This is a genomic window from Nocardioides eburneiflavus (assembly GCF_004785795.1).
In the GTDB taxonomy this organism is placed as follows: Bacteria; Actinomycetota; Actinomycetes; order Propionibacteriales; family Nocardioidaceae; genus Nocardioides; species Nocardioides eburneiflavus.
Genome location: NZ_SRRO01000001.1, coordinates 3,850,066 through 3,905,953 on the forward strand (window position 1 = coordinate 3,850,066; position 55,888 = coordinate 3,905,953).

General features: G+C 71.5%; 55 protein-coding genes and 1 pseudogene (1 of these 56 cut by a window edge). 42 read left to right on the forward strand and 14 right to left on the reverse strand.

The features are described 5' to 3' along the window. Positions 1-139, forward strand: partial view of a methionine synthase gene (gene metH / locus EXE59_RS18035; RefSeq protein WP_135840136.1) — the end only. It extends 3,602 nt beyond the left edge of the window; 139 of the gene's 3,741 nt are visible here — the last part of the coding sequence; its start codon lies off the left edge, out of view; it ends in the stop codon at positions 137-139. 128 nt (positions 140-267) lie between these two features. Then, the gene (locus EXE59_RS18040; RefSeq protein WP_246056877.1) at positions 268-2,199 is read left to right on the forward strand and encodes an ATP-binding protein; all 1,932 of its coding nucleotides are present in this window, start codon (positions 268-270) and stop codon (positions 2,197-2,199) included. Positions 2,200-2,218: 19 nt separating this feature from the next. On the opposite strand, the gene EXE59_RS18045 is transcribed toward EXE59_RS18040, so the two are convergent. Beyond that, the gene (locus EXE59_RS18045) at positions 2,219-3,640 is read right to left on the reverse strand and encodes a GntP family permease (protein WP_135840137.1); all 1,422 of its coding nucleotides are present in this window, start codon (positions 3,638-3,640) and stop codon (positions 2,219-2,221) included. Positions 3,641-3,784: 144 nt separating this feature from the next. On the opposite strand from EXE59_RS18045, the gene EXE59_RS18050 reads away from it, so the two are divergent. From EXE59_RS18050 to EXE59_RS18075, 6 genes are all read left to right on the forward strand, one after another. Further along, a complete protein-coding gene (locus EXE59_RS18050) occupies positions 3,785-4,483 on the forward strand; it encodes an HAD family hydrolase (protein ID WP_246056878.1) in 699 nt (232 codons plus the stop codon). A gap of 93 nt (positions 4,484-4,576) precedes the next feature. Next, on the forward strand, positions 4,577-6,250 hold the full coding sequence (locus EXE59_RS18055; RefSeq protein WP_135840138.1) for an ABC transporter substrate-binding protein: 1,674 nt from the start codon (positions 4,577-4,579) through the stop codon (positions 6,248-6,250). 90 nt (positions 6,251-6,340) lie between these two features. After that, positions 6,341-7,351, forward strand: a complete 1,011-nt coding sequence (locus EXE59_RS18060) for an ABC transporter permease (protein ID WP_135840139.1) — start codon at positions 6,341-6,343, stop codon at positions 7,349-7,351. A 6-nt stretch (positions 7,352-7,357) separates the two neighbouring features. Further along, positions 7,358-8,332: an ABC transporter permease gene (locus EXE59_RS18065; protein WP_135840140.1), complete on the forward strand. Its 975-nt coding sequence runs from the start codon at positions 7,358-7,360 to the stop codon at positions 8,330-8,332. A gap of 5 nt (positions 8,333-8,337) precedes the next feature. Then, positions 8,338-9,351, forward strand: coding sequence for an ABC transporter ATP-binding protein (locus EXE59_RS18070; RefSeq protein WP_135840141.1), 1,014 nt, complete (start codon positions 8,338-8,340; stop codon positions 9,349-9,351). After that, a complete protein-coding gene (locus tag EXE59_RS18075; RefSeq protein WP_135840142.1) occupies positions 9,348-10,508 on the forward strand; it encodes an ABC transporter ATP-binding protein in 1,161 nt (386 codons plus the stop codon). Before EXE59_RS18070 ends, EXE59_RS18075 begins: the two co-directional genes overlap by 4 nt. Before the next feature lie 22 nt (positions 10,509-10,530). On the opposite strand, the gene EXE59_RS18080 is transcribed toward EXE59_RS18075, so the two are convergent. After that, complete coding sequence (locus EXE59_RS18080; RefSeq protein WP_135840143.1) at positions 10,531-11,448, reverse strand: RecB family exonuclease; 918 nt, start codon at positions 11,446-11,448, stop codon at positions 10,531-10,533. Between the two features lie 90 nt (positions 11,449-11,538). On the opposite strand from EXE59_RS18080, the gene EXE59_RS18085 reads away from it, so the two are divergent. From EXE59_RS18085 to EXE59_RS18105, 5 genes are all read left to right on the forward strand, one after another. Continuing rightward, entirely contained in the window at positions 11,539-12,705 is a 1,167-nt protein-coding gene (locus EXE59_RS18085) for a site-2 protease family protein (RefSeq protein WP_246056880.1), read from the forward strand. A gap of 48 nt (positions 12,706-12,753) precedes the next feature. Beyond that, positions 12,754-13,725: a tRNA (adenine-N1)-methyltransferase gene (locus tag EXE59_RS18090; protein ID WP_135840144.1), complete on the forward strand. Its 972-nt coding sequence runs from the start codon at positions 12,754-12,756 to the stop codon at positions 13,723-13,725. A gap of 7 nt (positions 13,726-13,732) precedes the next feature. Beyond that, the gene (locus tag EXE59_RS18095; protein WP_135840145.1) at positions 13,733-14,272 is read left to right on the forward strand and encodes a GrpB family protein; all 540 of its coding nucleotides are present in this window, start codon (positions 13,733-13,735) and stop codon (positions 14,270-14,272) included. Positions 14,273-14,399: 127 nt separating this feature from the next. Continuing rightward, positions 14,400-16,145: a proteasome ATPase gene (arc, locus tag EXE59_RS18100; RefSeq protein WP_135840146.1), complete on the forward strand. Its 1,746-nt coding sequence runs from the start codon at positions 14,400-14,402 to the stop codon at positions 16,143-16,145. Positions 16,146-16,152: 7 nt separating this feature from the next. Continuing rightward, positions 16,153-16,524, forward strand: a complete 372-nt coding sequence (locus EXE59_RS18105; protein WP_135840147.1) for a hypothetical protein — start codon at positions 16,153-16,155, stop codon at positions 16,522-16,524. A gap of 147 nt (positions 16,525-16,671) precedes the next feature. Here EXE59_RS18105 and EXE59_RS18110 read toward each other — a convergent pair whose 3' ends face one another. After that, positions 16,672-17,295 carry a class I SAM-dependent methyltransferase gene (locus EXE59_RS18110; RefSeq protein ID WP_210429062.1) on the reverse strand — a complete coding sequence of 208 codons (624 nt, stop codon included), beginning with the start codon at positions 17,293-17,295 and terminating at the stop codon, positions 16,672-16,674. Between the two features lie 3 nt (positions 17,296-17,298). Between EXE59_RS18110 and dop the strand changes: the two genes are divergently transcribed. From dop to prcA, 4 genes are all read left to right on the forward strand, one after another. Beyond that, complete coding sequence (gene dop, locus EXE59_RS18115; RefSeq protein ID WP_135840148.1) at positions 17,299-18,819, forward strand: depupylase/deamidase Dop; 1,521 nt, start codon at positions 17,299-17,301, stop codon at positions 18,817-18,819. Between the two features lie 90 nt (positions 18,820-18,909). Then, positions 18,910-19,107, forward strand: coding sequence for a ubiquitin-like protein Pup (locus tag EXE59_RS18120; RefSeq protein WP_135840149.1), 198 nt, complete (start codon positions 18,910-18,912; stop codon positions 19,105-19,107). 5 nt (positions 19,108-19,112) lie between these two features. Further along, positions 19,113-19,943, forward strand: a complete 831-nt coding sequence (gene prcB, locus EXE59_RS18125; RefSeq protein ID WP_135840150.1) for a proteasome subunit beta — start codon at positions 19,113-19,115, stop codon at positions 19,941-19,943. 19 nt (positions 19,944-19,962) lie between these two features. After that, complete coding sequence (gene prcA / locus EXE59_RS18130) at positions 19,963-20,988, forward strand: proteasome subunit alpha (protein ID WP_135840151.1); 1,026 nt, start codon at positions 19,963-19,965, stop codon at positions 20,986-20,988. A 35-nt stretch (positions 20,989-21,023) separates the two neighbouring features. Here the strand turns inward: prcA and EXE59_RS18135 are convergent, their stop codons facing one another. Next, positions 21,024-21,434, reverse strand: coding sequence for a hypothetical protein (locus EXE59_RS18135; protein WP_135840152.1), 411 nt, complete (start codon positions 21,432-21,434; stop codon positions 21,024-21,026). A 110-nt stretch (positions 21,435-21,544) separates the two neighbouring features. On the opposite strand from EXE59_RS18135, the gene pafA reads away from it, so the two are divergent. The 14 genes from pafA (at position 21,545) to EXE59_RS23905 (ending at position 34,746) form a co-directional block, all read left to right on the forward strand. Then, the gene (gene pafA, locus EXE59_RS18140) at positions 21,545-22,906 is read left to right on the forward strand and encodes a Pup--protein ligase (RefSeq protein WP_135840153.1); all 1,362 of its coding nucleotides are present in this window, start codon (positions 21,545-21,547) and stop codon (positions 22,904-22,906) included. A 100-nt stretch (positions 22,907-23,006) separates the two neighbouring features. Then, positions 23,007-23,960, forward strand: a complete 954-nt coding sequence (locus EXE59_RS18145; RefSeq protein WP_135840154.1) for an FKBP-type peptidyl-prolyl cis-trans isomerase — start codon at positions 23,007-23,009, stop codon at positions 23,958-23,960. 41 nt (positions 23,961-24,001) lie between these two features. After that, positions 24,002-25,000 (forward strand): helix-turn-helix transcriptional regulator, encoded by a 999-nt coding sequence (locus tag EXE59_RS18150; RefSeq protein ID WP_135840155.1) that lies wholly within the window; start codon positions 24,002-24,004, stop codon positions 24,998-25,000. Beyond that, a complete protein-coding gene (locus tag EXE59_RS18155) occupies positions 24,997-26,025 on the forward strand; it encodes a helix-turn-helix transcriptional regulator (RefSeq protein WP_135840156.1) in 1,029 nt (342 codons plus the stop codon). Before EXE59_RS18150 ends, EXE59_RS18155 begins: the two co-directional genes overlap by 4 nt. Before the next feature lie 13 nt (positions 26,026-26,038). Then, the gene (tatA, locus tag EXE59_RS18160; protein ID WP_135840157.1) at positions 26,039-26,323 is read left to right on the forward strand and encodes a twin-arginine translocase TatA/TatE family subunit; all 285 of its coding nucleotides are present in this window, start codon (positions 26,039-26,041) and stop codon (positions 26,321-26,323) included. Between the two features lie 19 nt (positions 26,324-26,342). After that, entirely contained in the window at positions 26,343-27,179 is an 837-nt protein-coding gene (tatC, locus tag EXE59_RS18165; protein ID WP_135840158.1) for a twin-arginine translocase subunit TatC, read from the forward strand. A 53-nt stretch (positions 27,180-27,232) separates the two neighbouring features. Next, positions 27,233-27,628 (forward strand): hypothetical protein, encoded by a 396-nt coding sequence (locus EXE59_RS18170; protein ID WP_135840159.1) that lies wholly within the window; start codon positions 27,233-27,235, stop codon positions 27,626-27,628. A 106-nt stretch (positions 27,629-27,734) separates the two neighbouring features. After that, positions 27,735-28,652 (forward strand): diacylglycerol kinase, encoded by a 918-nt coding sequence (locus tag EXE59_RS18175; protein WP_135840160.1) that lies wholly within the window; start codon positions 27,735-27,737, stop codon positions 28,650-28,652. Positions 28,653-28,720: 68 nt separating this feature from the next. Beyond that, on the forward strand, positions 28,721-31,453 hold the full coding sequence (locus EXE59_RS18180) for a DEAD/DEAH box helicase (RefSeq protein ID WP_135841388.1): 2,733 nt from the start codon (positions 28,721-28,723) through the stop codon (positions 31,451-31,453). Between the two features lie 77 nt (positions 31,454-31,530). Beyond that, the gene (locus tag EXE59_RS18185) at positions 31,531-32,466 is read left to right on the forward strand and encodes a 5'-3' exonuclease (RefSeq protein ID WP_135840161.1); all 936 of its coding nucleotides are present in this window, start codon (positions 31,531-31,533) and stop codon (positions 32,464-32,466) included. A 10-nt stretch (positions 32,467-32,476) separates the two neighbouring features. Next, positions 32,477-32,929, forward strand: coding sequence for an Lrp/AsnC family transcriptional regulator (locus tag EXE59_RS18190; RefSeq protein ID WP_135840162.1), 453 nt, complete (start codon positions 32,477-32,479; stop codon positions 32,927-32,929). A gap of 5 nt (positions 32,930-32,934) precedes the next feature. After that, complete coding sequence (locus EXE59_RS18195) at positions 32,935-33,501, forward strand: TetR/AcrR family transcriptional regulator (RefSeq protein ID WP_135840163.1); 567 nt, start codon at positions 32,935-32,937, stop codon at positions 33,499-33,501. Between the two features lie 31 nt (positions 33,502-33,532). Continuing rightward, positions 33,533-34,090 carry a TetR/AcrR family transcriptional regulator gene (locus EXE59_RS23900; protein WP_168218583.1) on the forward strand — a complete coding sequence of 186 codons (558 nt, stop codon included), beginning with the start codon at positions 33,533-33,535 and terminating at the stop codon, positions 34,088-34,090. Then, entirely contained in the window at positions 34,087-34,746 is a 660-nt protein-coding gene (locus EXE59_RS23905; protein WP_168218584.1) for a maleylpyruvate isomerase family mycothiol-dependent enzyme, read from the forward strand. Before EXE59_RS23900 ends, EXE59_RS23905 begins: the two co-directional genes overlap by 4 nt. Before the next feature lie 1,218 nt (positions 34,747-35,964). On the opposite strand, the gene EXE59_RS18205 is transcribed toward EXE59_RS23905, so the two are convergent. Continuing rightward, positions 35,965-37,431, reverse strand: coding sequence for a KamA family radical SAM protein (locus tag EXE59_RS18205; RefSeq protein WP_135840165.1), 1,467 nt, complete (start codon positions 37,429-37,431; stop codon positions 35,965-35,967). A 155-nt stretch (positions 37,432-37,586) separates the two neighbouring features. Here EXE59_RS18205 and kdd point away from each other — a divergent pair, with 155 nt between their 5' ends. From kdd to EXE59_RS18240, 7 genes are all read left to right on the forward strand, one after another. Further along, entirely contained in the window at positions 37,587-38,654 is a 1,068-nt protein-coding gene (gene kdd / locus EXE59_RS18210) for an L-erythro-3,5-diaminohexanoate dehydrogenase (RefSeq protein WP_135840166.1), read from the forward strand. Beyond that, positions 38,654-40,294, forward strand: a complete 1,641-nt coding sequence (gene kamD, locus EXE59_RS18215; RefSeq protein WP_135840167.1) for a lysine 5,6-aminomutase subunit alpha — start codon at positions 38,654-38,656, stop codon at positions 40,292-40,294. Before kdd ends, kamD begins: the two co-directional genes overlap by 1 nt. Beyond that, positions 40,291-41,046 carry a lysine 5,6-aminomutase subunit beta gene (kamE, locus tag EXE59_RS18220; RefSeq protein ID WP_135840168.1) on the forward strand — a complete coding sequence of 252 codons (756 nt, stop codon included), beginning with the start codon at positions 40,291-40,293 and terminating at the stop codon, positions 41,044-41,046. The genes kamD and kamE overlap by 4 nt, the downstream gene beginning before the upstream one ends. Beyond that, positions 41,043-41,435 (forward strand): 3-aminobutyryl-CoA ammonia lyase, encoded by a 393-nt coding sequence (gene kal, locus EXE59_RS18225; RefSeq protein WP_135840169.1) that lies wholly within the window; start codon positions 41,043-41,045, stop codon positions 41,433-41,435. Before kamE ends, kal begins: the two co-directional genes overlap by 4 nt. A 448-nt stretch (positions 41,436-41,883) precedes the next feature. Continuing rightward, complete coding sequence (lnt, locus tag EXE59_RS18230) at positions 41,884-43,440, forward strand: apolipoprotein N-acyltransferase (protein ID WP_135840170.1); 1,557 nt, start codon at positions 41,884-41,886, stop codon at positions 43,438-43,440. After that, the gene (locus tag EXE59_RS18235; protein WP_246056882.1) at positions 43,437-44,189 is read left to right on the forward strand and encodes a polyprenol monophosphomannose synthase; all 753 of its coding nucleotides are present in this window, start codon (positions 43,437-43,439) and stop codon (positions 44,187-44,189) included. Before lnt ends, EXE59_RS18235 begins: the two co-directional genes overlap by 4 nt. Next, the gene (locus EXE59_RS18240) at positions 44,186-44,746 is read left to right on the forward strand and encodes an FxsA family protein (protein WP_135840171.1); all 561 of its coding nucleotides are present in this window, start codon (positions 44,186-44,188) and stop codon (positions 44,744-44,746) included. The genes EXE59_RS18235 and EXE59_RS18240 overlap by 4 nt, the downstream gene beginning before the upstream one ends. A 23-nt stretch (positions 44,747-44,769) precedes the next feature. Here the strand turns inward: EXE59_RS18240 and EXE59_RS18245 are convergent, their stop codons facing one another. From EXE59_RS18245 to EXE59_RS18255, 3 genes are all read right to left on the reverse strand, one after another. Further along, complete coding sequence (locus EXE59_RS18245) at positions 44,770-45,150, reverse strand: RNA polymerase-binding protein RbpA (protein WP_135840172.1); 381 nt, start codon at positions 45,148-45,150, stop codon at positions 44,770-44,772. Positions 45,151-45,399: 249 nt separating this feature from the next. Next, entirely contained in the window at positions 45,400-46,773 is a 1,374-nt protein-coding gene (locus EXE59_RS18250) for an MFS transporter (RefSeq protein WP_135840173.1), read from the reverse strand. Next, positions 46,770-47,594: a glycerophosphodiester phosphodiesterase family protein gene (locus tag EXE59_RS18255; RefSeq protein WP_135840174.1), complete on the reverse strand. Its 825-nt coding sequence runs from the start codon at positions 47,592-47,594 to the stop codon at positions 46,770-46,772. Before EXE59_RS18255 ends, EXE59_RS18250 begins: the two co-directional genes overlap by 4 nt. Before the next feature lie 45 nt (positions 47,595-47,639). Here EXE59_RS18255 and EXE59_RS18260 point away from each other — a divergent pair, with 45 nt between their 5' ends. After that, positions 47,640-47,891, forward strand: coding sequence for a TFIIB-type zinc ribbon-containing protein (locus EXE59_RS18260; RefSeq protein ID WP_246056884.1), 252 nt, complete (start codon positions 47,640-47,642; stop codon positions 47,889-47,891). 103 nt (positions 47,892-47,994) lie between these two features. Here EXE59_RS18260 and EXE59_RS18265 read toward each other — a convergent pair whose 3' ends face one another. Next, entirely contained in the window at positions 47,995-49,518 is a 1,524-nt protein-coding gene (locus tag EXE59_RS18265; protein ID WP_135840176.1) for a helix-turn-helix domain-containing protein, read from the reverse strand. 101 nt (positions 49,519-49,619) lie between these two features. Here EXE59_RS18265 and EXE59_RS18270 point away from each other — a divergent pair, with 101 nt between their 5' ends. Continuing rightward, positions 49,620-50,636, forward strand: coding sequence for a zinc-dependent alcohol dehydrogenase family protein (locus EXE59_RS18270; protein ID WP_135840177.1), 1,017 nt, complete (start codon positions 49,620-49,622; stop codon positions 50,634-50,636). Beyond that, the gene (locus tag EXE59_RS18275; protein ID WP_135840178.1) at positions 50,633-52,450 is read left to right on the forward strand and encodes an alkaline phosphatase D family protein; all 1,818 of its coding nucleotides are present in this window, start codon (positions 50,633-50,635) and stop codon (positions 52,448-52,450) included. The genes EXE59_RS18270 and EXE59_RS18275 overlap by 4 nt, the downstream gene beginning before the upstream one ends. Here EXE59_RS18275 and EXE59_RS23910 read toward each other — a convergent pair. After that, a complete protein-coding gene (locus EXE59_RS23910; protein ID WP_165356004.1) occupies positions 52,437-52,583 on the reverse strand; it encodes a hypothetical protein in 147 nt (48 codons plus the stop codon). The two genes, EXE59_RS18275 and EXE59_RS23910, sit on opposite strands and share 14 nt — an antisense overlap. 198 nt (positions 52,584-52,781) lie before the next feature. Here EXE59_RS23910 and EXE59_RS18280 point away from each other — a divergent pair, with 198 nt between their 5' ends. Continuing rightward, on the forward strand, positions 52,782-53,894 hold the full coding sequence (locus EXE59_RS18280) for a DNA glycosylase AlkZ-like family protein (RefSeq protein WP_135840179.1): 1,113 nt from the start codon (positions 52,782-52,784) through the stop codon (positions 53,892-53,894). A gap of 12 nt (positions 53,895-53,906) precedes the next feature. Here the strand turns inward: EXE59_RS18280 and EXE59_RS18285 are convergent, their stop codons facing one another. The 4 genes and pseudogenes from EXE59_RS18285 to EXE59_RS25155 form a co-directional block, all read right to left on the reverse strand. After that, a complete protein-coding gene (locus EXE59_RS18285) occupies positions 53,907-54,545 on the reverse strand; it encodes a CG0192-related protein (protein ID WP_135840180.1) in 639 nt (212 codons plus the stop codon). A 9-nt stretch (positions 54,546-54,554) separates the two neighbouring features. Continuing rightward, on the reverse strand, positions 54,555-55,355 hold the full coding sequence (locus EXE59_RS18290; RefSeq protein ID WP_135840181.1) for an SRPBCC family protein: 801 nt from the start codon (positions 55,353-55,355) through the stop codon (positions 54,555-54,557). A gap of 24 nt (positions 55,356-55,379) precedes the next feature. Continuing rightward, the gene (locus tag EXE59_RS24545; RefSeq protein ID WP_246056886.1) at positions 55,380-55,517 is read right to left on the reverse strand and encodes a pyridoxamine 5'-phosphate oxidase family protein; all 138 of its coding nucleotides are present in this window, start codon (positions 55,515-55,517) and stop codon (positions 55,380-55,382) included. A 61-nt stretch (positions 55,518-55,578) separates the two neighbouring features. Next, positions 55,579-55,770: pseudogene (locus EXE59_RS25155) on the reverse strand (pyridoxamine 5'-phosphate oxidase family protein); the annotation flags it as partial. Positions 55,771-55,888 lie beyond the last annotated feature (118 nt).

Consider the following 55,888-nt stretch of genomic DNA (forward strand, 5'->3'; position numbering starts at 1 on the left):
GCACCCGCAGTCGCAGTACTTCGTCGTGGGTCGGCTCGCTCGCGACCAGGTCGCCGACTACGCCGAGCGCAAGGGCTGGACCCTCGCCGAGGCCGAGCGGTGGCTCTCGCCCAACCTCGGCTACGACCCCGAGGACTGAGCCGGCGTACGGTCCTCCCGCGCGCGGCATGCATGAGGGTGTGTCGGGCTGGGAACCGGGGGAGGGACGCTTCCTGGCACGGTGCGCGGTCCAGGACTGGACGACTGGACTGAGGAGGACGATCAGGAGTGGTTGGGCCGGACAAGGTCTCGGTGGTGCTGGTCGACGACTCCGTCGACGTGCGCACGCTCGTGCGCATGCGCCTGGAGTCCTCGGGACGGTTCGACGTCGTCGGTGAGGCCGCCGACGGCGAGGAGGCCATCGACGTCGTCATCCGCCACGAGCCACAGGCGGTGCTCCTCGACGTCTCGATGCCCGCCATGGACGGTCTCGAGACCCTCCCGTCGATCCTCGCGGTGCGTCCGGGCACAGCGGTCGTGATGTTCAGCGGCTTCGGAGGGACGGACCTCGCGGCCGAGGCCAGGTCCCTCGGCGCGCTCGACTTCATCGAGAAGTCCATCCCGCTGGAGCAGCTGGCAGACCGGCTCCTCCAGAGCCTCGGCGGTGCCGGCCCTGCGTCCACAGAGAGCTCGGGGGAGCGGCCATCGGCGACCGCCGACGGGGGCGACGGGCAGGAGGTCGACGTCGCGCAGCTGGAGCAGGCGATCCTCGACGAGCACCTCGAAGGCTTCCGCGCGCTCTTCGACCGGGCGGCCATCGGGATGGCCACCCTCACCGTCCACGCGACCATCGTGCGGGCCAACGAGGCGCTCGCCGAGCTGATGTCGTGCCAGCCGAGTGACCTCGTCGGCGTCGACTACGGCCGCTTGACCGGTGGGCGTGGCGACATCCTGGACCAGCACCTCGAGTCGCTCCACTCGTCCCAGGGCGACGTCGCCACGTTCGAGCACCCGGTCCCGGCGCCGACCGGGGCACGGACCGCGCGCACCGCCCTCGTGACCCTCGTCCCGATCCGCGACTCGACCGGCCGGATGCTCTACGTGTTCGCCCAGGTGCAGGACATCACCTCGCAACGCGCAGCCGAGGACGAGCTGCGTCGCACCGAGGAGACGTTCCGCCTCCTGGTCGCCGCGGTGGAGGACTACGCGATCTTCATGCTCGAGCCCAGCGGCAGGGTGGCCAGCTGGAACGCCGGAGCCCGACGGATCAAGGGCTACGAGGCAACAGAGATCGTCGGGCGGCACTTCCGGGTCTTCTACCCCGAGGAGGACCAGCTGACCGGGCACCCGGAGCGCTACCTCGAGGGAGCCCGCCGGGACGGGTCCTTCGCCGAGGAGGGATGGCGGGTGCGTCGGGACGGCAGCCGGTTCTGGGCCAGCGTCGTCATCACTGCGGTGCACGACGAGAGAGGTCGGCTCATCGGCTTCGCCAAGGTCACCCGTGACCAGACCGAGCAGCGCGCGAACGCGGACGACCGGTCGGACGCGATGGCCGAGCTGACGCGCCTGCTCGCCGTGACGGCACACGAGCTCAGGACCCCGACGGCCGTCATCGACGGCAGCGCGCACACCCTCCAGACGACGGAGAGCCAGATGGCGGCCGGGGAGCGCGACCAGCTCCTCCGCGGCATCCGGAGCAGCGCGGACCGTCTGCGGCGCCTCGCCGCGGACCTGACCGCCGCCTCCCAGCTCGAGGGGACGGGACTGCGGCTGGAGCGGCAGAGCGTGTCGCTCGCACAGCTCATCCGGGGCGCAGCCCTCCGCCGTGCGACCACGAGCCCCGCCGTCCACGTCGAGGTCGACGCCGCCGACGAGGCGCGCATCCACGCCGACGAGGTCCGCCTCGCCCAGGCGCTCGACAACCTGATCGACAACGCGGTCCGCCACGGAGCACCCCCGTACGCGGTGTCCGCACGGGTGCGCGACGACGAGGTCGAGCTCCGGGTGACCGACGCAGGCCCGGGAGTGCCCGTCGAGCTGGTCCCACGAGTGTTCGACAGGTTCGCCACGGCTGGTCCCACCAGCGGGACGGGGCTCGGCCTCTACCTCGTGCGCGAGATCGCGCGGGTGCACGGCGGCGAGGTCGACTACCAGCCTCCGGCCGACGGCAGCCCGACGGCGTTCTGCGTCCGGTTCCCCACGCCGACCCCGTTCCGCTAGGGGCGGGCCGGCGACTGCCTCACAGCACCAGGGCCGCGGCCATCACGAGCGGCAGCGACACCACCGACGCCACCGAGGTGACGAGGGTCAGCGTCTTGAGCGTGCCCTTCGTCGACAGGCCGAGCAGCGACTTGAACATCCAGAAGAAGTTGCTGTTGACCTGCAGGGCGAACATCGCACCCGAGGCGATCGCCAGGCCGATGACGATGGGGGAGACGGTCAGCGAGTCCAGGATCGGGGCGATGATGCCGGCGGCGGTGATGGCGGCCACCGACACCGAGCCGATCGCGAGGTGCAGCACGGCCGCGATGAACCAGGCGAGCAGGATGCTCAGCACCACCGGCGCGCCCTCGTCGGCCCGGAACAGGTCGCCGAGCACGGCGTCGAGCCCGGTCGCCTCGATCACTGCGCCGAGGGAGCCACCGACACCGGTGATCAGCAGGATCTCGCCGGTCGTGTGGAAGCCGTCCTCCATCGCCTCGTTGGTGCGCTCCAGCCCGGCCGACGCCCGGGAGAGGCCGTACGCGCCGAGCAGGCCGATGAACAGCGCGGCGTTGGCGTCGCCGAGGAACGCGATCAACGAGTTGGACCACCCACCGAGCTCGGCGAAGGCGCCGAAGGCGATCAGCAGCAGCGGCACGAGGATCGGCAGCATCAGGACCGCGAGCGGCAGGCGGCGTACGCCCTGCGCCGCCTCGGCGGCCGTCGCCTCCGACTCGCTGCGCGCGAGCGCCTCGTGCGCCGACTCCGCCTCGCCGGTGAGGTAGTCACGGTCTGCGGCCTCCTGCTCGGCCATCGCCTCGTCGAGCTCCTCGTCGGTCTCGGCGTTCCAGAAGCCGCCGGCGGCGAAGAGCAGGCGCATCAGCAGGGTGGAGACCAGGGCGGTGATCAGCCCGATGACCACGCCGTAGACGAGCCAGTCGCCCAGCCGGATGTCGAGCAGGCCGGCGATCGAGATGGCAGCGAGGCCGGGGATCACGAACACGTAGCCGGCGAAGATCCCGCAGCCCAGCGCCGAGGCGAGGACGGGCAGTCCGATCCGGCCGATGAAGGGCGACGCGGAGCGGGCGACCGGCGCGGCCAGCACCACCTGCACGTCGACGTAGATCGACGGCATGACGACCGCCAACATCGACGTCAGCGCGTAGGGCAGGCGACCGGAGCCGACACGCTGGACGAGCAGCCCGACGAGTCGCCGGAAGGCTCCGGTGGAGTGGAGCAGCGACCCGATCAGGACACCGAAGCCGATCAGCAGGCCGACCTCGGCCATGATGCCGCCGAAGCCGGTCGTGATCGCCTCGATCGTGCCGACGAAGCCGACCCCGCTCGCCAGCCCGAGGTAGAGCGAACCGAGGACCAGCGAGATCACCGGGTCGATCCGCACGCGGACGATGAGCGCGATCACCAGGACGATCGCGATGGTGGTGTGCAGGGCGACCATGTGCTCTCCCCAAGAGGTAGTACGCAGGCCCGAGAGGCCTCCGAGGCGCCCCCTGTCTACCGGGACCCGACCGGGCTTGACCAGCCGGTGTCGAGGGGTGGGCGGCGTCGGAACGGTGCCCGGACGCTGGATAGGGTCGGGCGCGTGACTCCTCCGGCGACGTCGACCCTGCCCGCCGCGGTCCTCTGGGACATGGACGGCACGCTCGTCGACACCGAGCCCTACTGGATCGACACCGAGTACGCGATGGCCGAGAAGTACGGCGGCACGTGGTCGCAGGAGCACGCGATGAACCTCGTCGGCAACGCCCTGCTGGACTCGGGCGACTACATCCGGGTGCACATGGGCATCGACCGCACGCCGCAGCAGATCGTCGACGAGCTGCTCGACGGCGTCGTGGCGCGCGTCGAGGTGGAGGTGCCGTGGCGACCCGGGGCGCGGGAGCTGCTGACCGACCTCGGCGCACACGGGGTCCCCTGCGCGCTGGTGACGATGTCGTGGCAGCGCTTCGTGGCGCCGATCCTCGCCGAGCTGCCCGTGGGGTCGTTCGCCAGCGTCGTGACCGGCGACCGGGTCGGGCTCGGCAAGCCGCACCCCGAGCCCTACCTGACCGCTGCCGCGGAGCTGGGGCTGCACCCGGGCCAGTGCCTGGCGATCGAGGACTCCAACACCGGCGCGAAGTCCGCGGTGGCAGCCGGGTGCACCGTGCTGTGCGTCCCCCACCACGTGCCGATCCTCGAGGGGGAACGCCGGGTCTTCGCCGACACGCTCGAGGGCCTCGGCGTCGCCGACCTCGGCGCGATGGTGCCGCCGTGGGTCGCGACCCGCTGGCTCGACACGTGACCCGACCGTGACCATCCTGCTGTGGTCCGGGTCACGTCCGCCGGTCTAGGGTGCTGAACACACCTGATCGATTACCGGACGGAAGGACCCCGGATGTCTGTGACACGCACCGTGGCAGCTTGGACCACGGCTGTCCTGGCTGCCGCCACCCTGGCGAGCTGTGCCGAGAGCGAGCGCGACGGCGACGGCGGGAGCGGGGGCGGCGACGACGGCACGTTCGTCTTCGGCGCGGCGGGCGCCCCCGAGATGTTCGACCCCTACTACGCCACCGATGGTGAGACCTTCCGCATCACGCGACAGATGTTCGAGGGCCTCCTCGGCATCGAGCCCGGCAGCGCCGAGGTGGTGCCGGAGCTCGCGACCGAGTGGACCTCCGACGAGGAGGGCACCGAGTGGACCTTCACGCTGCGTGACGACGTCACCTTCCACGACGGCGAGCCCTTCAACGCCGAGGCCGTCTGCTACAACTTCGAGCGCATGTTCGACCAGAACGACGCGGGGCAGGTCGCCGGCGAGTACTGGGGCTACGTGATGGGCGCCTACGCCAACGACCCGGAGAACTCGCTCTACCAGGGCTGCGAGGCCACCGACGAGTTCGAGGCGGTCATCTCGATCAGTCGCCCGACCTCCGGCTTCCCGACGATGCTGACGCTCGAGTCGCTGTCGATGCAGTCGCCCAAGGCGCTCGAGGAGGGTGACGCCAACGGCATCGCCTCCGAGGGTGAGGGCTTCAGCTTCCCGGCCTACGCCGACGCTCCGGTCGGCACCGGTCCCTTCACCTTCGGTGAGTACGACGAGGCCAACGGCTCGATCACCCTCGCGCGCAACGACGACTACTGGGGCGACGCGGCCCAGGTCAGCGAGATCGTCTTCCGGGTCATCCCCGACGAGAGCACGCGACGCCAGGAGCTCGAGGCGGGCAGCATCAACGGCTACGACCTGCCCAACCCGGTCGACTGGGCCGGCCTGGAGGAGGACGGCAACTCGGTCGAGATCCGTGACCCGTTCAACATCCTCTACCTCGGCCTCAACCCGGAGGCCAACCCGCAGCTCGAGGACCTCAGGGTCCGCAAGGCGATCTACCACGCACTCAACCGCGAGCAGCTGGTGCAGACGCAGCTGCCCGAGGGCGCCGCGGTCGCCACGCAGTTCATGCCCGACACGGTCAGCGGCTACAACACCGAGCTCGAGCCCTACGCGTACGACCCCGACGAGGCGAAGCGACTGCTGGCCGAGGCCGGGGCCGAGGGCATGACGCTCAACTTCGCGTACCCCACCGAGGTGAGCCGCCCGTACATGCCGGACCCGCAGAAGATCTACGAGGCGCTGCGCACCGACCTCGAGGCCGTGGGCATCAAGGTGAAGGTGTCGACGGCGTCCTGGAACGGCGGCTACCTCGACAACGTGTCCGGCGAGCCGGGCAAGTACGACGCCTACATCCTCGGCTGGACCGGCGACTACGACTCGGCCTACAACTTCATCGGCACGTTCTTCGGCAACCTGAAGGACAACGACTTCGGCACCGACGTCATGCCGTGGGGCAAGCAGCTGGCCGACGACCTCAAGGCCGCGGACGCCATCGTCGACGAGGACGAGCGCGGCGCCGCGTGGGAGGAGATCAACCGCCAGATCATGGAGGAGTACCTCCCCGGCCTGCCGATCAGCCACTCGCCGCCCGCCCTCGTGGTCGGACCCGGCGTCGACGGAGTGATCCCGAGCCCGCTCACGGCCGAGGAGTTCGACACCGTCACCGTGGGCGGTGAGTGAGGCACCCACCGCCCCGTGACACGTGATGTGTGAGTCAGGGGGTCGTCCCGGCGGGACGACCCCCCGACCCGCTGGTGGCTGAGGAGAACCATGCTTCGTTTCGCCGTGCGACGCCTCCTGCAGATGGTGGGCGTCCTGCTCGTCCTGTCATTTCTCGTCTTCGTCTGGTTGCGCTCCCTGCCGGGCGGCCCGGTGTCCGCCCTGCTCGGTGAGCGGCAGACCGAGGCCCGGAGGGAGGCGCTGGAGCAGGCTCTGGGCCTCGACCAGCCGCTGCCCGTCCAGTACCTGCGGTTCATGCAGCGAGCCTTCCGGGGTGACTTCGGCGTGTCGACCCAGGTGCTCCCGGGCGAGGACGCGCTGGACATCTTCCTGACTCGCCTGCCGGCGACGCTGGAGCTGTCGTTCTTCGCGCTGGTCATCGCCATCGCGCTCGGCATCCCGCTCGGCTACCTCGCGGCGCGGCGCAAGGGCACCGCGCTCGACACCACCACCGTGATCTCCTCGCTCGTCGGGGTGGCCGTCCCGGTCTTCTTCACGGCGTTCCTGCTGAAGTACTTCTTCGCGGTGGAGTGGAACCTCCTCCCCGTCTCGGGCCGGCAGAGCATCGGCCTGGACGCGACCCGTGTCACCGGACTCTTCGTCCTCGACGGGATCCTGACGCGGGAGTGGGATGCCGCCTGGGACGCCCTCAAGCACCTGGTGCTGCCCTCAGTGGCCCTGGCCACCATCCCGTTCGCCGTGGTCTTCCGCATCACCCGGGCCTCGGTGCTCGACGTGCTGGACGAGGACTACGTGCGCACCGCGGAGGCCAAGGGACTCACGGCCCGGGTGATCCGCGGACGCCACGTGCTGCGCAACGCCATGCTGCCCGTGGTCACCACCGTGGGTCTCCAGGTCGGCGCACTGCTGTCCGGGGCGGTCCTCACCGAGACCGTGTTCTCGTGGCGGGGGGTCGGGCAGGCCCTCGCCGAGGGCTTCCTGCAGAAGGACTACCCCGTGCTGCAGGTCCTGATCATGGCCGCGGCCGCGATCTACGTCCTCGTCAACCTGCTGGTGGACATCACCTATGCCCTCATCGACCCCCGGATCCGGACGAGGTGAGCCGCCATGACCTCTGAGACCCCCCAGCCACCCCCACAGCGCACGTCGTACGCCGACCGCCGCAAGCAGCGCCTGGACGCGCTGGCGGCTGCCTCGGCCGACGAGGAGGGCGGCGTCTCCCTGATCCTCAGTGCCTGGCGGCGGCTGCGTCGCAACCCGGTCTTCCTCGTCGGCCTGGCGATCACGGTCACGTTCGTCGTGCTGGCGCTCGTCGCTCCGTGGCTCGCGCCCTACGACCCGGCGGCACGCCCGCTCCTCGACGACATCCGGCCCCAGTCCAACCCCGTTCCCGGGCCCGAGCCCGGACACCCGCTCGGCGGCGACGACAAGGGGCGCGACCTGCTGTCCCGCCTCCTCGTCGGCAGCCAGCAGACGCTGATGGTGGGCGTCCTGGCCACCCTGTTCGGCCTCCTCGGCGGCGTCACGCTCGGCACCATCGCCGGTGCGTTCGCCGGCTGGGCCGACTCGCTGGTGATGCGGATCGTCGACGTGATGCTGTCCATCCCGTCGCTCCTGCTGGCGTTCACGATCGCCGCACTGGCCAGCAGTCCGAGCCAGTGGACGCTCATCGTCGCCATCGCGACGGTCCAGGTGCCGATCTTCGCCCGGCTGCTGCGCGGGTCGATGCTGGGCCAACGCGCCAGCGACCACGTCCTCGCAGCGCGGTCCCTCGGGGTCAAGCCGCACGCGATCGTGTTCCGGCACATGCTGCCCAACGCGCTGGGCCCGGTGATCGTGCAGGCGACGCTGGTGCTGGCGGTCGCCATCATCGACGCGGCCGCGCTGTCCTTCCTGGGCCTGGGCAATCCCGACGACCGACGGCCCGAGTGGGGGCAGATGCTCGGAGCGGCCCAGCCCTACCTCGGGCAGGAGCCCCACCTCGCCTTCTACCCCGCCGCCTGCATCATCGTGGTCGCGCTGGGGTTCACGCTGATGGGCGAGTCGCTGCGCGAGGCCCTCGACCCCAAGACCCGGAGGTGAGTGCGATGAGCACGCAGCCACTCCATCCCGCCCCCCGGCACGGCGAACCGCTGCTGGCGGTGCGCGACCTGCGCGTGACGTTCGGTCGTCGCGGCGAGGAGCCCTTCCGCGCCGTCGACGGCGTCAGCTTCGACGTACGCCCCGGCCAGACGGTCGGCCTGGTCGGCGAGTCCGGGTGCGGCAAGTCCGTCACCTCGCTGGCGGTCATGGGCCTGCTGCCCACCCGGGGCAACACCGTCGAGGGCTCGGCCGTCTTCGACGGCGAGGACCTGTTGTCGCTGTCGCCTGCGCAGATGCGCGACCGACGCGGCGCCGACATCGCCATGATCTTCCAGGACCCCCTGTCGTCGCTCAACCCGGTCATCCAGATCGGCCGGCAGGTCACCGAGGTCATGGAGCGCCACCAGGGGCTGAGCCGCAAGGAGGCGATGCCGAAGGCTGCCGACCTGCTGGAGCGCGTCGGCATCCCCGACCCGACGGCTCGCCTGGCCAGCTATCCCCACCAGCTCAGCGGCGGGATGCGCCAGCGCGCCCTCATCGCGATGGCCCTGGCCTGCCAGCCGCGGCTCCTGATCGCCGACGAGCCGACCACCGCCCTCGACGTGACGATCCAGGCGCAGATCCTCGCCCTGCTCAAGGAGCTCGTGGTGGAGACCGGCACGGCCATGGTGATGATCACCCACGACCTGGGCGTCGTCGCCGGGCTCTGCGACGAGGTCAACGTGCTCTACGGCGGCAAGATCGTCGAGCGCGGCGACCGCCACACCCTCTTCGCCCGCCCACGTCATCCCTACACGGTCGGGCTGCTCAGCTCGATCCCTCGGCTCGACGCCCCGCGCGGCGAGCCGCTCTCGCCCATCCCGGGATCCGTGGCGGACAACCTGCCGTGGGACGACGCGTGCGCCTTCGCCCCGCGGTGCCCCAACGCGCTGGACGTGTGCGTGCGGGAGACGCCTGTGTGGGACGGGGACGACGTGGTCGGCCTGCGCTGCTTCAACCCGATGGGGGTGTCCCGATGAGCGGATCGACCGGGCTCGACCAGGCTCGCGGAGCGCGTACGGCCGCGCAGGGGGAGGTGCTGGTCGAGGTACGCGACCTCGAGGTCCACTTCCCGATCAAGAGCGGGATCGTCTTCGATCGCACGGTGGGTCACGTCCGCGCCGTGGACGGCGTCGACCTGACCATCCACCGGGGGGAGACCTACGGCCTCGTGGGCGAGTCCGGCTGCGGCAAGTCCACCCTCGGCAAGGCGATCCTCAACCTCGAGCCGCCCACGGCGGGCTCCGTCGTGTTCGACGGGGTCGACATCGCCTCGCTCAAGGGCGAGGCCCTGCGCACCGAGCGCAAGCGCTTCCAGATGGTCTTCCAGGACCCGATGTCCAGCCTCGACCCCCGGCAGACGGTGGAGGCGCTCCTGCTGGAGGGGATGCGCGCCCACGGTCTCGACACCGACAAGGCGGCCACGCACGCCCGGCTGCGGGAGCTCATGTCGGCGGTCGGGCTGCCTCCGTCGGGCCTGAAGAAGTACCCCCACGAGTTCTCCGGCGGCCAGCGCCAGCGCATCGGCATCGCCCGCGCGCTCTCGGTCGGTCCCGACCTCATCGTCGCCGACGAGCCGGTGAGCGCCCTCGACGTCTCGATCCAGGCGCAGGTGATCAACCTGCTCCAGGACCTGCAGGACGAGCTCGGGCTCACCTATCTCGTCGTCGCCCACGACCTGGCCGTGGTGCGCCACATCAGCAACCGGATCGGCGTGATGTACCTCGGCGGCCTCGTCGAGGAGTCCGAGGCGGGTGAGCTCTACGACGTGCCCCTCCATCCCTACACCAGGGCCCTCATGTCGGCCGTGCCGGTGCCCGACCCCACCCTCGAGGACACGCGTGAGCAGATCCTGCTCACCGGCGACCTGCCCTCACCTGCCCACCCGCCCACCGGGTGCCGCTTCCACACCCGGTGCCCGTGGCGCCAGGAGACGCGCTGCGACACCGAGCGGCCCGAGCTGCGCGTCGTGCAGGTCGACGGTGCGTCGTCGGGGCACCGGGTCGCATGCCACTTCGCCGAGCAGATCGCAGCGGGGGAGATCCAGCGTCACGAGGTCGAGCCCGAGCTCGAGCTCGAGGGGTTCGGCGGACCGGACGGTCCTCCCACGCCGCCCGAGGCGTACATCGCCCCCTGACGACACCCCGACCGGCGGCGCGTCAGTCCGCCGACTCGTCGGTGGAGGCGTCGACGACGGGCGCCGGGGGCTCGGGCAGGGGCGGGATGGTGCCGCCCTTGGTGGGGCAGTACTCGTGGAAGGAGCACCAGTCGCACAGGCGTGACGGGCTCGGCCGCCAGTCGCCCGTCTCCTGGGCGAGCGTGATCGCACGCCAGAGTGCCTCGACCTTGCGCTCCGTCGCGAGGAGGTCCTGCTCGTCGGGCTCGTAGCGGACGATCTCGCCGTTGCCGAGGTAGATCAGCTGGAGGACCGACGGCACGATCCCGCGCAGGCGCCACACGACCAGGGCGTAGAACTTCATCTGGAACAGGGCCTTGGCCTCGAAGCCCTCGGCCGGGCTGCGACCGCTCTTGTAGTCGCTGATGCGGATGCGTCCGTCGGAGGCCACGTCGATCCGGTCGACGAACCCGCGCAGGAGCAGCCTGGACTCCAGGAGTGCCTCGACGTAGAGCTCGCGCTCGGCTGGCTCGAGGCGACGGGGGTCTTCGAGGTCGAAGTAGCGCGCCAGCACGGTGCGGCACGACGCCATCCACGCCGCGAGGTCGGGGCCGGCGCTGCCGAACATCTCCGCGAGAGCGGGCTCGACCGCGAGGATCGCGTCCCACGCCGGCGCCAGCATGTCGGCCGCGCGCTCGGGCGTACGCTCCGGCGCGGGCAGGTCGAAGAGGTCCTCGAGCACCTTGTGCACGAGGGTGCCGCGGGCCGCGTCGGGTGAAGGCGCCTCGGGGAGCCGGTCGATCGTGCGGTAGCGGTACATCAAGGGGCAAGCCATGAAGTCGCCCGCCCGGCTCGGCGACAGCGCGCCCAGCACGTCGACGCCGTCCACCGGGGTGGAGACCCGCTCGGCGGGGGACGGGACAGGGGACGATGCGGCAGGCTCGGAGGCGGGGATCGACATGACGTCGTCACCCTAGGCGAGCCGTACGACACCGGCCGGGCGCCGCTCCTGGGCGCTCCCGGTGTGGGCGGGGTTCGTTAGGGTTCAGGTGTGCCCGACCCGACCGATCCAGCCCACGTCGAGAGGCCCGCGCGGCCACCGCGCGCGCCGGGCACCCTGCGGATCGGCTCGATCGCCGGCATCGACGTGCTGGTCACGAGCTCGTGGTTCATCGTGGCGCTGCTGATCTCGCTCACCTTCGCCCCGCGCATCGAGGACGCCCAGCCCGGCCTGGGGTTCTGGAAGTACGTCGCCGGCTTCGTCTTCGCGGTCGTGCTCTACCTGTCGGTGCTCCTCCACGAGGCCTCCCACGCGGTCGTGGCCCAGCGCCTGGGCTACGGCGTCAACTCGATCACACTGCACTTCCTCGGTGGGATGACCGAGATCGACGGGCAGTCGCGCCGCCCGCGCCACGAGTTCTGGATCGCTGTCGTGGGGCCGCTGACCTCGATCGCGGTCGGCCTGGCCGCCGCAGCGGCCTGGTTCGTGGTCCCCGACGGGCTCGTCCGACTCGCACTCCAGGGCCTGGCCGGTGCCAACCTCATCATCGGCGTCCTCAACCTCGTCCCCGGGCTCCCGCTCGACGGCGGCCGGGTGCTCAAGGCCGCCGTGTGGGGAGCCTCCGGCAACCAGCACCGCGGCAGCATCGTGGCCGGCTGGGGCGGACGGCTGACCGCACTCGCCCTGCTCGCCTGGCCGCTGGTGATGGAGCCGCTCACGGGCCAGCAGCCGACGATCCTCGACCTCGTCCTCGTGTTCATCCTCGGCCTGTTCCTGTGGACCGGCGCCACCGCAGCGATGGCCCATGCCCGGATCCGCGAGCGCTTGCCGGCGCTCGTCGCCCGCCCGCTCGCCCGGCGTACGCTCTCGGTCCCCGAGGACCTGCCGCTGGCGGAGGCCGTACGCCGTGCCCAGGAGGCCCAGGCCGGCAGCATCGTCACCGTCACCGCCGACGGCTCGCCCGTCGGCATCGTGAGCGAGGCCGCGGTGACCGCGATGCCGGCCGACCGCCGCCCGTGGGTCGCGGTCTCGACCGTCGCCCGCAAGCTCGAGGACGGCCTCACCCTGCCCGCCACGGTGGCCGGCGAGGAGCTGATCCTCGCCATCAGCCGGCGACCGGCCGAGGAGTACCTCCTCGTCGAGGCCGACGGGACGATCTACGGCGTGCTGTCGACCGCCGACGTGGACCGCGCGTTCCGCGAGAACGCCCGGCGCTGAGCCTCGCCGGCTGAGTGGATCGGCCCCTCGCGCACTAGGGTTCGCGCCATGCCTGACCCGTCCGAGCCTTCTCCCGACGTCCCCGCCGAGGCCTGGTCCGGCGTCCACCGCGGCCCCCTGCGCGAGGGGGAGTGGGTGCGACTGACCGACCAGAAGGGTCGCAAGCACAACTTCGAGCTGGTCGCCGGCAAGCGGTTCTTCTCCAACAAGGGCCACCTCGACCACGACGAGATGATCGGCCGCGACGAGGGCTTCACCGTGACGTCCTCGGCCGGCGGCCAGTACCTCGTGTTCCGCCCGCTCCTCAACGAGTTCGTGGTCTCGATGCCCCGCGGCGCTGCCGTGGTCTACCCCAAGGACGCCGCGCAGATCGTCGCCCTGGCCGACATCTATCCCGGCGCGCGGGTCGTCGAGGCGGGCGCGGGCTCCGGCGCCCTGACCTGCTCGCTGCTGCGCGCCGTCGGTCCGTGGGGACGGCTGACGTCCTTCGAGCTCCGTGAGGAGTTCGCCGACGTCGCCCGCCGCAACGTGCACCAGTTCTTCTCCGCGCCCGAGGGGAGCACCCACCCCGCGTGGGACCTGCGACTCGGCGACCTCAAGGAGGGCCTGCCGGCGCTCGGCGCGCAGGTGGACCGGATCATCCTCGACATGCTCGACCCGTGGAACTGCGTCGACGTCGTCGCGGACGCGCTCGTGCCGGGCGGCATCGTGTGCGCCTACGTCGCCACCACCACGCAGCTGTCGCGGGTGGTGGAGACGCTGCGTGCGCGCGGCGGCTTCACCGAGCCCCAGCCGTGGGAGTCGCTGGTGCGCGACTGGCACGTCGAGGGCCTCGCGGTGCGCCCGGGCCACAAGATGATCGGCCACACCGCGTTCCTCGTCACCGCCCGGCGGATGGCGCCGGGGGAGCGGCCGCCCCGCAAGACGCGCCGGCCCGCCCCCGGCGCGTACGGGCCCGACTACACCGGCCCGCGCCCGGCGGACGTGCCCCCGCTCGAGCAGGCCGAGCCCGAGGCGTGATCGAGGCGTGATCGAGGTCGTCGACTGGTCGCCCCGCTGGGCCGGGCAGTTCGAGGAGGTGGCTGGCGTGCTCACCCACGCCCTCGCCGACGTGCGGTCGGCGCGGGTCGAGCACGTCGGGTCGACGTCGGTGCCGGGGCTGGCCGCCAAGCCGATCCTCGACGTCGACGTCATCGTGGATCCGGGGGACGTGCCGGCAGCCCTGGCCGCGCTCGAGTCGGTCGGCTACGTCCACCGAGGTGATCTCGGCGTCGCCGGACGCGAGGCGTTCCGCGCCCCCGACGAGCCGCGGCGAAACGTCTACGTGTGCACCGCCGGCACGCCGAACGTCCGCAACCACCTCGCCGTGCGGGACGTGCTGCGGCGACGCGCCGACCTGCGCGAGGCGTACGGCGCGGTCAAGCGTGCGCTCGCCGCGGACCCGGACATGGACATCGACACCTACCTCGCCGGCAAGTCGGCCGTGCTCCAGGAGGTGCTCGAGGCGTCGGGCGAGTTCGACGCAGCCGAGCTCGCCGCGATCCGCCGGCTGAACGACGCCGGCTGACGGGCCGGGCTGAGGCGCCGGGTGACGACGCCGCGAACGTGTCGTTGCCAAACGGTGATCGACACGGCGAGATAACCACTTCCGTCCCACGGATCCATGGGTAGTGTCATTGGTCAGGAGGTGCGAGATGTCTGAGCCGACACGCGAGCAACTTGCCACTCAGGTGCGATACCTGGAGGCAGAGGTCACCGACCTGCGCCGCCGCCTCGACGACGCGCCGGGCCACGCCCGCGCCCTGGAGACCCGCCTGGCCGACGCGCAGCGGTCGCTGGCAGCCGTCTCCGGGCAGAACGAGCGGCTCGCGCAGACGCTGCGCGACGCCCGGGACCAGATCACGACGCTGAAGGAGGAGGTCGACCGGCTGGCGCAGCCGCCGGCGGGCTTCGGCACCTTCCTCGCCCGCAACGACGACGACTCGGTCGACGTGTTCACCGGAGGCCGCAAGCTGCGCGTGAGCGTGAGCCCGGCGGTCGAGCTCGACGCGCTCGTGCGCGGCCAGGAGGTCATGCTCAACGAGGCGCTCAACGTCGTCGAGGCCCTCGACTTCGAGCAGGTCGGCGAGGTCGTGATGCTCAAGGAGATCCTCGCGGACGGCGAGCGGGCCCTGGTCATCGCCAATGCCGACGAGGAGCGCGTCGTACGCCTCGCGGAGCCCCTGTGCGCCGAGGACGTCACGATCCGCGCCGGCGACTCGCTGCTGCTCGACACGCGCGCGGGCTACGTCTACGAGGTCGTGCCGAAGTCGGAGGTCGAGGAGCTGGTCCTCGAGGAGGTGCCCGACATCGACTACACGCAGATCGGCGGCCTCACCACCCAGATCGACGCGATCCGTGACGCCGTCGAGCTGCCCTACCTCCACCCCGAGCTGTTCAAGGACCACGAGCTCAAGCCGCCCAAGGGCGTGCTGCTCTACGGCCCGCCCGGCTGCGGCAAGACGCTGATCGCCAAGGCGGTCGCCAACTCTCTGGCCAAGAAGGTCTCCGAGCGGACCGGTGCGTCCGGGAAGTCCTACTTCCTCAACATCAAGGGCCCCGAGCTGCTCAACAAGTACGTCGGCGAGACCGAGCGCCACATCCGCCTGGTCTTCCAGCGCGCACGCGAGAAGGCCTCGCTCGGCACGCCGGTCATCGTGTTCTTCGACGAGATGGACTCGCTCTTCCGCACCCGCGGCTCCGGCGTCTCCTCCGACGTCGAGAACACGATCGTGCCGCAGCTGCTCAGCGAGATCGACGGCGTCGAGGCGCTGGAGAACGTGCTCGTGATCGGCGCCTCCAACCGCGAGGACATGATCGACCCGGCCATCCTGCGACCGGGGCGGCTCGACGTGAAGATCAAGATCGAGCGGCCCGACGCGGAGTCGGCGCGCGACATCTTCTCCAAGTACCTCACCCCGACGCTCCCGCTGCACGCCGAGGACCTGGCCGAGTTCGGGCAGGACCGCAACGCGACGGTCAACGCGATGATCCGCGCCACGGTGGAGCGGATGTACACCGAGTCGGAGGAGAACAGGTTCCTCGAGGTCACCTACGCCAACGGCGACAAGGAGGTCCTCTACTTCAAGGACTTCAACTCCGGCGCGATGATCCAGAACATCGTCGACCGCGCCAAGAAGATGGCGATCAAGGACTTCCTCGACAGCGACCTCAACCCTGCGCAGCGGGGCCTCCGGGTCCAGCACATGCTCCAGGCGTGCGTCGACGAGTTCAAGGAGAACGAGGACCTGCCCAACACGACCAACCCCGACGACTGGGCGCGGATCTCGGGCAAGAAGGGTGAGCGCATCGTGTTCATCCGCACGCTCATCACGGGCAAGCAGGGCACCGAGCCCGGGCGCTCCATCGACACGGTCTCCAACACCGGCCAGTACCTGTGAGCCGCTGGTGAGCCCGGAGGAGGACCTGGGGCACCGCGACATCGAGGCGGCGCTGGAGGCCAGGCGGGAGCTCGGCGCCCGCTACGACGCCGAGCTGGTGGAGGGCTTCGCCGAGCGCATCGAGCGGGCCGTGGACCAGCGGGTCGCCGAGCAGCGGGCCTTCGAGCAGCGTCGCTCCGCCAGCAACGAGGGCGCCCGGATCCGCCAGTTCGTGCTGGGCATCGTCTCGGTCGGGGCGGGCATCCCGATCACCATCGCCACCACCGTCGCGACCGACGGCGGCGGGCTGCCGGCCGTCGTCGTGGCCTGGCTCGGCATCGTCGGCGTCAACGCCGCCCACGCGTCTGCGGTCAACGGCCCGCACCGGCGCGAGCACTGAGCAGTCGCGACACCCCTCGGGAGGGGGTGCTCGAGGCGCGCGGGGCACTAGGTTGAGCAGATGCGAACCATCCTGATCATCGTCGTCATCGTCGTCATCGTGCTCTTCATCGCCGGGTTCCTCCGTCGCGGACGCTGACCGTCACCCTCACCCGGCCACCAGCCGGTAGCCGTACGTCCACGGCCGGGCGATGCCCGGACCGGGGAGGTACGCCTGCTCCAGCTCCTCGACCCGCCAGCCCGCGGCGGTGACCAGGGCCGGGATGTCCCGCGTGAGGTGGCACCCTCCGGCGACGGCACGCTGCACCGGCTCGAGGCGGCGCTGCCACCGGCGTACGGACTCCTCGGGCGCCCGGCCGTGCTCGAGCGCGTGCAGCCGACCGCCGTCGCGCACCACCCGCCGGGCCTCCTGCAGCGCCACGAGCGGGTCGGGGATCGTGCACAGGCTGAACGTCACCAGCGCGCTGTCGTGCGAGTCGCCGGGCAGGTCGAGGCGCTGGCCGTCGAGGCCCGCGCGCTCGATGGGCAGGCTGGTTCGTGCGCGACGCCGCGCCGAGATCCCCCAGCCCACGTCGGACGGCTCGATCGCCGTCACCGACGACACCTCCGGCGGGTACCAGCGGACGTTCAGCCCGCTGCCGAACCCGATCTCCAGCACCCGCCCGACCAGGCCGGCGCAGGTGGGCGCCCGCAGCTCGCCGATCTCACGGCTGCGCAGCCTGAGATCGGTCAGCCGCGGCACCACGCGCTCGTCCCACACCCGTAGGCTCACACCATGAGCGTACGCCGCGTGATGGGCACGGAGGTCGAGTACGGCATCTCTGTGCAGGGACAGCCGTCGGCCAACCCGATGGTCGCGTCCTCGCAGGTCGTCAACGCCTACGCCAGCTCGACCGCACGAGCCAGGCGTGCCCGCTGGGACTTCGAGGAGGAGTCCCCGCTGCGGGACGCGCGCGGCTTCGACATGGCGCGCCAGATCGCCGACCCCAGCCAGCTCACCGACGAGGACCTCGGCCTGGCCAACGTCATCCTCACCAACGGAGCCCGGCTCTACGTCGACCACGCCCACCCCGAGTACTCCTCGCCCGAGGTCACCACGCCGCTCGACGTGGTGCGGTGGGAGAAGGCGGGGGAGCAGGTGATGCTGGACGCGTCGCGGATGGCCGCGCAGCTCCCCGGCAGCGCGCCGATCCTGCTCTACAAGAACAACACCGACAACAAGGGCGCCTCCTACGGGGCCCACGAGAACTACCTGATGCGCCGCTCGACCCAGTTCGCCGAGATCGTGCGCCACCTGACGCCGTTCTTCGTCTCGCGGCAGGTCGTCACCGGAGCCGGTCGCGTCGGCATCGGCCAGGACGGCCGGGACACCACCGCCGAGCGCGGGTTCCAGATCAGCCAGCGCTCGGACTACTTCGAGGTCGAGGTCGGTCTCGAGACGACGCTCAAGCGCCCGATCATCAACACCCGCGACGAGCCGCACGCCGACCCCGCCGTCTACCGACGCCTCCACGTCATCCTCGGCGACGCCAACCTCGCCGAGGTGTCGATCTACCTCAAGTCCGGCACCACCGCCCTCGTGCTGGCGATGATCGAGGACGGCTTCATCGACCGCGACCTGAGCGTCGAGGGAGCGGTCCGCGCCCTGCGCGACGTCTCGCACGACCCGACGCTGCGGCACCTCGTCACGCTCCGCGACGGGCGTCGGCTCACCGCGGTGCAGCTGCAGCTCGAGTACCTCGACCTCGCCCGCAAGTACGTCGAGGACCGCTACGGCTCGGACGCCGACGACCAGACCGTCGACGTGCTGGCGCGCTGGGAGTCGGTGCTGACCCGGCTCGAGCGCGACCCGATGGAGTGCGCGAGCGAGCTCGACTGGGTCGCCAAGCTCAAGCTGCTCCAGCAGTACCGCGACCGCGACGGGCTCGGGTGGGACGACGCCAAGCTGCACCTGATCGACCTGCAGTACGCCGACGTACGCCCCGACAAGGGCCTCTACCACCGGCTCGCGGGCGCCGGCCGGATCGAGCGGCTGCTCGACGACGCGACGATCGAGGCCGCCATGCACGACCCGCCGGTGGACACCCGGGCCTACTTCCGCGGCCGGTGCCTCGACAAGTACGCCGACGCCGTGGCTGCTGCGTCCTGGGACTCGGTGATCTTCGACCTGCCGGGTCGTGAGTCCCTCCAGCGGGTGCCGACGATCGACCCGCTCCGGGGCACCCGCGCCCACGTCGGGGAGCTGATCGACCGCTGCGACACCGCCCAGGCGCTGGTCGCGGCGATCACCCGCTGATCGGCGTACCTGACCGTACGACTCAGGAAACGCCCGTCCGCTGACGGTGAACGTCCTTGTGGCGTCGGTGGGAGTGGATAGGGTCGCGGTATGGCCCAGGAGCAGAAGCAGCCGCGCAAGTCCTCGCAGGACGAGACGGCGACGGAGGAGGTCGTGGAGACCGACGTCGCCGAGCGCAAGGAGATGATCGACGAGGACGTCGACGCGATCCTCGACGAGATCGACGAGGTGCTCGAGACCAACGCCGAGGACTTCGTGAAGTCGTTCATCCAGAAGGGCGGCGAGTAGTCCGTATGGGCGACTCCCGCCTCCCCTCGTCCTTCATGGCGCCCGGCACCTCCAGCTTCGCCGACTTCCTCGGCGCCGAGGCCCCCGACCTGCTGCCGTCGCGCCGTGCCGTGCCTGCCGGTGACGCGGGCGACCTGGCCCCGCACGGCACCACGATCGTCGCCGCGACCTTCGCCGGCGGCGTCGTGATGGCGGGCGACCGCCGCGCCACCATGGGCAACATCATCGCCCAGCGCGACATCCAGAAGGTCTTCCCGGCCGACGAGTACTCCGTGGTCGGCATCGCCGGCACCGCCGGGCTCGCGGTCGAGATGGTGCGGCTGTTCCAGACCGAGCTCGAGCACTACGAGAAGATCGAGGGCACCACGCTGTCGATGGACGGCAAGGCCAACCGGCTCGCGGCCCTCATCCGCGCCAACCTCGGCATGGCCATGCAGGGCCTCGCGGTGGTGCCGCTCTTCGCCGGCTACGACCTCGCCGCCGACCAGGGCCGCATCTTCAGCTACGACGTGACCGGCGGCCGCTACGAGGAAACCGCGTTCCACTCGGTCGGCTCCGGCTCGCTCTTCGCCCGCGGCTCGCTCAAGAAGCTCTACCGCGACGACTTCGACGCCGAGGACGCGGTCACCGCGGTCGTGCAGGCCCTCTACGACGCCGCCGACGACGACTCCGCGACCGGCGGCCCCGACATCACCCGCCGGATCTTCCCGGTCGTCCACGTGATCACCCCCGACGGCGGGCGTCGGATGCCCGACGAGGAGGTGGCCGCGATCGCCGACCGCATCCTGGCCTCCCGCATGCAGCGCCCCGACGGCCCGGCCGCGGCCCTGACCTGACGACGTAGGAGCACCCCACATGAGCATGCCGTTCTACGTCTCGCCCGAGCAGCTGATGAAGGACCGGGCCGACTTCGCGCGCAAGGGCATCGCCCGGGGGCGTTCGGTGGTCGCCGTCCAGTACGCCGACGGGATCCTGTTCGTCTCGGAGAACCCGTCCCAGGCACTGCACAAGGTCAGCGAGATCTACGACCGGATCGCCTTCGCGGCCGTCGGTCGCTACAACGAGTTCGAGAACCTCCGCATCGCCGGCGTACGCCTCGCCGACATGCGCGGTTACGCCTACGACCGCCGGGACGTGACGGGCCGCGGCCTCGCCAACGCCTACGCCCAGACGCTGGGCACGATCTTCTCCTCCGGCGGCGAGAAGCCCTACGAGGTCGAGATCTTCGTCGCCGAGATCGGCGACGCGCCCGAGGACGACCAGCTCTACCGCCTGACCTACGACGGCCAGGTCGCCGACGAGCACGGCTACGCCGTGATGGGCGGCGCCGCCGACGTGGTGGCCGGGCACCTGGCCGAGCACTACGTCTCGGGGGCCTCCCTCGAGGACGCCCTGCGCGTCGCCGTCGCAGCCCTCGGCCACAGCGAGTCCGAGGACCGCGTGATCCCGGTCCGGGACCTGGAGGTCGCGGTCCTCGACCGCACCCGTACGCAGCCGCGCAAGTTCCTGCGACTGCGCGAGGCGCGCCTCGGCGAGGTCCTCGGAGCCCGCGGGGCCGAGCGGGCCGACGAGCCGTCCAGGGAGGACGCGGTCGCCGGGTCGGGTCCGCGCCACTCCGGGCAGGACGACCCGAGCGACCCGACCGACCAGGTCTCGGGCGCCACGCCGCCGCTGGAGGATCCCGTCACCGGGGAGCCGACCGCGCCTCCGGTGGCCCCTCCCGTCGCGCCGCCGGTGGCCCCGCCTGCCGAGCGGCCGACCGAACCGACGGACCCGGCGGCTCCCGGCCAGCCGCAGCCGCCTGCGCCTCAGCCCCCGGCACCCGAGCCTGGGCAGCCGCCTGCTCCCGGCACGCCGCCCGCCGAGCCCGGCCAGATCTGATCCCGGCTCGGCTGGCGGGCCCTGCCAGGTCGGGCTCAGCGGAGGTGGAGCCCCGGCCACTGCGCCGTCGGCACGGTCGGGATCCCGGTGAGCCGTCGCCGGTAGCGCACGAACGGACCGAACTCGTCCAGCGCGCCCCACAGGCGCTGGTGCGCCGCCCACGGGAGAGGACCCGACGGGCGCACGTCGCCGTCCGGCCCGAACTCGTGCCACGCGTCGCCGAAGCCGATCCACGCCGGGGTCCAGTCGGCGGCGTCGTCCCACTGCCCGCGTCGCTCCTCGACCAGGCGCCGACGGAGCTGGAACTCCAGCCTCGCCCCGTCGACCACGACTGGCGCCGACCTCACCGGCCACAGCCACAGGTCGTCGGTCATGACCCTCAGCTCGAGGTCCTCCACGGTGCCCGGCTCGACCAGGACGGTCGCGACGAGGTGGCGGGGTCCCATGGAGGAACGCTCACCCGTCCGGCCCGGCGACGTCAAGCGCGACGTCACGCGGGCGAAGTTTCCGCGCGGAGTGGTGCCCGGCGCGTGGTCCGCGGTCCTAGTGTGTGGTCATGGACCGGCGGATCTTCGGCATCGAGAACGAGTACGGCGTCACGTGCACGTTCAAGGGGCAGCGCCGGCTGAGCCCCGACGAGGTGGCGCGCTACCTGTTCCGCAAGGTCGTCAGCTGGGGCCGCTCGTCCAACGTCTTCCTCCGCAACGGCGCCCGGCTCTACCTCGACGTCGGCAGCCACCCGGAGTACGCCACGCCGGAGTGCGACGACATCGTCGACCTCGTCACGCACGACAAGGCGGGGGAGCGCATCCTCGAGGGCCTGCTCCTCGACGCCGAGGCGCGCCTGCACGAGGAGGGCATCGCCGGCGACATCTACCTGTTCAAGAACAACACCGACTCCGCCGGCAACTCCTACGGCTGCCACGAGAACTACCTCGTCGGCCGGGCGGGGGAGTTCAGCCGGCTGGCCGACATCCTCATCCCGTTCCTGGTGACCCGCCAGATCGTCGTCGGGGCGGGCAAGGTCGTGATGACCCCGCGCGGGGCGTCCTACAGCGTGAGCCAGCGTGCCGAGCACATCTGGGAGGGCGTCAGCAGCGCGACCACCCGCAGCCGTCCGATCATCAACACCCGCGATGAGCCGCACGCGGACGCCGAGCGGTTCCGCCGGCTCCACGTCATCGTCGGCGACTCCAACATGAGCGAGACGACGACGCTGCTCAAGGTGGCGTCGTGCGACCTCGTGCTGCGGATGATCGAGGAGGGCGTGGTGATGCGTGACCTCACCATGGAGAACCCGATCCGCGCCATCCGCGAGATCAGCCACGACCCGACCGGCCAGCGCAAGGTGCGCCTGGCCAACGGCCGCGAGGCGAGCGCCCTGGAGATCCAGGCCGAGTACCTCGGGAAGGCCCGCGACTTCGTCGACCGACGCCAGATCTCCACGCCGACGATCGAGCGCGCCCTCGACCTGTGGGAGCGCGGGCTCAAGGCCGTGGAGTCGGACGACCTCGGCCTCGTCGACCGCGAGATCGACTGGGTGATCAAGTGGAAGCTCATCGAGCGCTACCGCGCCAAGCACGGGCTCTCCCTCGGCGACGCCCGCATCGCGCAGCTCGATCTCGCCTACCACGACATCCACCGCGGCCGCGGTCTCTACTACCTCCTCGAGAAGCGCGGCGCGGTCGCCCGGGTCACCTCCGACCTCAGGATCTTCGAGGCCAAGAGCGTCCCCCCGCAGAACACCCGCGCCCGGCTGCGCGGCGAGTTCATCCGCAAGGCCCAGGAGCGACGCCGCGACTTCACCGTCGACTGGGTGCACCTCAAGCTCAACGACCAGGCGCAACGCACCGTGCTGTGCAAGGACCCGTTCAAGGCCTACGACGAGCGGGTGCAACGCCTCATCGACGGGATGTGAGCGCACCGGTCGCGTCGTCCGGCGGTGTCGTGCCCGGACGGGTGGGGGTTGCTGGATAGGGTGACCGGGCAACGCCGACCGATCGAACAAGGTGAACCCAGTGTCTCGTGTACGTTCCGCTGCCCTCAGCGGTGTCCTCGCCCTCAGCATGCTCGGACTCGCCGCGTGCGGCTCCGACTCCAGCGACGCCGACGAGGGCGGCGCCCCGCTCAGCTCGGTCACCATCGAGGGCAAGCAGGGCGAGGAGCCCGAGGTGACCTTCGACGGTCGCCTCGACGGCTCGGAGGCCGAGACCGAGGTCCTCGTGGAGGGCGACGGCGAGGAGGTCGCCGACGGCGACACCGTGTCGGTCGACTGGTGGGTCGGCAACGGCTTCACTGAGAAGCAGGCCCAGAGCACCTACGAGACCGGACCGCAGTCCGTCGAGATGGCAGAGGACACGCTCCCGTTCCTGCGCGACACGCTGATCGGCAGCAAGGTCGGTGACCGGGTCGTGCTGCTCACCTCGGCCGAGGACGCCTTCGGCGAGGGCGGTCGCCCCGACATCGGCATCGGCAACCGCGACGCGGTCCTCGTCGTCGTCGACGTCATGGGCACGGCCGAGACGGTCCCGCCGCTCGACGGCCCGCAGGGCGAGGACAAGAAGCCTGCCGGCTGGGCGCCCACCCTCATCGAGGAGGACGGGGTCATCACCGGATTCGACTTCAGCACCGCCCACGAGCCGACCGGCAAGCTGATCGCCACCACCCTGGTCAAGGGCGACGGCGCCAAGGTGAAGGCCGGTCAGACCCTGACCGTCGACTACCTCGGCCAGGTCTACAACGCCGACGAGCCCTTCGACGAGTCCTACAGCGCGGAGCCCGCCGAGTTCCCGATCGGCGTCGGACAGGTCATCACGGGCTGGGACGAGCGCCTCGTCGGGCGTACGGTCGGCTCGCGCGTGATCCTCGAGATCCCGCCGGCCGACGGCTACGGCAAGCAGGGCAACGAGCAGGCCGGCATCAAGGGCACCGACACGCTGTTCTTCGTCGTCGACATCCTCGGCGCCAAGTGAGCTGACCGGTCCGGACGAGCGGCGAGAGGCAGGGGAGCGGGATGGTCCAGCCACGGGCAGAGCGGCTGATGAACCTGCACATCCTGCTGCTCGGCGCGAAGCGGTTCATCGGCAAGGACGCGATCCGCGAGGCGTGCTATCCCGAGCACGCCCGCGGGCCCGCCGGTGACGAGGCGTTCGAGCGCGCCTTCGAGCGCGACAAGGACGCGCTGCGACAGATCGGCGCCGTGATCGAGGTCGGCAGCGCCGACGCGTTCTTCGACGACGAGATCGGCTACCGCATCCCGACGGAGCAGACCTCGCTGCCGGAGATCCGCTTCGAGTCCGACGAGGCCGCGGTGCTGGGCCTGGCCGCGCAGGTCTGGCAGCACGCCACCCTCGCCAAGGCGACCGGACGGGCGCTGGCCAAGCTCAAGGCCCAGGGGGTCGAGATCGACCCGTCCCGCCTCGAGGTCGTCGCGCCTGCCATCACCGCCGACGAGCCGGCCTTCGAGCCGCTCTGGGACGCCGTCGGCAAGCGACGCCAGGTCAGCTTCCCCTACCAGCGCGCCGACGAGACGGCTCCCACCACGCGCCGGGTCCAGCCCTGGGGTCTCGCCCGCTCGTCGGGACGCTGGTACGTCGTCGGCCTCGACGTCGACCGTGGCGCGGAGCGCGTCTTCCGCCTCTCGCGCATCGTCGGTCCGGTCCGCGCCACCGGCAGGTCCGGGGCGTACGACGTGCCGGCCGGCACCGACGTGCGTGCGGTCGCGCGGCGTCTCTCGCCGTCGTTCCCGTCCGTACGCGCCGAGGTCCGGGTGCGCCAGGGCACCGGCATCGGGCTGCGGCGCCGGGCCGAGTCCGTCACCCCGATCGCGGACCGTCCCGGCTGGGACGCCATCGTGGTCGAGGGGACCGTCCACGAGCTGTCCGACGAGGTCATGACCTACGGCCCCGACGTCGTGGTGGAGGCTCCGGCGTCCCTGCGCGACGACGTCGTCGCCCGCCTGCGTGCCGTCGCCGCAGCCGGGGCGGCAGGCAACCCGGGGGAGGGCCGATGACCAACCAGGCCGACACGGCACCCGACCAGGTCGCCCGCCTGCTCGCGCTCGTCCCCTACCTCCTCGCGCGCGGGGAGGTGCGCCTCGACGACGCGGCCGCTCACTTCGGCACCGACGCCGAGCAGGTCGAGCGCGACCTGCGGCTGCTCTTCATGACGGGTCTGTCACCCGGCCTTCCCGGCGACCTCATCGAGGTCGACCTCGACGCGCTGGAGGGTGACCGCGTCATCCGGGTCGACAACGCCGACTACCTCGCCCGGCCCGTACGCTTCTCGCCGGCCGAGGCCACATCGCTGGTCGTGGCGCTGCGCACCATGGTCGACACTGCTCCGGCCGAGGCCCGCGAGGTGATCGCGCGCACGCTGACCAAGCTGGAGGAGGCGGCCGGGCAGGACGGCGAGGAGCTCCTTCGCCTGCACGTCACGCCGACCCCGCTCGAGAGCAGCGCCGTCGTGCCGGTCCTCGAGTCGGCGATCGCGCACGGCCACCAGGTCGAGATGACCTACCACGTGCCCTCGCGCGACCGGCAGTCCGCACGGCTCGTCGACCCCCGCGGCCTGACCCGGATCGAGGACCTCCTCTACCTCGACGCCTGGTGCCACACGGCCGGCGGCGACCGGGCGTTCAGGGTGGACCGCATCGTCGCCGCGACCGAGCTGGACAGCACGGTCGCCGACCCCGGCGCCCGCGCCCGTGACCTGACAGGCGGCTGGTTCACCGACGCGGAGACCACGACGGTGACGCTGCGGCTCGCTCCGCCGGCACGCTGGGTCGTCGAGTACTACCCCGTCACCGACCAGCGGCCCGGGCCCGACGACACGGTGGACGTCGACCTCGAGGTGGCCAGCGAGGCGTGGGTGACCTCCCTCCTGCTGCGCCTGGCCCCCCACGCCACGCTGCTGGCCCCCGCGGCGTACGCCGACTCGTTCACCGCCGCTGCGCGAGCGGCGCTCAGCCACTACGAGGACGACGGCGTAGACTCCGAAGCGTCCACCGAAGCACCGCCCCCCAACCCCCAGGAATGACGGAGTGACTCCCATGTTCAATCCCATGATCGGCATGCCGCAGGGTCTCGAGTGGCTGGTCATCCTGGCGATCGTCGTCCTCGTGTTCGGTGCCGCCAAGCTCCCCGACCTCGCCCGCAGCTCGGGCCAGGCACTGCGGATCTTCAAGACCGAGACCAAGGGCCTGCGCGACGACGACGACGACCAGAAGACCCCGGAGCAGCTCGAGATCGAGGCCCGCGAGCAGGCCGCCCGCGAGACGCGCGGCGACACCTCGGGCGAAGTCCTCCGCGAGCGCCGCGACGACACCACCGCCTGATCCGGCAGTCACGACGAGCGTGAGGATCGCCGGCCTCGTCGGCCTGTTCAAGGGCCGCCCGCACCATGACGTCGGCCCCGACGGCCGGATGGCCCTCTCGGACCACTTCCGGGAGTTCCGCGCCCGGCTGCTGCGGTGCCTGCTGGTCTTCGTGATCGTCCTCGCGGTGGCGCTGGTCTTCAGGCACGCGCTGCTGGACCTCGTCTACGGTCCCTACGACGACGCGCGGGCCAAGCTGCCCGAGGGCACCACGACCGCCACCACCAGCGGCGCCGGCGCGGGCCTGCTGCTCTGGCTGACGCTGTGCGGCTTCGCGTCCGCCATCATCACCGCGCCCTACTGGCTCTACCAGATCTGGGCCTTCGTCCTGCCCGGGCTCTACGCCCAGGAGCGGAAGATGAGCCGGGTCTTCGTCGCCATCGCCGGTCCGCTCTTCCTCGCCGGCATCGTCCTGGGCTACCTCACGCTGCCCGTCGCGCTCGAGGTCCTGATCGGCTTCAACCCCGACGGCGTCACCAACCTCATCGACTTCAACGACTACCTGCAGTTCTTCACGCGGACCCTGTTCGTGTTCGGCCTGGCCTTCAACATCCCGGTGTTCGTCGTCCTGCTCAACTTCGCGGGAGTCGTCAAGGGCGCCTCGCTGAAGGCCTACCGTCCCTGGATCGTCATCGGCACGTTCATCTTCGCCGCCGTGGCCACGCCGTCGGCCGACCCCTTCACCATGACCCTGATGGCGGTCCCGATGGTGCTGCTCTTCTTCGCCTCCGAGGCGATCGCGCGCTTCAACGACCGGCGCCGGGCGCGCCGCAACCCGAACAGCGGGCTGAGTCCCGACGAGCTCTCCTCGATCTGAGCTCCACCGCTCCACCGCTTCGACCGCTGATGCCGGTCTGACAGGGTGGAGCCATGCAGGCCGTGATCACCGACACCGATCCGTTCGACCTGCCCGAGTGGCTCGGCACGCACGACGTCGTCTGGCGGGCCGACGCCGGTCTGAGCACCGGACACCTGGTGCGCGGACACCTCGCCGCCGAGCCCGACGCCGCACTGACGATCGCCTGCGACCTCCTCGCCGTCGACGAGGCCTACCCTGCCCCTGTCGTCGACGACGACACCCGGCTGCGGGTGCACCAGGCGTGGCGCCACGGCCAGGTCGTGGTCGGCGAGGTCGACTCCCGCCTCGTGCTCGCGGTCCCGGGCACGCGCTTCGGCCCCGAGCTCGTCCTGGACGCGCTGGGGCGCCTCGCCCGCGCGGTGGGCGCCCGCACCGAGCGCTACGCCGCGTTGCTGCGCCTGGGCTGACCCGACCTCCGCCCGGACCTCACCCCAGACCTCACCCCGGCCTCACCCCGGCCTCCCCCCGGCCACGTCGCCGGTCGCGGTCGGTGCCGGGGGATAGGGTCGCGCCATGCACGACCCGGTTGCGCCCGACCACCCTGTGCGGGGGCGCGAGATAGCACTCCTGACCAATCCGACGGCGGGCCGCGGCAAGGGTGCGCGGCACCGCGACGCCGCGCTGCTCAGGCTCCGCGAGAGCGGGTTCGTGGTCCGCAACCTCGAGGGACGCGACGCCGACGAGGCCGCTGACCTGGCCCGCGCCTGCGTCGCCGACGGCGTCGAGGCCCTGGTGGTGTGCGGCGGTGACGGCCTGGTCCACCTCGGCGTGCAGGCGGTCGCCGGCACCGGCGTGCCGCTCGGCCTCATCCCCAGCGGCACCGGCAACGACGTCGCCCGCTACCTCGGCCTCCCGCGCACCGACCCGGTCGCCGCCGCGGACCGCATCATCGCCTCGCGTCGCCGCACGATCGACCTCGCCCGCAGCGGCGACCGCTGGTTCGTCACGGTCCTGGCCGCCGGCTTCGACGCCATCGTCAACGAGCGCGCCAACGCGATGACCTGGCCCCGTGGCCAGATGCGCTACAACCTCGCCACGCTCGCCGAGCTGCGCACGTTCCGCCCGATCCCCTACGTCCTCCAGCTCGACGATGGATCAGGGTCTGAGACGGTCGAGCACGAAGCGATGCTCGTCGCCGTCGGCAACGGCCCCTCCTTCGGCGGCGGCCTGCGGATCACCGAGGGCGCCCTGCTCGACGACGGCCTCCTCGACGTCGTGGTGATCACCCGGATGAGCAAGTCCAAGCTGGTGCGCTCCTACCCCCGGCTGTTCACCGGCCGGATCGACGGCGTCCACGAGTACGTCCACCGGCGGGTGCGCTCGGTGACGATCGCGGCGCCCGGCATCGTGGCCTACGCCGACGGGGAGCGCTTCGGACCGTTGCCACTGACCGTCGAGTGCGTCGCGGGCGCCCTGGAGGTGATCGCGTGAGCACCCCGGACGAGGGGCTGTCGCCGGCCGAGCGCTACGCGACGTTCCAGAGGGGCAAGCCCTACCCGATGCTCAAGGACTTCGCCGGGCTCTACGGCTTCGAGCTCGACGACTTCCAGGTCCGCGCGTGCCGCGAGATCGAGGACGGTCGCGGGGTGCTGGTGGCCGCCCCGACCGGCTCCGGCAAGACGATCGTCGGCGAGTTCGCCATCCACCTGGCCCTCCAGACCGGGCGCAAGGCGTTCTACACGACCCCGATCAAGGCGCTGTCCAACCAGAAGTACCACGACCTGGTGCGGCGCTACGGCGCCGACAACGTCGGCCTGCTCACCGGCGACAACGTCGTCAACGGCGAGGCGCCCGTGGTGGTGATGACCACCGAGGTGCTGCGCAACATGCTGTACGCCGGCTCCCGCACGCTGCTCGGCCTCGGCTACGTGGTGATGGACGAGGTCCACTACCTCGCCGACCGGATGCGCGGCGCGGTCTGGGAGGAGGTGATCATCCACCTGCCGGAGTCGGTCACGCTGGTGTCGCTGTCGGCGACCGTGTCCAACGCCGAGGAGTTCGGCGAGTGGCTGGCCACCGTGCGCGGGGAGACGACCACGATCCTGGAGGAGAAGCGCCCGGTCCCGCTGTTCCAGCACGTCATGGTGGGTCGTCGCCTGCTCGACCTGTTCGCCTCCTCCGACGTCGACGCGAGCGCGGGCTTCGTCAAGGAGGGTGCGCCGGTCAACGACGAGCTGACCCGCATCGCCCGCGACGACTGGGCCAGCTCGCGGCTGATGCGCGACCGGCGCTCGCCCCGCAAGGGCAAGCCCGGCTCCTCGAAGAACCCCCGCGCCGTCGGCAACGGGCGACGCGTGTGGATCCCGAGCCGCGTCGACGTCGTCGAGCGGCTCGACCGCGAGGGCCTGCTGCCCGCCATCGTGTTCATCTTCAGCCGGGCCGGCTGCGACGCCGCGGTCACCCAGCTCGTCCAGGCCAACACCCGCCTGACCACCGCCGCCGAGCGCGACGAGATCTTCGCCCGGGTCGAGGAGGCCTCACGCACCCTGCCCGAGGAGGACCTGCACGTCCTGGGCTACCACGAGTTCCTCGACGGCCTCACCCGCGGCATCGCCGCCCACCACGCCGGCCTGCTGCCCGCGTTCAAGCAGGTGGTCGAGGAGCTGTTCCAGGAGGGGCTGGTCAAGGTCGTCTTCGCCACCGAGACGCTCGCGCTCGGCATCAACATGCCGGCTCGCACCGTCGTCATCGAGAAGCTGTCGAAGTGGAACGGCGAGACCCACGCCGACCTGACGCCGGGGGAGTACACCCAGCTGACGGGTCGTGCCGGGCGCCGCGGCCTCGACATCGAGGGCCACGGTGTCGTGCTCTACCAGCCGGGGATGAACCCGCGCGAGGTCGCCGGCCTCGCGTCGACCCGCACCTATCCGCTGCGCTCGTCCTTCCGGCCGTCCTACAACATGGCCGTCAACCTCGTGCACCAGTTCGGCCGGGCCCGCTCGCGTGAGCTGCTCGAGCAGTCCTTCGCCCAGTTCCAGGCCGACAAGGCCGTCGTGGGGCTCGCCCGGCAGGTGCACAAGGCCGACGAGGCACTCGAGGGCTACCGGGAGGCGGCGACCTGCCACGTCGGCGACTTCATGGAGTACGCCGAGCTGCGGCGTCGGATCTCCGACCTGGAGAAGGGCGCGGCCCGTGAGCGCCGGCAGGACCGTCGCGGCGAGGCCGCCGCCTCCCTGGGCAGGCTGCGACCCGGCGACGTCATCCATGTGCCTGCCGGGAAGTTCAGCGGCCTGGCCGTCGTCATCGACCCGGGCACCTCCGGCGACGAGCCCCGGCCCTACGTCGTCACCGCCGACCGCCAGGCACGCCGCCTGGCGATGATGGACTTCCCGGTGCCCGTCGAGTCGATCGGTCGCCTGCGGATCCCCAAGTCGTTCAACGGCCGCAACCCGGGGCAGCGGCGCGAGCTCGCCAACGCGCTCCGGTCGCGGGCCGACTCCTTCGACGCACCCACCGCGCGGCGTGCGAAGCAGCGAGAGTCGTTCAGCGACACCCCGACCGACCGCGAGATCGGGCGGCTGCGTGCCGACCTCAAGGCGCACCCGTGCCACCAGTGCCCCGAGCGCGAGGACCACGCCCGCTGGGCCGAGCGCTACTTCAAGCTCCAGCGCGACACCGAGACCCTCAAGCGCCGCGTCGAGAACCGCACCAACACGGTCGCGCGCACCTTCGACCGGGTGTGCGACGTGCTCACCGCGCTCGACTACCTCGAGGGCGACACGGTCACCGAGAAGGGCGCGCACCTGCGGCGCATCTACACCGACATGGACCTCGTCGCCGCCGAGGCGATCCGGGCCGGCCTCTTCGACGACCTGGCGCCGTCCGAGCTCGCGGCGGTGCTGTCCGCGCTCGTCTTCGAGGCGCGGCGCGCCGACGACGCGTCCTCGCCCAAGATGCCGGGCGGGCGGGTGCGCCCGGTGCTCGCCGAGGTCGTACGCCTGTGGGGGCAGCTAGACGCGCTCGAGCGGGACCACAAGCTCGACTTCCTCCGCGAGCCCGACGTCGGGTTCGCGTGGGCGGCCTGGCGGTGGGCCGAGGGTGACGACCTCGACGACGTGCTGATGGTGACCGGACTCTCCGCCGGCGACTTCGTCCGCTGGATGAAGCAGCTGCTCGACCTGTGCGGCCAGGTCGCCGACGCGGCCGGCGACAGCGAGCTGCGCGCCACCGCCCGTACGACGGCGAAGCTGCTCAAGCGCGGTGTGATCGCCTACTCGGTCCTCGCCGACTGACGGCCGAGCGAGTCCACGACCGTGAGGACGCAGGTCGCGCGCCCGCGCGGGTGAACCGATGTGGAAGGCTCTCGGCCATGGCCACCGGCGACCGCCTCCTGCTGCTCGACACCGCCTCGCTCTACTTCCGGGCGTTCTTCGGCGTCCCCGACTCGGTGAAGGCCCCCGACGGCACGCCGGTCAACGCGGTGCGCGGGTTGATGGACTTCATCAGCCGTCTGGTGGGGGAGTACGACCCGAGCCACCTCGCGTGCTGCTGGGACGACGACTGGCGGCCGCAGTGGCGCGTCGACCTGATCCCGTCCTACAAGGCGCACCGGGTGGTGCGCGAGGTTCCCGGCCCACGGCCCGATGTCGAGGAGGTGCCCGACCCGCTCGAGGCACAGGTCCCGGTCATCCTCTCCGTGTTGGAGGCGTACGGCATCCCCGTGGTGGGCCACCCCGAGATGGAGGCCGACGACGTCATCGGCACGCTCGCGACCGGTGCCGGGATGCCCGTCGACATCGTCACCGGGGACCGCGACCTGTTCCAGCTCGTCGACGACGACGCCTCGGTCCGGGTGCTCTACGTCGCGCGCGGCGTGAGCCGGCACGAGCGCGTCGACAACGCCTGGGTGCGCGGCAAGTACGGCGTCGACGCCCGGCAGTACGCCGACCTCGCGACGCTGCGCGGCGACGCCTCCGACGGCCTGCCCGGCGTCGCCGGTGTCGGCGACAAGACGGCCGCGACGCTGCTCAACCGGTTCGGCACCGTCGACGCGATCCTGGAGGCCGCCCACGACCCCGACTCCGACATGGGTCCCGGCCCGCGCGGCAGGATCAAGGCCGCGGCGGACTACCTGGCCGTCGCACCTCGCGTGGTCGCCGTACGCCGCGACCTCGAGCTGGGGGCGCCGGACCTGAGGCGACCGCGTACGCCCGCGGACCACGACGCGGTGGTGGCACTGGACGAGCGCTGGGGACTCGGCTCGTCCGCCGTGAGACTCGTGCAGGCGATGTCCGGCTCCGACTAGGGTGCCTCCTGTGAGCTCCTCCGAGGTCGAGTCCAAGGACCGGCAGATCCTGTCCCTCCTGGCCGCCGACGGCCGGATGTCCTTCACCGACCTCGGCAAGGCCACCGACCTGTCGACGTCGGCGGTGCACCAGCGGGTCAAGCGGCTCGAGCAGCGGGGGCTGATCAAGGGCTACGGCGCGACCGTCGACCACGACCAGCTCGGCCGGCCGCTGACGGCGTTCATCTCGATCACGCCGATCGACCCGTCGCAGCCCGACGACTACCCCGAGCGGCTCGTCGGCATCGAGGAGATCGAGTCCTGCTGGTCGGTCGCCGGCGAGGAGTCCTACATCCTCAAGATCCGCGTCGCCACGCCGCTCGCGCTCGAGGAGCTCCTGGCCCGCATCCGCGGCGTGGCGAGCGTGTCCACGCGCACCACGATCGTGCTCTCCACCCCCTACGAGAACCGCCCGATCGACTGAGCCGGATGCCCGACCGACGCACCACCCTCCTCGATGCTGCCCTCGAGCTCGTCGGGACCCAGGGCATGCGCGCACTGACGCACCGTGCGGTGGACGCGGCGGCCGACCTGCCCCCGGGCTCCACGTCCAACTACTTCCGGACCCGTGAGGCGCTGGTCCTGGGCATCGTCGAGCGGTTCGTCGCCCGCGAGCGCCAGATGGCGACCGGACCGCGCGACGAGGTCGACGCGACTCCGGACGGTGTGGCGGCGGCACTCGGCCGGTTCGTGGACCGGGCCCTCGGGCCCGACCGCGCCGTGACCCTGGCCCGTTACGCGATCCTGGTCGAGACCGCCCAGAACCCCGGCCTCAGGGAGGGCATGGCCACCGGGGCCGACCAGGTCGACACCTGGGCCCTCGACCTCGTCACCCGTGCCGGGTCCCGGGATCCCGCACGTGACCTGGGCGTGCTGGCCAACTACGTCACGGGGCTGGTCCTGCACGAGCTCGCGCTGCCGTCCCCGGACCTCGACGCCGCGGGGCGCATCCGCACGGTGATCGACACCCTCGGGTGGCACGCTCCCGGCTCTTGACCCGACCGCACTACAGGCGTAGTTTGCCGTGATGGACACGGACCTCCGCCTGCTCGACGCGGCTGTCGAGATCATCGCGGCCCTCGGGCTCGAGGGCCTGACGCACGACGCGGTGGACACCACGGCACGGGTTCCGGCGGGAACCACCCTGGAGACGTTCCCCACCCACCGAGCGCTGGTCGAGGGCGTGACGCAACGGTGCATCGACCGGGAGCTGGAGATGGCATCGGGACCAGGCACGGACATCGTGGCGTCCCCGGACGGCATCGCCGACCTGTTCGGTCACTTCGTCGGCCGTGCGCTCGGCGAGGACCGCTCGGTCACGCTCGCCCGGTACGTGCTGCACGCCGAAGCCGCGCGGACACCGTCCCTGCGTGCGTTCTACGCGGTCGGCGCCGACACCGTGGACACGTGGGCGGTGGACCTGGTCCGCCGGGCCGGCTCCCGGCAGCCCGAGCGGGACTTCGGCATCCTGGCCAACTACGCCACCGGGCTGGTCTTCCACGAGCTCGCCCTGCCCACGCCGGACCTCGACGCGAGGAGCCGGGTCCGCAGCCTCGTCGACGCCCTCGGCTGGGCCACGCCGTGAGCGACGCGACCGCGCTGTCCGCGCTCACCCGGTCGCAGCGCGAGGGTTTCGTCGACACCCTCGAGGCGCTCGGCCCGCACGAGTGGGCCGCCCCGTCGTTGTGCGACGGCTGGCGGGTGGTGGACGTGGCCGCGCACCTCGCGTGGGCGCCGGTCCTGGGCGCGGGCGCCGGTGCAGTCGCGATGGCCCGCCACGGGTTCTCGATGAACCGGATGATCGCGCGGTCCGCCGTCGAGTGGTCGGCCAGAGGCCGCCAGGCGATCCTCGACCAGCTGCGCGACAACGCCCGCAGCGGAGCCCGCCCAGTCGGCATGCCACCCGTCGCCGCCCTCGCGGACGCGGTCGTGCACGGGCTCGACGTACGCCGTCCCCTCGGTCTCCCCGGCCAGGTGCCGCCGGAGTCGCTGGCGCCCCTGGCCGACTTCACGCTCGGCACGCCCTGGCCGTTGAACGCCGTGGTGGGCGGCAGCGCGCGGCGCCGCGTGGCAGGCGTGCGGCTGGTCGCCTCCGACACCGACTGGGCGTACGGCGAGGGCCCGGAGGTGCGGGGGAGTGCCGAGGCGCTGCTGCTGCTCCTCTACGGCCGCCACGTCGCCCGAGGTGCCATCCTCGGCGACGGCGTCCCGGTCCTCGCCTCCCGGCTCGGCCACGCCTGACCTGCCTGCCCGCCCACCCGGGAACCGGCTCGCCCCGTCTGCAGAGTCCCCGCTCGAGCGGGGTAGTCCGCCTCCTCGAGGGGGGTACAACGCCCTCCAGGTGTCGGACTACCCCGCCAAGAGCGTCCTCAGCGCGCGCAAAGCCCCTGCTCTCGAGCGTCTTCATGATCCGGCGCGCCAGGACGACAGGGCGCTGGAGGTCGGCCCACGTGACGCGGATGCAGATCCATCCCTTCTGCACGCAGATCTGCTCCTCGCGCCGCTTCTCACGCATGAGGTAGTCACCGATCGACTCACCGGGTCGGCGGTGCTGCTCGTACGTGATCCGACCGTCGAACTCGAGAAGGACACCGAGCGTCGCCCACAGGAAGTCGACGATCCCCAGCAGGTTGCCGTGCTCGTCGAGCACCTTGACCTGTGGCTCCGGCCGAGGGAGCCGGTGCTCGAAGAAGAGGTGCCACGTACGCGCCTCTGCGACGTTGGTGAGCAGGCAGTCGGCGCGCGCCAGGACGAGCCGCGTGCCCAGGCTGCCGGGCCAGTGGCGTGCCGTCGCCGCTGCGTCGTGGAGCCAGGCGACGGTTGCGACTCGCGGTGCAGCACTCCGCACGCCGCCACGAGCCCGACCTCGGCGCCGTACGCGGTTGCCACCTCGATGGCTGCTCGCGCCGGATGGGTGGTCGGGACGCCGTCCCGCACCGACCACCAACGCTTGCCGAGCGTGGCGTGGTGGTGCACGACACCGGCCTCACGTCGACCGGCTCGCCCGTCCGTACGGGTCAGGTGCGTCTCGTGGAGCCCGACGCCCCAGCGCCCGACACCGTGCTCGGCGAGGCTGCTCTGGTGCGACAGCACCGCGGTCTCGGGGGCCGTTCGGAGAACCGCCCGCGCCCGCGCGCGCATCATGGCGACCTCGTCCAGCTCCTTGACGAGCTCGGTCGGGGCGTACGCGCCGTAGCGCAGCTCGGTCAGCACCCCCGCCTTGACCTGCGCGCGGATGTCACGGTCGGTGAGGCCCCCCGCGACCAGCTCGCGCCGCAGCACGATATCGGTGGGGGACAGATGGAAGTCGGCCATGCCCTGCTGGTGCCCGGGTCGACCCGGCGCCGAAACGGGCGGCCCGCGCGACTGTGGAGAACGGCGTACTTGGTGGCGGACTCCCCGCTCGAGCGGGGAGTCCCCGGACGGCGGCGCCCGACATCCCGGTCAGGCCGGGGCCGCTCAGTACGCCTGGAGCGCCGCCGTACGCCGCGACGCCTCGGCCATCTCGGCGGCCTTGAGCGAGGTCTCGTCGAGGCGGCCGTGCTCCTCCCACCACTGCTGACCGGCCTCGGGCAGGGTGTGGATCGGGTCGTAGTACTCGTAGTAGCGCGACAGGGCCTCGGCATCGTCGCCCTCGATGGACGTGCGGTAGTTCTTCGTCCAGTAGGAGATGCCGTGCTCGGTGTCATAATCGGCGTTCTGGTGCACCCAGCGCTTGCCGACGAACGGCACGTCGCACACGATGCGCGGGGTCGCGAAGCCCGGCAGGTAGCCCATGATGTGGTGCTGCAGGCGCTGCGCGTCGGCCAGCGACACCCGCCAGTGCTCCGAGAACGGGATCATGTCGCACATGTAGAAGTAGTAGGGCATGATCTGCGCCCCGTCGAGCAGGCGGAAGCACAGGTCGAGGAGCGCGTGCGGGTCGGCGTTGACGCCGTTGAGCAGCACGCCCTGGTTGCGTACGTCGCGCAGGCCGGCGTCGAGCATCGCGCGCGTCGCCTCGGCGACGATGGGGGTCACCGAGTTCGCGTGGTTGGCGTGGGTGTGCATCGCCAGCGAGACGCCGCGCGAGCGGGCGACGGCGGCCACCCGGCCGACGCCCTCGACCACGTCGGGCTGCAGCCAGTGCTGCGGCAGGCCGATGAGGGCCTTCGTCGCGAGCCGGATGTCGCGGATGTTGTCGACCTCCAGCACCGACATCAGGAACGCCTCGAGCCGGGGCCACGGCATGTTGGCCACGTCGCCGCCGGAGACCACGACGTCACGCACCGACGGGGTGCGCCGCAGGTAGTCGAGCATGTCGCCGAGCCGGTCGTTGGGCTTGCCGGCGAACTTGAGCTTGTCGATCACCGGGGTGGAGTTGCCGACCAGGTCCATGCGGGTGCAGTGGCCACAGTACTGCGGGCAGGTCGGCAGCAGCTCGGCCAGGACCTTCGTGGGGTAGCGGTGGGTGAGACCCTCGGTGGCCCACATGTCGTGCTCGTGCAGGGAGTCGCGCGCCGCGTGCGGGTGCGAGGGCCAGTCGGTGCGACGGTCACTGAACACCGGGATCATGTAGTGACGGATCGGGTCGGCGTAGAACGCCTCGGTCATCGAGCCGGCGCCCGCGGGCTCGAACGAGGGAACCATCGTGTTCATCATCTGCGGCGGCACCAGCATCGACATGGTTGCGCGCTCGGCCTGGTCGCGCTCGAGGTCGGCGTAGAACCGGTCGTCGAGCAGGTCGCCCATCAGCTCGCGCAGCTGCTTGACGTTCTTGATGCAGTGCGCGCGCTGCCACTGCACCGAGGCCCAGTCGGCGGCGCTCACGTCGGCCCAGCCGGGGAACCGCGTCCAGTCGGGCTCGACGAGCTCGACGCGCTGGTAGGGGTAGGGCTGACCGGTGGCGAGTGCCTGGTCCAACGAGATGGCGGTCTCGATGCTCATGGTGTCTCCTGCAATCGGGGTCGAGCGGCAGTGCGGCGCGCCGGTTGTGTGTGCGGCGACACATCTGGGAGAGTACGCGGAGAACGTGCGGCCAGTCCAATGGCGAGCCGCAAGATTTCCGGTCACGATGCGTTGAACAAGAAGGATGACCCGAATTGACTACCCCGACGGACGTCCGCAGCGGTGATCCGACCGGCCTGCACCGCGTCCTCGACGACGGCGGCGTGCTGCCGCAGGCGGCCCAGCGGCTCGACACCCGCGCCGAGCTGTGGCCCGACGAGGTCCGGATCCGCGTCGAGCGGCTCAACCTCGACGCGGCGTCGTTCCGCCAGCTCGAGCGCACCCACACGAAGTACGGCGAGACCGACACCGATGCCGTACGCGCCGAGGTCCTCGACATCGTCGCCACGCGCGGCAAGATGCAGAACCCGGTGACCGGGTCCGGCGGCATGCTCGTCGGCACCGTCGAGGAGGTCGGCCCGGAGTCACCGCTGGGCCTGTCCGTGGGCGACCGGGTCGCGACCCTCGTCAGCCTGACCCTCACCCCGCTCGTGATCGAGGACGGCCTCGCCGGCTGGGACGGCCACAGCGAGCAGGTCCCGTGCGACGGCTACGCCGTGCTGTTCGGCCGCTCGATCGCCGCGGTCATCCCCGACGACCTCGACCCGGCACTCTCGCTGAGCGTGATGGACGTCTGCGGCGCCCCTGCGCTCACCCGGCGCGTCGTGGAGGAGTACGCCGCCCGCGGGCACGCGCCGGTCGTCGCGGTCGTCGGGGGAGCGGGCAAGTCCGGTTCCCTGAGCCTCGCCGCCGCCCGTTCGGCGGGCGCCGCGCGCACGATCGGGGTCGTGCCCCGGCTGGACGAGCACGACCTCCTCACGGCGGCGGGTATCGCGGACGCCGTGACCATCGCCGACGCCCGCGACCCGATCGCACTGCGCGACGCGGTGACCGAGGCCGGCGGTCCGGCCGACCTGACGGTCGTGTGCGTGGACGTCCCCGGCTGCGAGGGCGGCGCGATCCTGGCGACCGCCGAGGGCGGCACCGTCATCTTCTTCTCCATGGCCACCAGCTTCAGCGCGGCGGCCCTCGGTGCCGAGGGACTGGCCGCCGACGTGCGGATGCTCGTCGGCAACGGCTACGTCCCCGGCCACGCGGCCTACGCGATGGAGCTGCTGCGTGCCGACGCCGGCGTCCGCAGCCTGTTCGAGCGGAGACTGTGATGGCGCGCCGGAATGCCAGCCAGCTCGGCATCGACGCCGCCGATGTACGCCGGGCGCGCACGCTGGCGCGCCAGGTGGGCAGGCCGATCGTCGACCTCGCCCAGCGGCACACCACCGTGTCCGTGGAGCGCGCGACCCTCCGCCTCGCCGGTCTCGGTGGAGCGGACCCCGACGGCACGCCGTGGGTCAACCGGCTCGCCGACGTCGTCCGCGCCGACGTGGGCCTCGAGCACGGCGTCAGCCTCCCCGTGTGGGACGCGCTCGTCCGCGGCGAGGGCGACGACCTGCTGGCCTTGGCGCAGAAGGCCGCGGCCGGGTCGGTGACCTTCCGGGTCCCCGAGGGCAAGGACGTGACGCGCGCCCGCGCCGCCTCCCGCAAGGCCGTGGGGGCCGGCATCAAGCAGATCGACCGCCAGCGCACCGCGCGCGAGCGGATGATCGCCAAGGTCGGCGACGCGCCGAGCAAGCCGTGGATCTACCTCATCGTCGCCACCGGAGACATCCACGAGGACATCCCGCAGGCGCAGGCCGCGGCCCGTGAGGGCGCTGACGTGATCGCGGTGATCCGCTCGACCGGACAGTCGCTGCTCGACTTCGTGCCCGAGGGCGCGACCCGTGAGGGCTTCGCCGGCACGTACGCCACCCAGGAGAACTTCCGCCTCATGCGGGCTGCGCTCGACGAGACGTCGAGGGAGCTCGGCCGCTACGTGCGGCTCACCAACTACGCCTCCGGCCTGTGCATGCCCGAGATCGCAGCCCTGGCCGGCCTCGAGCGCCTCGACATGATGCTCAACGACTCGATGTACGGGATCCTCTTCCGCGACATCAATCCGATCCGCACCTTCGTCGACCAGCGCTTCAGCCGCCAGGTGCACGCCCGCGCCGGGATCATCATCAACACCGGCGAGGACAACTACCTCACGACCGCCGACGCGGTCGAGGCGGCGCACACGGTCACGACGAGCCAGCTGCTCAACGAGTACTTCGCCAAGGAGGCCGGGCTCGAGGACTGGCAGCTCGGGCTCGGCCACGCCTTCGAGATCGACCCCGAGGTGCCCGACTCGTTCCGCCTCGAGCTCGCCCACGCGATGCTCGCGCGCGAGCTCTTCCCCGACGCGCCGCTCAAGTGGATGCCGCCGACGCGTCACATGACCGGCGACATCTTCAAGGGCTACCTCCTCGACGGGTTCTTCAACCTCGTCGGAGCGATGACCGGCCAGGGCATCCTGCTCGTCGGCATGATGACGGAGGCCGTCGTCACTCCCTGGATCTCCGACCGCGACCTCGCCCTGGAGAACGTCCGGTACGTCATGAACGCCGCCGGCAACCTGCACGAGGACTTCCATCCCTCACCCGACGGCTTCATCGCCACCCGCGCCCGCGAGGTGCTCGGCGAGGCCATCGGCCTGCTGCAGGAGATCAAGGACGACTCCGACGCAGCCGGCGACCCGCCCCTGCTCGCCGCGATCGCCGACGGCACGTTCGGCCTGATGAAGCGCCCCGCCGACAAGGGCAAGGGCCTCGACGGCGTCGCGAGGAAGGCCGGCGACTACTACAACCCGGCGACCGAGATCCTCGAGTCTCCGCTGGTCGAGGAGCGAGCTCATCGAGCGTCTCGAAACCGAGGAGCAGCACGATGAGCTTGATCCGTCCCTACGGCGACACCACCGGCGACGGCATGGTGCAGCTGTCGTTCACGCTGCCGATCGAGCACTCCAAGGTCGCCGAGGGCGCCGCGGTCCAGCTCGCCAACAAGATGGGCATGGACCCGGCACTCGTCGTGCACGCCAAGCCGATGGGGGAGGGCTTCACGTTCTTCGTCGTCTACGGCCGGGTCAACCACCTCGTCGACCCGAGCACGGTCGAGGTCGTCGAGCGCGACTACCCGCTGCTGACGCCCAAGGAGGCCAACGCCGCGATCAAGCGGTCGCTGCGCCGCCGGCTCGTCGTCGTGGGCGGCTGCATCGGCACCGACGCGCACACGGTGGGCATCGACGCGATCCTCAACATCAAGGGCTTCGCGGGGGAGAAGGGCCTGGAGTACTACCGCGAGCTCAAGGTCGTGAACCTCGGGGCCCAGGTGTCCGTCCCGCAGCTGGTCGAGGCGGCGCGGGAGGAGAAGGCCGACGCCGTCCTCGTCTCCCAGGTCGTCACGCAGCGCGACGCCCACCTGCTCAACACGCGCGAGATGTCCGCGGCGTTCCGCGAGGCGTACCCCACAGCGAAGCGCCCCCTCCTGGTCGTCGGAGGTCCGCGGTTCGACGAGACGATGGCCGAGGAGCTCGGCGTGGACCGCGTCTTCAGCCGCGGCACCACGCCCGGCGAGGTCGCGTCCTTCATCGTGCACCGGCTGGCCGGTGCCCGCCCGACGAGCAAGGAGCAGGCCTCATGAGCGACCGCACCGGAACGGTGATCACCCACCGGCGCTACGTGCCCTACTCCCATGCCCACTACGCCGGCAACCTCGTCGACGGGGCGTACAGCCTCGGCCTGTTCGGTGACGTGGCGACCGAGATGTGCATCGTGCTCGACGGGGACGAGGGGTTGTTCGCGTCCTACTCCGATGTCCAGTTCAAGGCCCCGGTGCGTGCCGGCGACGTCCTCGAGATCACCGCGACGCTGGTCCGGGAGGGCACCCGCAGCCGGGTGATGGACTTCGCCGTCCACGTGGTCGGCAGGGGTGCGCCGACCCCCGACGCGCCCGGCGCGGCGGAGGTGCTCGACCCACCGGTCGTGGCCACCACCGCCACCGGCACCGTCGTCGTACCTCCCCGTCCCTGACGCCCCGGGGGCCGGCCGTCGGCGTGTCCTGCTGCGACACGCCGCGAGCACTCAGATTTGTCTGACGAGTTTCGTCGCAGCACCAGTGCGTTGACCTGCGAAAACGCGCGTTAGTGCAGGTCAGGCGCGTGTTGACACTCCCCGGGCCGGGAGGGATCGTTCCACGGTCCGCCTGTGCAGCTCGCGGGTGGCACTTTCGGCAGAGGGGAGACGAACGTGGGGTACGCGAAGCCAGCGCTTCCCACCGTCCGCCGACCCGTCGACGGTGCCCCGCGGGGGCTGGATGCGGGAGGAACCTCGGGGCCTTAGACAACTTCGCGTGCTCGTCAGCCAGTCGGGCGCGCGTTGGTCCGAAGCCCCCTCGTTCCTCCCGCTCCGCTGCAGGCGCCGGGCCCTCCACCGGCCCTCCTCCGGCCTCCGCCGCCGGGCCGTCGGCTAGGTTCTCTGCGTGCCGCTGCGCTGCCTCCTCGCCGTCGTCGGCGGCCTCGTGCTCGCGGCGGCCTTCGAGCCGGTGGGGCACTCCTGGGTGATGCCGCCGGCCGTCGCGGCCCTGGTGATCTCCGTGCGCGGCCTGCGACCTCGACACGCCTGGCTGCCCAGCCTGCTGTTCGGCATCGCCTTCATCTACGCCGTCATGGTGTGGATGCGTGCCGTCGGCACCGATGCGTGGCTCGCCATGTGCGCGATGGAGTCGGCGTTCTTCGTCCCCCTCGGCATCGGCCTGTCGTGGAGCACGCGCGTGCGGGCCTGGCCGGTCCCCGCAGCACTCTGGTGGGTGGGCATCGAGACCCTGCGCAGCGGCTTCCCGTTCAGCGGCATGCCCTTCGGCCGCCTCGTGTTCGCCACCGCCGACACCCCGTGGGCCGACGCGATCCCGTGGATCGGGATGACCGGCGCCAGCCTCCTCGTCGCGCTGACCGGCACGGTGCTCGCCTGGCTGCTGCTCGAGGTGCGCTCGCCCACCCGCACGACGTACGCGGCGCTGGCCGGGCTCGCCGTCGTGACGCTGGCGCCCGCGCTGGCCCCGTACCCGCTCGAGCGCACCGGCTCCGCGACGGTCGCCGCCGTGCAGGGCGACGTCCCGGGCACCGGGCTCAACGTGCCGGCCGTGCACCGGGAGGTGACCGCCAACCACGTGCGACTCACCCGCGACCTGGCCACCGAGGTCGCGGCGGGGGAGCGGCCGCGACCCGACTTCGTGGTCTGGCCGGAGAACTCCACCGCCGTCGATCCCTTCCTCGACACCGCGATCAACGCCGGCATCGTCGCGGCGTCCGATGCGATCGGGGTGCCGATCCTCGTCGGCGGCACCAACAGCAACCCGCTCGACGACACGCAGGTGCTCAACCAGGGCATCGTCTACCAGCCGGGCCTCGGCAGTGGCGACCGCTACACCAAGCGCAACCCGGTGCCCTACGGCGAGTACATCCCCTTCCGCGGCAGCAGCTGGATGCCGTCGACCTATGGCCGGCTGACCGAGGTGCCGCGCGACATGGTCCGCGGCACCAGCCTGGAGCCGATCCGGGTGGGGGAGCACCTCGTGGCCGACGCCATCTGCTTCGACGTGGCCTACGACGACGGCCTCGTCGGACAGGTCGCCCGCGGCGCCGAGCTCGTCACGGTGCAGACCAGCAACGCGATGTTCAGCCGGACCGGGCAGGTCGCCCAGCAGTTCGAGATCAGCCGGCTGCGCGCGCTGGAGACCGGCCGCTGGGTCGTGGTCGCGGCGATCAACGGCGTCTCAGGGGTCGTGCGACCGGACGGCACCGTGGTCGCCTCGGCGCCCGCCCGCACCCAGGAGGTGCTCGTGGAGACCGTGGGGCTGAGCACCACGACCACCCCGGCCGTACGCCTCGGGGTCTGGCCCGCGCGTCTCGCGCTGCTCTTCCTGGTCCTGCACACCGCGGCCGTCGTCGTCACCTATCGTCGTCGACGGTCGGGCAGCGGCAACGACGACCCACCCCTCCACCCCGTGGAGCCACTGGAGCGAGGAGGACCCGCGTGAGTGTCGACGGACTCGGCCGATGCGTCATGGTCATCCCGACCTACAACGAGGCCGACAACCTCGAGTGGATCCTCGCACGGCTGCGGCAGGCCCAGCCCGGCGTCGACGTGATGGTCGTGGACGACAACAGCCCCGACGGCACCGGCGACCTCGCCGACGGGCTCGCCGCGGCGGACCCGGCGATCAGCGTCGTGCACCGGACCGAGAAGGCCGGGCTGGGCGCTGCCTACCTCCACGGCTTCGACGTCGCGCTCCGTGCGGGCTACGACGTCATCGGGGAGATGGACGCCGACGGCTCGCACCAGCCCGAACAGCTCGAGCGCCTCCTCGACGCGCTGCGGACCGCCGACCTGGTCATCGGCTCCCGCTACGTCCCCGGCGGCTCGGTGGTCAACTGGCCGCTCCCGCGCCTGCTGCTGTCGCGGGGCGGCAACCTGTACGTCCGGCTGCTCCTCGGGATCCAGGTGTCGGACGCGACGGCCGGCTTCCGCCTGTTCCGGCGCACGACCCTGGAGGCGATCGACCTTGGGTCGGTGAGGTCTACTGGGTACGTGTTCCAGACCGACCTGGCCTACCGCACGCTCAGCCGCGGGCTCCGGCTCGCCGAGGTGCCGATCGACTTCGTCGAGCGCGAGCGCGGCGACTCCAAGATGAGCGGCCAGGTCGCCCGCGAGTCGCTGCGGAAGATCACCCGCTGGGGCCTGAGCGAGCGGCGCGCCCAGCTGCGACGGCGCTGGTGGCGGTCATGACGCACCCCGCCGCGCCCCGTACGGGTCCGCGCCGCAGGCGCTGGCTGCGTCCCCTCCTCGCCGCCGCGTTCGTGGTGGTGCCGCTGGCCGAGATCTGGGTGATCCTCCAGGTCGGCCAGCTGGTGGGACCGTGGTGGACGATCGTGCTCCTCGTGCTCGACAGCATGGTCGGGGCCTGGCTCATCAAGCGCGAGGGCGGGCGCGCGTGGCAGGCGCTGCGCGCCGCGCTCCAGAACGGCCGGATGCCTGCCCGCGAGATCGCCGACGGCGCGCTCATCCTCATCGGCGGCACGCTCATGCTGAGCCCGGGCTTCGTCCTCGACGTCGCCGGCATCCTGCTGATCCTGCCGTTCACGCGCCCGGTGGCCCGGCGGCTGCTCACCACGGTGGTCGAGCGTCGGCTCGTGGCCGCGCCCGGCTTCGGCCCCGGCTTCGGCGGCCCGTTCGGTCCCGGCTTCGGGCGGCCGGGTGGACAGCCCGGAGGGCGACCCGGAAATGACGGACGCCCCGGCCCCGGGCCCGGAGGCCCGGTGGTCCGGGGCGACGTCGTCGAGTGACGCGTCTCGGCTGAGCCGACGGCTCAGCTGACGCGCTTCTTCTTGTTGGCGCGGTGCAGGTGCGCGGGACCGATCTCGCCCCCGCGCAGCAGCTCGAGGCGCTCCTTGAGGATGTCCTCGAGCTCCTTCTCCGAGCGACGCTCCAGGAGCATGTCCCAGTGCGTGCGGGCCGGCTTCTCGACCTTCTGCTCGGGGAGGATCCCCGCCGTGCTCAGGGCCTCGGCGCCACAGCGCGGGCACTCCCACACGGCCGGGATGTCGGCCTCGACCGACATCGTGACCTCGAAGTCGTGCCCCTGCTTGCACCGGTATCCGACCTGCTGACGTGCTGCGAACTCGATGCCGCGCTCGTCCTCGAAACTCTGGCCGCCGAGCCTCGCGCCACGCAGTGTGCGCTCCGCCACCGTGCCCACCTCCATTGGGTTGCTGACACCCGTAGTGTTGTGTTCGGGTCCTACCAGTGCAACGAGCCAGACCATGGTCTGTGACGCCGCTCGTGACGACGCGGTTCGTGTGCACCGGATCTTCTACAGCCTTCAACGGTAGCGGGGACGTCGCAATTCCGCGGCTTCGTGGGCGGATCCGTCACGCTCAGGCGAGACGAACTTCACCCCCAGGGGTGGAGCTTGCCGAGGAGGAGGCAGGGCACGGCCTCAGATGACCGCCGGGACGTCGTTCCCGGCCTCGCGGATCCCGCGCTCGGTGTCGACGCGGGTCAGCAGCAGCCCGCCGATGACGAAGAAGGCGATGAGCGCGAAGATCGCCGGCCGGTAGGAGTCGGTGACCGCCAGCACGATGCCGAAGGTCGCCGTGCCGAACCAGGACGTCCCGCGGTCCATCGCGTGGTAGAAGCTGAAGTACTCGGCCTCCTTGCCCCGCGGGATGAGCAGCGAGAAGTAGGAGCGGGCGAGCGCCTGGGTGCCGCCGAGGACGATGCCGATCGCGGCACCGAGGACGAGGAAGAACGGCACGTTGCCGGCAGGCAGGAACAGCGCGACGGTCACGATGACGCACCAGATCGCGAGGCCGACGAGGATCGAGCGCTTGGCGCCGAACCGACCGGCGAGGCGTCCGAAGAGCAGCGCGCCGCCGAACGCGACGAACTGGACCATCAGGATGGTGGCGATCAGGATGGTCTGCGAGTGGCCCAGCTCCTCCGAGCCGAAGACCGACGCCGAGGCGATCACGGTCTGGATGCCGTCGTTGAAGAACAGGTAGGCGACCAGGAAGGTGAGGGCCATCGGGTAGTTGCGCAGGTCGCGCAGGGTGGCCGCGAGCTGGCCGAAGCTGCGCCGCAGCGCGTTGCCCTCGACGTGCTCGACGTCGACGGGCGGGTGGTTGCGGAGCTTGAGGAACGGGATCAGCGTGAACCCCGCCCACCATGCGGCGGCGGACAGCATGCACAGCCGTGCGGCGAGGCCCTCGTCGAGGCCGAGCGACTCGTGCCCGAGGTAGACACCGAGGTTGATCACCAGCAGCAGCCCGCCACCGAGGTAGCCGAAGGCCCAGCCGCGCGACGACACGCGATCGCGGTCGTCCTCGTCGGAGATCAGGGGCAGGATCGAGTCGTTGACCACCCCGGCAGCACCGAAGAACAGGTTGCCGAAGACGATGCCGACGGCTGCGAGGAGCCAGTTGTCCCCGGTGGCGAAGAAGATGAGCGAGGCGAAGAATGCACCCGTCCACGCCAGCGTCGCCAGCAGCCGCTTCTTGTTGGCCACGCGGTCGGCGTACGCGCCCAGCGGCGGCAGGATGAGGGCGGAGAGGATGGTCGAGACCGTGATCAGCCAGAAGAACAGGGAGTCTGGCGGGAGCGACAGCCCGCCGAGCTCGAAGCGCCCGTCCTCGCCGCCGACCGCGTTCTCGGCGAGGCTGATGAAGTAGGGACCGAAGAAGACGGTGCCGATCGTCGTGGTGTAGGCGCTGTTGGCCCAGTCGTACCAGTACCAGGCCTTCTGCTCCCGGGCCTGCGCCAACGGCTCGAGGTCGGCGATGCCGCCACCCGTCACGACGCGGTCGTTGCTCATGCCTCACCCTCCATGCGGCCCTCCGCGGGGCCGTTCCACTGTCCGCGGGCGCGGAGCACGTCCCTGAGTATGTCCGTGCGATCAGTCATGATGCCGTCGACACCACGGTCGAGGAGGGTGTTCATCTCGATCGGGTCGTCGATCGTCCACACGTGCACCTGCACGCCGGCCGCACGCGCGCGCCGTACGAGCCCGGCCGACGCCACCAGCAGTCGGCCCTGGCGGTGCGGGACCTGCAGCGCCACCGGTCGCCCGCGGGTGAGCCACCGGGCGAGCCGGGCACTGGGGGAGAGGACGAACGCAGCGACCTCCAGCGGGTGCGCCGACGTGGCGACCCGGCCCCGCGTACGCCGGCGGAAGGCCGTCATCCGCCGGGCGGAGAACGAGCCGACCAGCAACCGGCCCCAGGCGTCGCGCTCCTCGACGAAGGCCGCGAGCGCCTCGACGGCGCCCGCGGACTTCAGGTCGATGTTGAAGCGTGCGTCCGGGAACGCGTCGAAGAGCTCCGCCAGCGTCGGCACCCGCTCGCGGCCGCCGATCAGCGCTTGCTGCACCTCGGCGTAGGTCGTGTCGCTGATCCGGCCGGTGCGGTCGGTGACCCGGTCGAGCACCGTGTCGTGGAAGGCCAGCAGGACGCCGTCGCTGGTGACGTGGACGTCGGTCTCGAGGTAGGTGTAGCCGAGGTCCACGGCGTGCGCGAAGGCCGCCAGGGTGTTCTCGAGACCCTCGATCTCGGGGTGGTACGCCCCGCCGCGGTGCGCGAAGGCCAGCGGACGGGGCGAGTCGAGGTAGGCCGATCTGGAAGGGGCCGGTGAGTTCACGGGGAGAAGTATGGGGTGCAGCGGTACCGTCTGGGGATGGAGAGCATGACGTGTCCCCGATGTGGCGTCGAGATGGACGAGAAGACCCTCGGCGAGGCGACGGTGAGCCAGTGTCCTGACGGGCATGGAGTGTTCCTGGCGCGCGCCGACCTGGGCCTGCTGATCGAGGCGGAGAACGACTGGCACCGCAACGCCGGCCAGCACACGGCTCCGCTGCCGAGGATCACCGCCGACATGACGGCCCCGCCGAACATCGGCAAGGTCTCGCGGGCGTGGGTCGAGACGCTGTTTGGTTGAGCAGCCCGCCCCTCGCTGGTCGATGTGCGAGGAGCGCCAGCGACGAGCCTCGACACCATCTGTCCGGTGACGTGAGATCTCGAGGCGGCGCCGGCTGCCCGTCTCAGATGTCCCTGAACGTCTCGATGTTGGCGCCGAGCTCGTTGAGCCGCTCGGCGAGGTCCTCGTAGCCACGGTGGATGACGTAGGTCGAGCGCAGCACACTGCGACCCTTCGAAGCGAGCATCGCGATGAGCAGCACGACCGCCGGGCGCAGCGCCGGCGGGCAGACGATCTCGGCACCGGAGAAGTGGGTCGGGCCCTCGACGAGCACGCGGTGCGGGTCGAGGAGCTTGACCTGCGCGCCGAGCTTGTTGAGCTCGGTGAGGTAGATCGCGCGGTTCTCGTAGACCCAGTCGTGCAGCAGGGTCTGCCCCTCGGCCACGGCCGCGATGACCGCGAAGAACGGCAGGTTGTCGATGTTGAGGCCGGGGAACGGCATCGGGTGGATCTTGTCGAGCGGCGCCCGCAGGTCAGAGGGGTGCGTGGTGATGTCGACCAGGCGGGTCTCGCCGTTGAGGGCGACGTACTCCTCCGAGCGGTCGTAGCGGAAGCCCATCTCCTCCAGGGTGGCGAGCTCGATCTCGAGGAACTCGATCGGTGCGCGGCGGATGACGATCGACGACCGGGTGACGATGGCGGCCGCGAGGAGCGACATCGCCTCGATGGGGTCCTCGGACGGCGCGTAGTCGACGTCCACGTCGATGGAGGCGCGGCCGGTCACCCGGAGCGTGGTGGTGCCGATGCCCTCGACGTCGACGCCGAGCTTGCGGAGGTAGAAGCAGAGGTCCTGGACCATGTAGTTGGACGAGGCGTTGCGGATCACCGTGGTGCCCGGGTGCAGCGCGGCGGCCATGAGGGCGTTCTCGGTGACGGTGTCCCCGCGCTCGGTGAGCACGATCGGACGCTCCGGCTCGATGGCCCGGTTGACGCTCGCGTGGTAGGCGCCGTCGGTGGCCTTGACGTCGAGGCCGAACGGACGCAGCGCCGACATGTGCGGCTCCACGGTCCGCTCGCCGAGGTTGCAGCCGCCGGCGTAGGGGAGCTCGAACTCGTCGTAGCGGTGCAGGAGCGGGCCCAGGAACATGATCACCGAGCGGGTACGGCGCGCAGCGGCCTCGTCGATGGCAGCGAGGTTGAGGTCGGCCGGCGGGACGATCTCGAGGTCGTTGTCCTCGTTGAGCCAGCGGGTGGCCACGCCGAGGGAGTTGAGCACCTCGAGCAGGCGGTTGACCTCCTCGATGCGCGCGACCTTGCGCAGCGTCGTACGGCCCTTGTTGAGCAGCGAGGCGCACAGCAGCGCGACGCCGGCGTTCTTGGAGGTCTTGACGTCGATCGAGCCGGAGAGGGTGGTGGGTCCGTCGACGCGCAGGTGCGTCGGACCGGCGCCCAGCGCGACGATCTCGGAGTCGAGGGCGGCGCCGATGCGGGCGAGCATCTCCAGGGAGAGGTTCTGGTGGCCCTTCTCGATGCGGTTGATGGCGCTCTGGCTCGTGCCGAGCAGCTCGGCGAGCTGGTGCTGGGTGAGCCCGCGGTGCTTGCGGGCGTCGCGGATGAGGTTGCCGATGCGACCCTTGTAGTCAGCCATGACGCCTAAGGTATCTCAGATATGAGATAAAGCCATTCGGGGCCCTTCCCAGGGGTGTCGACCGGCCGCCCGGGTCACCCGGCGCGTGGCAGGATCCGAGCATGCGCGCAACCACCATCCACGCCCCCGGCGACATCCGCTTCGAGGACGTGCCGGACCCCCGCATCGAGGAGCCCACGGACGCGATCGTCAAGGTCGTGGCCGGCTGCATCTGCGGCTCGGACCTCTGGCCCTACCGCGGCGCCAACGACATCGACGCAGGGGCGACCATCGGCCACGAGTGCGTGGGCGTCATCGAGGAGGTCGGTCCCGACGTCCGGGACTTCGTGCCGGGCGACTTCGTCATCGTGCCATTCTGCCACTGCGACAACACCTGCCCGCACTGCCGGGCCGGCGTCCAGTCCGTGTGCGACAACCTGGGCTTCACCTCCAGCGGGCAGGGGGAGTACGCCCGGGTGACCCAGGCCGACGGCAGCCTGGTCAAGACCGACGGGATGCCGGACGCGTCCTTGGTCCCGTCCCTCCTCGCACTGTCCGACGTCATGGCCACCGGCTGGCACGCGGCGGTGGCCGCCGGCGTCCAGCCGGGCGGCACGGCCGTCGTGATCGGCGACGGAGCCGTGGGCCTGTGCGGCGTGCTCGCCGCCGCACAGCTCGGCGCCGAGCGTGTCATCGCGATGTCGCGCCACGAGCCGCGCCAGGAGATCGCCCGCGCGTTCGGCGCGACGGACGTCGTCGCCGAGCGCGGCAAGGAGGGCGGCGCGCGGATCGCGGACCTCACGGACGGCATCGGCGCGGACGCGGTGCTCGAGTGCGTCGGCACCGACGAGGCGATGAAGACCGCCTTCGCGATCGCCCGGCCGGGCTCCACCGTCGGCTTCGTCGGCGTGCCGCACGGCGTCGAGCTGCCGGTGCGCCGGATGTTCCAGAAGAACGTGGGTCTCGCCGGCGGCATGGCGCCGGTGCGCCACTACCTGCCCGACCTGCTCGAGCGGGTGCTGTCGGGGGCGATCGACCCCGGAAAGGTCTTCGACCTCACGCTGCCGATGGCGGAGGCCGCCGAGGGCTACCGCGCGATGGACGAGCGTCGCGCGATCAAGGTCCTCCTCCAGCCATGAGCGGCCAGGACGGTGCACCTGAGGGCCGGCTGCGCCTGGGCCCGCTGCTGCGCTACGTCGACGACACCTCGGCCGCCGTGTGGGTCGAGACCGAGGACCCGGCCACCGTCACCGTGACCCGTGGCGACACCTCGGCCACCGCTCGTACGTTCACCGTGCACGACCACCACTACGCGCTCGTCGAGCTCGACGGCCTGGCACCCGGCACCACCGAGCCCTACACGGTCACGATCGACGAGGGGCAGGTGTGGCCTCCCACCGGCTCGCCGTTCCCCCCTCCCGTGATCGCGACGCTGGAGCCCGGTCGGCCGCTGCGGATGGCCTTCGGCTCCTGCCGCACCTCGTTCACCCACGACGAGGAGGGCAACCGCACCCACGGCGTCGACGCGCTGCGGGCCTGGGCCCTGCGCACGGCGGACCAGGTCGCCGCGGCCGACCCCGACGACCCCGACCTCGCACCCGACCGCCTCCCCGACCTGGTGCTGTTCCTCGGCGACCAGGTCTACGCCGACGAGACCACCGCCGAGATGAAGGAGTTCATCGAGTCGCGCCGCGACATCGAGCAGCCCCCGTGGACCGAGCTCCAGGACTACGAGGAGTACGCCCACCTCTACCGGCTGGCGTGGTCGGACCCGGCCAACCGCTGGCTGCTGTCCACCGTGCCGAGCGCGATGATCTTCGACGACCACGACATCCGCGACGACTGGAACACCTCGCTCGACTGGCGGCGCGAGATGGAGGCGACGTCGTGGTGGCACGGGCGCATCGTCGCCGGCCTGGCGTCCTACTGGGTCTACCAGCACCTCGGCAACATGTCGCCGGCCGAGCGCGAGCACGACGAGGTCTACCAAGCGGTGCGCGCGCACCGGGGGCACGACGAGCAGGACCTCGGCCCGCTCCTCGACGCCTTCGCCGCCCGCGTCGACCAGCAGCCGCAGACCTACCGCTGGAGCTACACCCGCGACTTCGACACCCAGGCCAGGCTGGTGGTCGTCGACTCGCGGGCGGCCCGGCAGCTCGACCCCGACAACCGGGCGATGCTCGACCCGGACGAGGCGGCCTGGCTCGACGAGCAGCTGCGCGGCGACGTCGACCACCTGCTGATCGGCACGTCGCTGCCGTTCCTTCTGGCCCGCGGGCTGCACCACCTCGAGGCGTTCAGCGAGGCGCTCGCCCAGGGAGCGTGGGGCGATCGGGGCGGCAGGCTGGGGGAGAAGCTGCGCCAGGTGGTCGACCTCGAGCACTGGGGAGCCTTCCAGAACAGCTTCCAGGAGGTCGCGCGGCAGGCCATGGAGGTGGCCGCGGGGCGGCGCGGGAAGGCCCCCTCGACGGTGACCTTCCTGTCGGGCGACGTCCACCACAGCTACGTCAGCGAGGCGCGCCCGGCGCACGGCGGGCCGCGCCTGCAGTCGACGATCCTGCAGGCGGTCTGCTCCCCCATCCGCAACCCGCTCTCGCGCAACATGCGCTTCGCGACCGCGGTGCTCTCCTACGGCGTCGCCGGCCCGGTCGGGCGCCTCGCGTCGAGGTCGACCCGCGTGCCCGACGCGCCGCTCGCCTGGACGTACGCCGAGGGGCCGTGGTTCGACAACAACCTGGCGTTCCTGCGGCTCAACGGTCCCAGCCTGAAGATGTGGTGGGCGACCGGCGAGGTCATCGACGACCACCAGCGCCCCCGGCTGGCCAAGGTCGCCAGCTACGAGCTCGACGAGGACGGCCGTCCGCCGGCCCACGACAAGGTGCGCGAGCGCCTGGTCCGCGGACTGCGGCGGCGCTACCGCGACAAGGTCAAGGACCGGGTCAGACAGCGCTGAGCAGGCGGTCGCGGCCGCGCGCGCAGTCGCAGGTGTCCGAGCACGGCAGGTAGGTGTGCAGCGCGTGTCCGCACCCGGTGCACGGCAGGTCGTGCGAGAGGTGGACCGAGCTGGTCTCGACGGTGTCCCACATGGGGCGTCCTCCTTCCTGCCACGAGCAGTCGGTCGGCCGGCGCCGACCCGTTGCTTCCTTGACGTCGAGGGTCGCACCGGATGACGCGACTTCGCCGGGAACTCGCCCTGGAATGCCCGATCTGGGGCAGGAATGACCCGTTCGGGCCATCCGCGCGTGGTCCGTCCGGTCCCGGTCCGTCGTCCTAGGATCACCGCCATGGCCGCCCGTCCGCACGAGCTCTCGCCGCGGCAGGCGCGGCGCATCGCCGTCCGCGCACAGCTGCTGGCCGCGGACCGCCCCGACGACGTGCTGGACACGGTGCGCCACCTCGGGTTCCTCCAGGTCGACCTGACCCGGGTGGTCGCCCAGCATGCCGACCTCGCTCTGTGGTCCCGGCTGGGGAGCTCGTACGAGCCGCAGCACCTCGAGGAGCTGGTGGGCAACGGCGCGCTGGTCGAGCTCAGGGCGATGCTGCGCCCCAGCGAGGACATCGCCCTGTTCCGTGCGGACATGGACGCGTGGCCCGGTGAGCCGCCGTTGAAGGAGTGGCAGGAGGACTTGCGCGACTGGGTCGCGGCCAACGACGGGTGTCGCCGGGAGGTCCTGGCGCTTCTCCGGTCCGAGGGTCCGACCCCGGCACGGGACCTGCCCGACAGCTGTGAGGTGCCGTGGCGATCGACCGGCTGGACCAACGACAAGAACGTCATGAAGCTCCTCGAGTGCCTGGAGGCTCGAGGTGAGGTGGCGGTCGCCTCGCGCGAGGGCCGCGAGCGGCGGTGGGACCTCGCCGAGCGGATCCACCCCGGCGACCCCGCCGTACCGGCTGAGGAGGCCCACCGGGTGCTGGCCGGACGCCGCCTGCGCTCGCTCGGCATCGCCCGCCAGCGCGCCCTGGAGGCCTGGGACGAGCGCCACGACGTGCGCGACACCGGGGAGCCGGCCCGCATCGAGGGCGTACGCGGGCTGTGGCGGGTCGACCCCGACCGGCTCGCCGACCTGGGGGACTTCGAGGGGCGTACGGCGGTGCTGTCCCCGCTGGACCGGCTCGTCTTCGACCGCAAGCGGATGGAGGACGTCTTCGGCTTCGACTACCAGCTGGAGATGTACAAGCCCGCGGTCAAGCGCAGGTGGGGCTACTGGGCGATGCCCGTGCTCGACGGCGACGAGCTCGTCGGCAAGGTGGACGCCACCGCGGACCGCGAGGGCGGGGTCCTCATCGTCGACGCCGTCCACGAGGACGGCGACTGGTCGACCGCGCGTCGCCGGCGGGTCGCGTCCGAGGTCGAGGCGCTGGGGCAGTGGCTCGGGCTCGAGGTCGTACGCCCCTGACGGCCGAACGGCTCAAAGGCTCCGCAGCACGGCGAGGTCGAGCGTCTCCTCCGAGCCGCCGATCGTCCCGGTGAGGCGCGGTCCGTCTCCCAGCGGCGTCCCCACGATCCGGGCGACGGCGATCTCCACGGGCCCGGCGGTCACCACGGTGGCCGCGCCGTCGGCGGACACCTCGTCGGTCACGGCGTCGATGGCGGTGACCACGGGCGCCGCGTCCTCGCGCCCGCTGCCGCGCACCTGCATGCGGGCGGGCACGTCGATGCGCTCGCCGTCGTCGCCGACGAGGAACATCTGCGACTGACGCTCGCCGGCGACGATCGCCGCGGTCAGCGTCGCGGCCCAGACGGGGTCACCGCAGCCGTCGTAGACCCAGCGCTCGCCGAGCACGGAGTGGTCGGTGGTGGTGATCAGGTGCTCCTCCGCGCCGGCCAGGGGCTCGGCGCGGTAGGTCAGCGGCGTCTGGACGACGGAGCCGTCGTCGAGTCGCCACAGGATGGTCTCGACGCCGACCTCGCCCTCGGGATCGTCGTAGCGGTACTCCGCGACCTTCTCGGCGATGGTCCGTCCGACGGCCCACGAGCGGCTCGGCAGCCACCTCTCGACGATCTCCTGCTTGGACGGGGTGAGCGTGGCGCGGTGGACGATTCCCATGTCCCGAGACTAGGACCCGTCGAACCCGAGCGCTTCGGCCAGCCCGCGTGGGTCGCTCACCGAGAGCGTCGCGCCGGGGTGGGTGATCGTGGCGGTGGGGTCGATGGCGGGGACGGGCTCACGGAAGGCGAGGCACAGCGCTGCGTCGCCGTTGGTGGTGAACGAGACGCCGCGGTCGCTGAACGACAGGTGCGGCGGGCCGGCGGTCCTCACGAACGCGAAGCCACCCGTCACCTCCGCCGAGGCGACGTTGTCGCGCGGGGTCGCCAGGCGCCACGGGCCGTAGCGGACGTAGAGCCAGCCCGGGCCGACCTCGACGGCCGTGGTGCCCGGCCGGATCCCGAACGGTCGCCCCGCGAGGGCGTACGACGGGGCGAACGCGAAGTCGAACGACCGCACCGCCTCAGGGGTCGTGTCGGCGCCACCCGTGGAGCCGACGAGCCGGCGCAGGGCGATCGCCGCCGGGATGCGATAGGGCTGCACGACGCTCGCCGCCGGCGGGTGGACCCGCAGCAGCGCCCGGCTGCCGCCACCCGGAGCCGGCAGCACGTGGTGGTCCATCCGCACCGTGGCCGGGCCCCGGCCGACCTCCCACGCCCACGTCCGCAGTCTGGCGTCGAGGTCGGTGATGCGGAAGTCCACGGCGACGCCCGCGGGCCCGTGGAGGCGTCCCGTCGTGCCCACGGCCAGCACCGCCGTGTCGGTCTGGACGTCCCGGACCTGCGGAGCCCAGACGGGCCACTCGACCGGGTCGGTGAACCGGCGCCACACCTCGTCGGGGTGGGCCGGTCCGTACGCCTCGACCAGCACGTCAGGCCTCCTTCTGCGAGCCGCTCAGAGGATGACCGTGTCGTTGTCGCCCAGGTCGGGCTCGGCGTCGACGACCAGGCCCTTGGCGAGCTGGAGGGCGACCTTGACCTTGCCGGGGGACTCCCAGTACTCCGCTGTCGCACCGTCGACCTCGAGCAGCACGGGAGACCCAGCCGCTCTTGCCGGAGTAGGCCACGTTGACGCGCGGGTCGGCCTCGATCGCCCGCACCTTGTCGGTGTCGCGCTCGGTGATGAACCACGTCGTCCCCGGCTCGTCGAAGTCCTGCGTGCCCATCGGCGTCGAGACCAGCGCGCCCTGCAACGACACGTAGGTCAGCATCGCGATGTCGGTGTCCTTCATGATCTCGGCGACGGTGCCGAGCTGGTCGTCGTGGGTCGTCATGCCCGCGACCATGGCACGCGGGTCCCAGCGGCTGCCTCATCCACCGGGGCGGTCGGTCACGTCCGGGCCCCGGGCCGCGTCGTACTGGCAGGATGGCCCCGCCACGGGAGGAGATGCACAGCATGACGAG

What these genes read in the sequence shown, in the direction of transcription:
- EXE59_RS18055 (WP_135840138.1), top strand. Translation starts at nt 4,577, where the DNA reads ATGTCTGTGACACGCACCGTGGCAGCTTGGACCACGGCTGTCCTGGCT.
- EXE59_RS18045 (WP_135840137.1), bottom strand. Translation starts at nt 3,640, where the DNA reads ATGGTCGCCCTGCACACCACCATCGCGATCGTCCTGGTGATCGCGCTC.
- EXE59_RS18195 (WP_135840163.1), top strand. Translation starts at nt 32,935, where the DNA reads ATGCCCGACCGACGCACCACCCTCCTCGATGCTGCCCTCGAGCTCGTC.
- pafA (WP_135840153.1), top strand. Translation starts at nt 21,545, where the DNA reads ATGGACCGGCGGATCTTCGGCATCGAGAACGAGTACGGCGTCACGTGC.
- EXE59_RS18180 (WP_135841388.1), top strand. Translation starts at nt 28,721, where the DNA reads ATGCTCAAGGACTTCGCCGGGCTCTACGGCTTCGAGCTCGACGACTTC.
- EXE59_RS18280 (WP_135840179.1), top strand. Translation starts at nt 52,782, where the DNA reads ATGGCCGCCCGTCCGCACGAGCTCTCGCCGCGGCAGGCGCGGCGCATC.
- EXE59_RS18065 (WP_135840140.1), top strand. Translation starts at nt 7,358, where the DNA reads ATGACCTCTGAGACCCCCCAGCCACCCCCACAGCGCACGTCGTACGCC.
- EXE59_RS18170 (WP_135840159.1), top strand. Translation starts at nt 27,233, where the DNA reads ATGCAGGCCGTGATCACCGACACCGATCCGTTCGACCTGCCCGAGTGG.
- EXE59_RS18060 (WP_135840139.1), top strand. Translation starts at nt 6,341, where the DNA reads ATGCTTCGTTTCGCCGTGCGACGCCTCCTGCAGATGGTGGGCGTCCTG.
- EXE59_RS18080 (WP_135840143.1), bottom strand. Translation starts at nt 11,448, where the DNA reads ATGTCGATCCCCGCCTCCGAGCCTGCCGCATCGTCCCCTGTCCCGTCC.
- kal (WP_135840169.1), top strand. Translation starts at nt 41,043, where the DNA reads ATGAGCGACCGCACCGGAACGGTGATCACCCACCGGCGCTACGTGCCC.
- EXE59_RS18175 (WP_135840160.1), top strand. Translation starts at nt 27,735, where the DNA reads ATGCACGACCCGGTTGCGCCCGACCACCCTGTGCGGGGGCGCGAGATA.
- EXE59_RS18275 (WP_135840178.1), top strand. Translation starts at nt 50,633, where the DNA reads ATGAGCGGCCAGGACGGTGCACCTGAGGGCCGGCTGCGCCTGGGCCCG.
- prcB (WP_135840150.1), top strand. Translation starts at nt 19,113, where the DNA reads ATGGGCGACTCCCGCCTCCCCTCGTCCTTCATGGCGCCCGGCACCTCC.
- arc (WP_135840146.1), top strand. Translation starts at nt 14,400, where the DNA reads ATGTCTGAGCCGACACGCGAGCAACTTGCCACTCAGGTGCGATACCTG.
- EXE59_RS18285 (WP_135840180.1), bottom strand. Translation starts at nt 54,545, where the DNA reads ATGGGAATCGTCCACCGCGCCACGCTCACCCCGTCCAAGCAGGAGATC.
- kamE (WP_135840168.1), top strand. Translation starts at nt 40,291, where the DNA reads ATGAGCTTGATCCGTCCCTACGGCGACACCACCGGCGACGGCATGGTG.
- EXE59_RS18155 (WP_135840156.1), top strand. Translation starts at nt 24,997, where the DNA reads ATGACCAACCAGGCCGACACGGCACCCGACCAGGTCGCCCGCCTGCTC.
- EXE59_RS18185 (WP_135840161.1), top strand. Translation starts at nt 31,531, where the DNA reads ATGGCCACCGGCGACCGCCTCCTGCTGCTCGACACCGCCTCGCTCTAC.
- kamD (WP_135840167.1), top strand. Translation starts at nt 38,654, where the DNA reads ATGGCGCGCCGGAATGCCAGCCAGCTCGGCATCGACGCCGCCGATGTA.
- EXE59_RS18250 (WP_135840173.1), bottom strand. Translation starts at nt 46,773, where the DNA reads ATGAGCAACGACCGCGTCGTGACGGGTGGCGGCATCGCCGACCTCGAG.
- EXE59_RS18270 (WP_135840177.1), top strand. Translation starts at nt 49,620, where the DNA reads ATGCGCGCAACCACCATCCACGCCCCCGGCGACATCCGCTTCGAGGAC.
- EXE59_RS18260 (WP_246056884.1), top strand. Translation starts at nt 47,640, where the DNA reads ATGACGTGTCCCCGATGTGGCGTCGAGATGGACGAGAAGACCCTCGGC.
- EXE59_RS23900 (WP_168218583.1), top strand. Translation starts at nt 33,533, where the DNA reads ATGGACACGGACCTCCGCCTGCTCGACGCGGCTGTCGAGATCATCGCG.
- EXE59_RS18090 (WP_135840144.1), top strand. Translation starts at nt 12,754, where the DNA reads ATGCCTGACCCGTCCGAGCCTTCTCCCGACGTCCCCGCCGAGGCCTGG.
- tatA (WP_135840157.1), top strand. Translation starts at nt 26,039, where the DNA reads ATGTTCAATCCCATGATCGGCATGCCGCAGGGTCTCGAGTGGCTGGTC.
- EXE59_RS23910 (WP_165356004.1), bottom strand. Translation starts at nt 52,583, where the DNA reads ATGTGGGACACCGTCGAGACCAGCTCGGTCCACCTCTCGCACGACCTG.
- prcA (WP_135840151.1), top strand. Translation starts at nt 19,963, where the DNA reads ATGAGCATGCCGTTCTACGTCTCGCCCGAGCAGCTGATGAAGGACCGG.
- EXE59_RS18075 (WP_135840142.1), top strand. Translation starts at nt 9,348, where the DNA reads ATGAGCGGATCGACCGGGCTCGACCAGGCTCGCGGAGCGCGTACGGCC.
- dop (WP_135840148.1), top strand. Translation starts at nt 17,299, where the DNA reads ATGAGCGTACGCCGCGTGATGGGCACGGAGGTCGAGTACGGCATCTCT.
- EXE59_RS18240 (WP_135840171.1), top strand. Translation starts at nt 44,186, where the DNA reads ATGACGCACCCCGCCGCGCCCCGTACGGGTCCGCGCCGCAGGCGCTGG.
- EXE59_RS18070 (WP_135840141.1), top strand. Translation starts at nt 8,338, where the DNA reads ATGAGCACGCAGCCACTCCATCCCGCCCCCCGGCACGGCGAACCGCTG.
- EXE59_RS18150 (WP_135840155.1), top strand. Translation starts at nt 24,002, where the DNA reads ATGGTCCAGCCACGGGCAGAGCGGCTGATGAACCTGCACATCCTGCTG.
- EXE59_RS18205 (WP_135840165.1), bottom strand. Translation starts at nt 37,431, where the DNA reads ATGAGCATCGAGACCGCCATCTCGTTGGACCAGGCACTCGCCACCGGT.
- EXE59_RS18135 (WP_135840152.1), bottom strand. Translation starts at nt 21,434, where the DNA reads ATGGGACCCCGCCACCTCGTCGCGACCGTCCTGGTCGAGCCGGGCACC.
- EXE59_RS18120 (WP_135840149.1), top strand. Translation starts at nt 18,910, where the DNA reads ATGGCCCAGGAGCAGAAGCAGCCGCGCAAGTCCTCGCAGGACGAGACG.
- EXE59_RS18265 (WP_135840176.1), bottom strand. Translation starts at nt 49,518, where the DNA reads ATGGCTGACTACAAGGGTCGCATCGGCAACCTCATCCGCGACGCCCGC.